Raw genomic sequence first — 57,671 nt, forward strand, 5'->3', positions numbered from 1 at the left:
TCCGCGGCCGTCCGCCGTGCCGTGCCGTCGCCGGCTGGCTGTACGAGCTCAGGAGGCAGGCGGGGCCGGCGGCGGGGGCGGCGTACCGCCCTCATCCTTCTGGGCGATCCTGCCCACGGCGTTCTTGGCCTTGCCGGTACTCGATTGGATCTTGTCGCTGTACTTGCCCTTGGTCTTCCGGTCGACCATGCCGGCGGCCTTGTCCAGCCCCTGGTCGATCTTGCTCTCGTGCTGCTGCGCGAGGCCGGAAACCTTCTCCTTGGCAGGACCGAGCTTGGCCTTCAGTGAATCCAGGAAGCCCATGGGGCACCTTCCCTCGGAGTAACCGTCCTGAGGATCCTACTTGCGGGCGCTCTCCCCGGCCTCGTTGTCCGCCGCCTCCTCGGCCGACTGCTGCTTGGGGATCTCCACCCCGCCGTCGGCGGACGCGGCCTCCGGTCCCGTCTCCGCAGTCTCCGCCGAGTCCACCGAGGCCGCCGCGTCCGACGCCTCGGCGGGCTTCTCCGCGCCCTCCGCCGACTCGTCGGCCGACGTCACGACCGCCTCCTCCTGGGGCGAGGCCTCGGCGGTCTCCTTGCGTCGGCGAAACCGTGCAAAAACGCCCATATCTACTCCATAGCGTACTCGTGTGGGCGAAATTCCGCGCCGTCCGGAGCGTCCCATTGCGTCGCCCGGTGGAGCCGGTCCGTAAACCGGCGGTCGGAACCTCGCAACAGGCAACGACGCCGATGTCGTGCCGTCACGTAACTCGTTCGGGGACCGGCCGCGACGTTTGCGAGACTGGGACGGTGAGAAGTGCAGCTCCCGCCCCGCGGGTCATCGCCGTCGTCGGCCCCACGGCGGCCGGAAAGTCCGATCTGGGCGTCCACCTCGCCCAGCAGCTGGGCGGTGAAGTCGTCAACGCCGACTCCATGCAGCTCTACCGGGGGATGGACATCGGCACCGCCAAGCTGACGCCCCAGGAGCGCGGCGGCGTCCCCCACCACCTCCTCGACATCTGGGACGTCACCGAGGCCGCAAGCGTCGCCGAGTACCAGAGACTGGCCCGCGCGGAGATCGACCGGCTGCTCGCCGCCGGCCGCACCCCCGTCCTCGTCGGCGGCTCCGGCCTGTACGTACGCGGCGCCATCGACGCCCTGGAGTTCCCCGGCACCGACCCCGCCGTCCGCGCCCGCCTGGAGGCCGAGCTGGCGGAGCACGGCTCCGGCGTCCTGCACGCCCGCCTCGCCGTGGCCGACCCGGAGGCCGCGCGCGCCATCCTGCCCGGCAACGGGCGCCGGATCGTGCGCGCCCTGGAGGTCATCGAGATCACCGGCAGGCCCTTCACCGCGAACCTCCCCGGTCACGACTCGGTGTACGACACCGTCCAGATCGGCGTCGACGTCGCACGCCCCGAACTCGACGACCGGATCACCACGCGCGTGGACCGGATGTGGGAGGCGGGTCTCGTCGACGAGGTCCGCGACCTGGAGGCACGGGGCCTGCGCGAGGGCCGCACCGCCGCCAGGGCGCTCGGCTACCAGCAGGTGCTCTCCGCGCTCGCCGGCGAGTGCACCGAGGAGGAGGCCCGCGCCGAGACCGTGCGGTCGACCAAGCGCTTCGCGCGCCGCCAGGACTCCTGGTTCCGGCGCGACCCGCGCGTCCACTGGCTGAGCGGCGCCGCCGCCGACCGCGCGGAACTTCCGCGTCAGGCGCTGGCGTTGGTCGAACGAGCGGTTACAGCCTGATCACGTGATGGCATCGGGACGCTCCGCAGGTCATCCCGGCGGCCGGGGGCGTGCCATCATCGAGCATCGATCGACCAGTGGAATCCGAGTGGGGAGGGCGCGTGGCGATGGAGGCCGGCCCTCGCGACAGAGAACACCAGGAAGCACCGGACGAGCCACAGGTGGCCAGTGACGCACCGGGCCTGAGCCCGGACGGTCCCGACCTCAACGAGGACGGGACCCCCGAGATCGCACCCGACGAGGTCGAGGTCGAACTGCGCCCGCAGCGCAAGCTGCGCATCTGGCAGCTCGCCCCCATCGTCGGGCTCGCCGTGATCGGCTCACTGATGTTCGGCTTCCCCCTCGCCTTCGGCTCCGGCGACGGCGGCGCGGTCCTCGCCATGCTCGGCCTGCTGCTGTGCGGCTGCGCCGCCGGGTGGGGCATGATGGCCGCCCGCCGCGTCGGCTACACCTGGCCCGGCCTGCCCGCCCGAGGCTCCGGCGAACGCCCCGACTGGCGCGTGATCGCCCTGTACGTCGTCGGCGTCGCCGTCCCGGTGGTCCTGGCGGTCTGGCGCGTCGCCCGCCTCCGCTGACGGCACGGCGGCCGACGGACCGACGGGGCGGGGTGCCGGACCCCACCCGTACGATTGAACCCGTGAGCACCGAACCCGTGACCAGCGCGCCCGTCGCCTTCCTCAAGGGCCACGGCACCGAGAACGACTTCGTGATCGTGCCCGACCCGGACAACGCACTCGACCTGCCCGCCGACGTCGTGGCCCGCCTCTGCGACCGCCGGGCCGGCATCGGCGGCGACGGGCTGCTCCACGTCGTCCGGTCCGCCGCCCACCCCGAGGCGCGGGACATGGCCGGCGAGGCCGACTGGTTCATGGACTACCGCAACGCCGACGGCTCGGTCGCCGAGATGTGCGGCAACGGCGTCCGGGTCTTCGCCCGCTACCTCCAGCACGCCGGGCACCTCACCGCCGGCGACGTCGCGGTCGCCACCCGCGGCGGCGTCAAGCGCGTCCACCTCGCCAAGAACGGCGACGTCACCGTCTCCATGGGCCGCGCCCGGCTCCCCGAGGACGGCGTCACCGTCACCGTCGGCGGCCGCAGCTGGCCCGCGCGCAACGTGAACATGGGCAACCCGCACGCGGTGGCCTTCGTCGAGGACCTCGACCACGCCGGTGACCTGTCCACCGAGCCGCCCTACTCGCCCGCCGCGGTCTATCCCGACGGGGTCAACATCGAGTTCGTCGCCGACCGGGGCCCCCGTCACGTGGCCATGCGCGTCCACGAGCGCGGCGCCGCCGAGACCCGCTCGTGCGGCACGGGCGCCTGCGCCGTGGCCGTCGCCGCCGCCCGCCGCGACGGCGCCGACCCGGCCGGGACGGGGACCCCGGTCACGTACACCGTGGACGTCCTCGGCGGGACCCTCGTGATCACCGAGCACCCCGACGGCGAGATCGAGATGACCGGTCCCGCCGTCATCGTCGCCGAAGGCCGCGTCGACCCCGCCTGGTTCGCCTCCGCGCCCGTCCGGACCCCCTGCTGAACCTTCGCGCAACCTTCGCTCGAATGGGTGATCCGGTTCACGCTGGGCGAGAGCGGGTCAGCACGACGTGGTGGGCTCGGTAGCATCAAGCACCGGCCCGGCGGGCACGCCTGCCCGCCCCACCGCCGGTCGACGCCGTCGGAGGTGCCCATGAGCGCAGAGGCCACCAACCTGAGTGCAGAGGCCACGAACCCCGCGCCCAGCCGTCGGCGCGGCCGCCCGAGGATCGACCTCCGGAGGCTCGGCCGCGCCGCACTGCTCGGTCCCGGCGCCCGGGACCGGCTGCCCGACGCCATCAGTCACGTCGCCGAGGCCCACCGCGCGCACCACCCGGACGCCGACCTGGCCGTGCTGCACCGGGCGTACGTGCTCGCCGAGTCCTCCCACCGGGGCCAGTTCCGCAAGAGCGGGGAGCCCTACATCACCCACCCCCTCGCCGTCACCCTGATCCTCGCCGAACTGGGCGCCGAGACCACCACCTTGACCGCCTCCCTCCTCCACGACACCGTCGAGGACACGGACGTGACCCTCGATCAGGTGCGGGAGGAGTTCGGCGAGGAGGTCTGCTACCTCGTCGACGGCGTCACCAAACTGGAGAAGGTCGACTACGGGGCCGCCGCCGAGCCGGAGACCTTCCGCAAGATGCTCGTCGCCACCGGCAACGACGTACGCGTCATGTCCATCAAGCTCGCCGACCGGCTGCACAACATGCGCACGCTCGGGGTGATGCGCCCCGAGAAACAGGCCCGTATCGCCAAGGTGACCCGCGACGTCCTCATCCCCCTCGCCGAACGGCTCGGCGTCCAGGCCCTCAAGACCGAACTGGAGGACCTGGTCTTCGCCATCCTCCACCCCGCCGAGTACGAGAAGACCCGCGCCCTCATCGCCGAGAACGCCACCGCCGGGGACGCGCTCGCCGCCATCGCCGACGACGTCAGAACGGTGCTCAGGGAAGCCCGGATCCCGGCCGAAGTGCTGGTGCGGCCACGCCACTTCGTCTCGGTGCACCGCGTGCGGCTCAAGCGCGGCGAACTGCGCGGCACCGACTTCGGACGCCTCCTCGTCCTCGTCGGCGACGACGCCGACTGCTACGGGGTGCTGGGCGAGCTGCACACCTGCTTCACCCCGGTGATCTCCGAGTTCAAGGACTTCATCGCGGCACCCAAGTTCAACCTCTACCAGTCGCTCCACACCGCCGTCGCCGCGCCCGACGGAGCCGTCGCCGAGGTCCTCATCCGTACGCACCAGATGCACAAGGTCGCCGAAGCGGGTGTCGTTGCCCTCGGCAATCCCTACGCCGCGCCCGCCGAGGGCCCCGATCCCGTGGGCGAGGACGGTGAGCACACCGACCCCACCCGGCCCGGCTGGCTCTCCCGGCTGCTCGCCTGGCAGCGGTCCACCCCCGACCCCGACACCTTCTGGACCTCGCTCCGCGCCGACCTGGCCCAGGACGGCGAGATCACCGTCTTCCGCCCGGACGGCGGCACCCTCGCGCTGCCGGCCGGCGCGACCTGCGTGGACGCCGCGTACGCCCAGTACGGCGAGGCGGCCCACACCTGCGTCGGCGCCCGCGTCAACGGCCGCCTCGCGGCGCTGGGCACGGTCCTGAGCGACGGCGACACGGTGCAGCCGCTGCTCGCTCGGGGGGACACGCCGGGGGCGGCCGACCTCGCGCGTCACGCCCCCGCCGCCGGCCGGCCCGGTCCCGCTCACGCCGGTCCGGCTCTGCACGTACCGGCTGCCGACCCCGCCTCCGGCCCCTCGCCCGACTGGCTCAAGTACGCCCGCACCCCGGCCGCCCGCATCGCCATCACCGGCTGGCTCGCCGCGCACCCGGAGGACGTGAAGGTCCCGGCGGCCGCTCCCCGCCCGCCGTCCGCCGCCCCCAGCGCCGACGCCCCCGCCCCCCGGGACGCCGCCGCGAACGCGGTCGTGGCCGACCTGCCGGGCGCCCAGGTGCGGCTGGCCCGCTGCTGCACGCCCGTGCCGCCCGACGCGGTCACCGGTTTCCCGGTACGCGGCGGGAACGTGACCGTCCACCGCGTCGGGTGCCCCGCCGTGCGGCGCATGGAGGCGGCCGGGCGCGTGCCGGTCGGCGTGCGGTGGGGGGAGGCGGCCGAGTGCCGGGTCACCCTGGTCGCCGAATCGTTCGGCCGGCCGCGGCTGCTCGCCGACCTCACGGAGGCCATCGCCACGGCGGGCGCGGCGATCGTCTCGGCCACCGTGGAACCGCCCAGCGAGCAGCGCGTCCGGCACACGTACACCCTCCAGCTCGCCGACGCCGCCGAGCTGCCGGCCCTGATGCGCGCCATGCGCGAGGTGCCCGGTGTGTACGACGTGAGCCGCGCCCAGCACCCGGCGGCCGCCCCCGGCTGACCGCCGCGGGCAGCCTCCGGCTGACCGGCCGGGCATCCGTGGCGCACCCGCCCAGGCGACCCCACGGCCCCCGCCCCGGCCCCCTGCCCGGCTCCCGCCCTGCCCGCGGCCCCTGTTCGGCCCCGCCCCGTCCTGCCCGGCCCCCTCTCGGCCCCGCCGAGCCCCGGCCCCCTGCCCGGCTCCTGCTGAGCCCCCGCCCTACACCGGCCTCCGCCTCCGCCCCCGCCCGGCTCCCGCGCCGAGTCCGTTCGGGTGCGCGGGGCGCGCGCCGTCGCGGTCCGGGCCCGGCGCGCTGGTAGCGGTTGCTCCATGTCCCTCACATCGCGTGCACCTCGCACGGCTCGCACCTCATGGCGCCTCCGGGCGGCCCTGGTGGCGGCCGCGTCGGCCGGCCTGCTCGGCGCGGCGCTGCCCTCGCCGCAGCCCCTGGGCATCGGCGACCCGCTCTTCCCCCAGCTCGGCAACCCGGGGTACGACGTCCTCGCGTACGACATCGCCTTCACCTACCCGGGCGACAACAGCAAGCCGCTCGACGCCCTCACCAAGATCGACGCTCGGGCGACCGACCGGCTGGACCGCCTCAATCTGGACTTCACCCACGGCACGGTCCGGGCGGTCGAGGTCGACGGTCGGCCCGCCGAGTTCGCGGTCAGCGGCGAGGACCTGGTCATCGAACCGTCACGGGCGGTCGCGCCCGGCGAGCGGTTCCGCGTCGCCGTCACGCACACCAGCGACCCGGCCGGTCCGAAGAACACCGGCGGCTGGGTCCGCACCGGCGACGGCCTGGCGATGGCCAACCAGGCCGACGCCGCCCACCGCGTCTTCCCCGGCAACGACCACCCCGCCGACAAGGCGTACTTCACCTTCCGGGTCACCGCGCCCAAGGACCTCACAGTGGTCGCCAACGGAGAGCTCGTGGCCCGCGCGCTCAGCGGCGACACCCGCACCTGGACCTACCGCGGCGCCCGCCCCATGGCCACCGAGCTGGCCCAGGTGTCGATCGGCCGCTCCACCGTCGTCCGCCGTACGGGCCCGCACGGCCTGCCCGTACGCGACGTCGTGCCGTCCGCCGACGCCGACCGGCTGGAACCCTGGCTGAAGAGGACGCCGGACCACCTGGAGTGGATGGAGCGCAAGGTCGGGCGCTATCCCTTCGAGACGTACGGGCTGCTCGTCGCCGACGCCGACACCGGGTTCGAGCTGGAGACGCAGACGCTCTCCCTCTTCGAACGCTCGCTGTTCACCAGGGGCACCCTCCCCGAGTGGTACGTGGAATCGATCATGGTGCACGAGCTGGCCCACCACTGGTTCGGCAACAGCGTCTCGCCGCACCGGTGGTCCGACCTGTGGCTCAACGAAGGACACGCCACCTGGTACGAGGCGCTGTACGCGGAGGAGACGGCGAAGCAGCCGCTGGAGCGGCGCATGCACCAGGCGTACCTCGACTCCGACCGCTGGCGCGCGGCGGGCGGGCCGCCCGCCGCGCCCCGGCCGCCCGCGGCGGGTCAGAAGATCAGCCTGTTCCGCCCGGTCGTCTACGACGGCAGCGCCCTGGTCCTCTACGCGCTGCGCCAGGAGATCGGGAAGGCCGCCTTCGAGCGGCTGGAGCGGCGCTGGGTGGACCAGTACGCGCACGGGACGGCGAGCACCGACGACTTCGTACGGCTCGCCTCCGAGGAGGCGGGGCGGGACCTCACCGCGTTCATGAAGGGGTGGCTGTACGGCGAGCACACGCCGAAGATGCCGGGCCACCCCGACTGGCGCAGCAAGGCGCCCGCCAAGGGGTCCACGAAGGCGCCGGCGCCCTCCGCCAAGCGCTGACAGCCTGGTGGAAACCCGGGTGACGGGCCCGGCCGCACCGTGCGACCATCAGGGGGTCGGCGGCGCGGCCGGGCCCCCGGAATGCCCGGGGCCCGCCCCGGGAATGATCCGGGGGAGTCACGCGTTGTGACTGACAGGCCGCTCGGGCCGGCGTGAGCCGGCCGAGTCATCCCACGACGTAAGGATCCAATGACCTCCTCTTCATCTTCTTCCCAGGACGCGCAGAGCTTCGCGGACACCCACCGCACCGAGAGCCTTCGGGCCGATGCCCTGATGGAAGAGGACGTCGCCTGGAGCCACGAGATCGACGGAGACCGGGACGGCGACCAGCTCGACCGCTCCGAGCGCGCGGCTCTGCGGCGTGTGGCGGGTCTCTCCACCGAGCTCGAGGACGTCACCGAGGTCGAGTACCGGCAGCTGCGCCTGGAGCGTGTGGTGCTGGTGGGCGTATGGACCTCGGGGACCGTGCAGGACGCCGAGAACTCCCTCGCGGAGCTGGCGGCGCTCGCCGAGACGGCGGGCGCGCTGGTGCTCGACGGAGTGATCCAGCGTCGCGACAAGCCCGACCCGGCCACGTACATCGGCTCGGGCAAGGCGGACGAGCTGCGTGACATCGTGCTGGAGACCGGGGCCGACACCGTCGTCTGCGACGGTGAGCTCAGCCCCGGCCAGCTGATCCACCTCGAGGACGTCGTCAAGGTCAAGGTGGTCGACCGGACCGCCCTGATCCTCGACATCTTCGCCCAGCACGCCAAGTCTCGTGAGGGCAAGGCGCAGGTCGCGCTCGCGCAGATGCAGTACATGCTGCCGCGGCTGCGGGGCTGGGGTCAGTCGCTGTCCCGGCAGATGGGCGGCGGCGGCGGTGGCGGCATGGCCACCCGTGGTCCCGGTGAGACCAAGATCGAGACGGACCGGCGACGGATCCGCGAGAAGATGGCGAAGATGCGCCGTGAGATCGCGGAGATGAAGACGGGCCGTGACATCAAGCGGCAGGAGCGCCGGCGCAACAAGGTGCCGTCGGTGGCGATCGCCGGGTACACCAACGCCGGCAAGTCGTCCCTGCTGAACCGGCTGACGGGCGCGGGCGTGCTGGTGGAGAACGCGCTGTTCGCCACCCTCGACCCGACCGTGCGCCGGGCCGAGACGCCCAGCGGCCGCCTCTACACCCTGGCGGACACCGTCGGGTTCGTACGGCACCTGCCCCACCACCTCGTCGAGGCTTTCCGCTCCACCATGGAGGAGGTCGGTGACTCCGACCTGATCCTGCACGTGGTGGATGGTTCGCACCCGGCGCCGGAGGAGCAGCTTGCCGCCGTGCGGGAGGTGATCCGCGAGGTGGGCGCGGTGGACGTGCCCGAGATCGTGGTGATCAACAAGGCGGACGCCGCCGACCCGCTCGTCCTGCAGCGGCTGCTCCGTATCGAGCGGCACTCGATCGCGGTGTCGGCGCGGACCGGCGAGGGCATGCGCGAGCTGCTCGCGCTGATCGACGCCGAGCTGCCGCGGCCGCGGATCGAGATCGAGGCGCTCCTGCCGTACACGCAGGGCGCGCTGGTCTCGCGTGCGCACGCCGAGGGCGAGGTGCTCTCCGAGGAGCACACGCCGGAGGGCACGCTGCTCAAGGCGCGCGTCCACGAGGAGCTGGCCGCGTTCCTGGCTCCGTACGTCCCCGCGGCGCACTGACGGCCGGATGGACGACCGAAGGCCCGCCCCTCCTGGGGCGGGCCTTCGCGTTCTCCCGCGGGTGGTCTTACGGGACCGCCCGCGGGAGAACGCGCCCCTACTCCACGCCGGGTGGGCCGGTGCGGGTCACCACCCGTGAGGACGTGCACGGACTCTCCACCGGGTGGGGCGCCGGTGGCCGTCCGGCCGCGTGGCGCCCCACCGACTGCGGGCGTCCGGCAGGCCCCGGCCCCGTCGGCGCGCGGCCGGGCGCCGGGCGCGGCACCGGACCGCCCGGCCACGTGCCGGCCCGTGGACTAGCGGCCCGCGAACTTCTTGCTGACCTCTTCGTACACGCCCTTCGCCTCGTCACCCAGCCGCGGACCGGCCAGCCAACCCGCCGTCACCGGGCCGATGGAGGTGTTGGACACCAGCGCGGGCCTGCCGTCCCTGCCCCGTGCGACCCAGCCGCCGCCGGAGGAGCCACCCGTCATCGTGCAGCCGATGCGGTACATCGTGGGCTGCTTGGCGTCGAGGGACAGGCGGCCCGGCTTGTCTCCGCACCGGTACATCTGCTGGCCGTCGAACGGCTGCGCCGCCGGGTAGCCGGTCGCCTCCATCTCGGCGATCTCCGGCGTGGCCGGCGCGGCGAACTCCACCGGAAGCGCCGAACCGACCGTCTCCTCCAGCGACTTGCCGTTGCCGCCCTTCTCCGGGGTCACGTGGATGACCGCGTAGTCGTACGGGGCGCCCTGACCGCCGGTCGCGGCCCCCTGGGAGATCCACTGCTCGGAGGTCTGCGCCCAGTCGGCCCACCACACGCCGTAGGGCGCGATCTCCTCGCGGGTCGCGGTCTCCAGATCGGCCCCGGTCCTGCCGCCGTCGTTGTACGAGGGGACGAAGGCGATGTTGCGGTACCAGCCGCCGTCCTTGCCGGCGTGCACGCAGTGGCCCGCGGTCCAGACGAGGTTGGACTTGCCCGGATTCGCGGGATCCTCCACCACGGTCGCGGAGCAGACCATGGAGCCCTGGGGCCCGTCGAAGAGGACCTTGCCCGCCTCGGGTGCGTCTGCGTGGTACGGCGCCTTCACGGGCTGGGCCTCGACCGGCTCGGGCGTCGGGTCCGTGACGCCCTCGTCACCTGAGATGTCCCCCTCCTCGACCGGCCTTTCCGGCTGTTCCGCGTCCCGCATGCGGTCCGGGTCCCACAGGTCCTCGATGATCGGGTTGACGTAGTCCTTGGCCTCGCGCAGCCAGGTGTCCCTGTCCCAGTTCCTCCACTCGCCGTCGCGCCACTTGTCCAAGTCGATCCCGTGCTCCTTGAGCCGGTCCTTCAGGTCGTCCGGGATCGTGATCCTGCCGTCGGACGTCTGCCCGGCGGAGGCGGTCGGCTCACCGCCCGCGTTGTCCTCGCTCGGGCCACACGCGGTGGCCGTCAGCGCCAGCGCCGCGGCGACGGAGGCTGCGGCGAGCAGCGGACGAATGGGTCGCATGTCGTGATCCCCCTGGGACTTCGTGACAGAGCACTTCTGGGCACTTCTGAATATTTCTGAACGTGACTGGACTCCGGCACCGGAGTGCGGCCCCCACTATGCCGGTGCCGTTGGGGACGGTGTACGGCAGGGCCACGGTTCCCCGGCCGTAAGGATCTTGGCGACGACCGTGATCGGGAACACATGTCGTCGTTGGTACGTACGGGGGACACAAAGTCGGCGCCCATCGCCGTCTCGTGCGGACGAGCCGGACACCGATGAGCAACGCAACCGTTACCGGGAGGATCCGAAGCCGTGGCCGTGACCGAATCAGCCCCGGTGGCACCGACGTCCGCGCAGGAGGGCATCCTGCGGCGCCAGTCGCTTCGCGAATCGGCCGCCCGCACCTATGCGCGCGCCCTGCCCATCGTCCCGGTGCGGGCACGCGGCCTGACCATCGAGGGAGCCGACGGGCGACGCTATCTGGACTGCCTCTCCGGAGCGGGGACGCTGGCCCTCGGGCACAACCACCCCGTGATCCTGGAGGCCATCAAGAAGGTCATCGACTCCGGTGCCCCGCTGCACGTCCTGGATCTGGCCACACCGGTCAAGGACGCCTTCACCACCGAGCTCTTCGCCACGCTCCCGCGCCGCCTCGCCGACGACGCACGGATCCAGTTCTGCGGGCCGGCGGGCACGGACGCGGTCGAGGCCGCGTTCAAGCTGGTGCGCAACGCGACCGGCCGCGAGGGCCTGCTCGCCTTCACGGGCGCCTACCACGGCATGACGGCCGGTGCCCTGGCCGCCTCCGGCGGCGCCACCGACGTACGGGTCACCCGCCTGCCCTATCCGCACGACTACCGCTGCCCCTTGGGGGTCGGGGGCGAACGCGGCGCCGAGATCGCCGCCCGCTGGACCGAGACTCTCCTCGACGACCCCAAGTCCGGTGTCCCCGCCCCGGCCGGGATGATCCTCGAACCCGTCCAGGGCGAGGGCGGAGTGATCCCCGCCCCCGACGGCTGGCTGCGCCGGATGCGCCGGATCACCGCCGACCGCTCCATCCCCCTCATCGCCGACGAGGTGCAGACCGGCGTCGGCCGCACCGGCGCGTTCTGGGCGGTCGACCACAGCGGAGTCGTCCCCGACGTGATGGTCATGTCCAAAGCCATCGGCGGGTCCCTCCCGCTGGCCGTCATCGTCTACCGGTCCGGCCTGGACGTCTGGCAACCCGGCGCCCACGCGGGCACGTTCCGCGGCAACCAGCTGGCCATGGCGGCCGGCGCGGCCACCCTCGCGTTCGTACGCGAGAACCGCCTCGCCGAGCGCGCGGCGGCCCTCGGCGCACGCATGCTGGGGCAGCTCCAGGGCCTGGCGACCGCCCACCCGTGCATCGGGGACGTGCGGGGCCGCGGCCTCATGATCGGGATCGAACTCGTCGCCCCCGACACCACCGCCGACGTCCCGCCCCCGGCCCCCGCCCTCGCCGCGGCCGTCCAGCGGGAGTGCCTCCGGCGCGGCCTCATCGTCGAACTCGGCGGCCGCCACAACGCCGTCGTACGCCTCCTCCCCCCACTGACGCTCACCGACGAACAGGCGGTGGCCGTCCTCGACCGCTTCGCCGACGCCCTGGCCGCCGCCGAGCGCACCCCGCCCCAGCCGAGCGACCCGGGGCCGTCCCGCTGAACCCGAACCCCCCTCACCAGAAAGTCCCCGCCGTGAACCCCACCCCCGTCCCCGCAGCGCCCGGTGCCGACGGCCCTCCCACCGCCCCCGGCAGCCCCCGCCCGGGCGAGTCGACGACAGTGCCGCGCCAGCACGCGGGAGGGTACGAAGACCTGCCGGGCACCGCCCCGGCGGCGAAGGGCACACCGGCCGGAAGCGGCGCGCACGCCGACCAGCCGGACCACCTCGACCACCCGGACGCGCACCACGCGGCGGACGCGGCGACCGTCGAGAACCTCCTGCGCTGCTGGGTGCGTGAGAACGGCCTCGCCCAGCCGGCGGGAAGGACCCTGCGCGTCCCCCTCGGCGCCAGCGGCACCGCCCTCCTCGTCCCCGTCCACTACTGGTCGCCCACCGGCTGGCACCGCTTCGGCCGGCCCACCCTCGAAGGCGCCCCGCCGGCCGCCCCGCCCGTGGACGCCGTGACCGTCGCCGCCCTCATCGGCCGCGAGTCGGGCCCTGCCGGTGACCGCCGGGAGGGCGCCGACCTGGTGGGCAGGGTCGCCGACTCCACCCGCCGCACCGCCGACTTCATCGCCCACCGGCGGCGTCACCCCGGCCCCTCCCCGGACGCCGACCTCTTCCTCACCGCCGAGCAGTCCCTGCTGCTCGGCCACCCCCTCCACCCCACGCCCAAGAGCCGCGAAGGTCTCACCGACTCCGAGGCCAGGCTCTACTCGCCCGAGGTGAACGGCTCCTTCCCGCTGCACTGGATGGCCGTCGACCGGTCGGTACTCGCCACGGACTCCGCCTGGACCGAACAGGGACGCCCCCGGAGCGCCGGCCACCTCACCGCCCGCCTCGCCGGGGACCTCCCCCTCCCCGGCGACACCGCGGCGCTGCCTCTGCACCCCTGGCAGGCCCGCGAACTGCTTCGCCGGCCCGCCGTCGCCGAACTGCTGTCCGCCGGCCTCCTCCACGACCTCGGCCCCCACGGCGCCCCGTGGCACCCCACCTCCTCCGTGCGGACCGTCCACCGCCCCGGCGCCCCGGCCATGCTCAAGCTGTCCCTCGGTGTACGCATCACCAACTCCCGCCGGGAGAACCTCCGCAAGGAACTCCACCGCGGAGTCGAGGTGCACCGGCTGCTGCGCACCGGACTCGCCGAGCACTGGCATGCCGCCCACCCGGGCTTCGACATCGTGCGCGACCCGGCGTGGCTGGCCGTCGACACCCCGTCCGGTGAGCCCGTCCCCGGACTCGACGTCGTGCTCCGCCACAACCCCTTCGGCCCCGGCGACGACGCCGTCTGCGTCGCCGGCCTCACCGCCCCGCGCCCATGGCCCGGCGGCACCCGGATGCGGTCGCGCCTGGCCGTCACCGTGTCCCGGCTCGCCGCCCGCACCGGCCGCCCCACCGGAGCCGTCGCCGCCGAGTGGTTCCTGCGCTACCTCGACCAGGTGGTCCGCCCCGTCCTGTGGCTCGACGGCACGGCCGGCGTCGCCCTGGAGGCACACCAGCAGAACACCCTGGTGATCCTCGACCCCGACGGCTGGCCCAGGGGCGGCCGGTACCGCGACAACCAGGGCTACTACTTCCGTGAATCGCACCGCGCCGCCCTGGAGAGCCGGCTCCCCGGCATCGGCACCCGCAGCGACACCTTCGTCCCCGACGACGTCACGGACGAACGGTTCGCCTACTACCTCGGCATCAACAACGTCCTCGGCCTGATCGGGGCCTTCGGCGCGCAACGACTGGCCGACGAACAACTCCTCCTCGCCGCCTTCCGGCAGTTCCTCACCACCAGCACCGGTCTGGGCTCGCCACTGCCGACCCGCCTCCTGGAGAGCCCGACCCTGCGCTGCAAGGCCAACCTGCTGACCCGGCTGCACGGACTCGACGAACTCGTCGGCCCCGTCGACACCCAGTCCGTGTACGTCACCATCGCCAACCCCCTCCGCCGCTGACGCGACCCCCTCCACCCCGACCGCCGAGAGGACAGGGCCCCGTGCCTCCCACCGACGCGAGTGCCGACACCGGTCCCAGTCCCTCCGTGCCGGCCGGTGCCGGCACGGAGGACACGCTGGAACTCCGGCTGCCCGAAGAGCTGTTCACGCCGCTCCGCCCGGACGAACCGGTCACCGGAGGGCGACGGCGGGACGGCGGTGCCGACGACGACCTCCTCGACACCGTCGCCGGCTGGTGCCCCGCCACCACGCCCCTCGGGTCCTTCCGGCTCGTCCCCGTACAGGTCGAACGGGACCGGGAACTCATCAGCCGGTGGATGAACGACCCGGCGGTCGCCGCCTTCTGGGAACTGGCCGGTCCGGCGTCGGTCACCGACGCCCACCTGCGAGCCCAACTCGACGCCGACGGACGCAGCGTGCCCTGCCTGGGCGTACTGGGCACCACCCCGGTGAGCTACTTCGAGATCTACCGCGCCGACCTCGACCCCCTGGCCCGCCACTATCCGGCCCGTCCTCACGACACCGGTGTCCACCTGCTCATCGGGGGCGTCGCCGACCGCGGCCGGGGCGTCGGCACCGCCCTGCTCCGCGCGGTCTCGGACCTCGTGCTCGACAACCGCCCGCGCTGCGGACGCGTCATCGCCGAACCCGACCTCCGTAACACCCCCTCCGTCTCCGCCTTCTTGAGTGCCGGCTTCCGTTTCTCCGCCGAACTCGACCTCCCCGACAAGCGAGCCGCCCTGATGATCCGTGACCGCACCCTGCGACACCTGCTGTGAACTCCATGCCGTTCCTCATACACCGCTCGACCCGCATCGGTTCCACCCGGAGGAGTCCCCGTGCCGAAAGCCCCTGCCACCTTCGACTCCGCGGAGCCGCCCGCCCCGCCGACCGCCTCCAGCCCGCCCGAACTGAACCCGCGGGCCTGGCGGCGGGCCTCGCGCCACCTGCTGGCGAAGATGCTCGGCGAGTTCGCCTACGAAGAGATCATCGAACCCACCCGCCCGCTGCCCACCGCGCCGGACGACCGGACCGCGCGGGAAGCCGGCCCGGTGGCCTCCCGGTCAGGCCCCCCGCACGACCGGACCGCTGCGGACGACGACCGGACCACGGGGGAAGGCAGGGCCGCGCGGGAGGGCGTGACCGCGCCGGCCGGCCGGGTGCCGACGGACCCGTACGCACTGCGGCTCGACGACGGGTCCGTGCTCACCTTCACCGCGCGCCGGACCGCCTACGGCAGCTGGCGGGTCGATCCCGACTCGATCAGCCGTGACGGACACCCCTTCACCGACCCGCTGGACTTCCTCGTACGCGCCCGTCACCTCCTCCGCCTGGACGGGGCCACCCTCGGGCACCTCCTCCGCGAGCTGACCATCACGCTCGCCGCCGACGCCCGGCTGCACCACACGGCGCTCACAGCCGCCCGCCTCGCCGACCTCGGCTACGCGGAACTGGAGGGGCACCAGACGGGCCATCCGTGGATCGTGTTCAACAAGGGCCGCATCGGATTCTCCGCGGCCGACGCGGCCCGCTGGGCGCCCGAGGCCCGCCGAGCGGCCCCGCTGCCCTGGATCGCGGTCAGCACGCGGCTCGCCGCCTACCGCGGCGTCCCCGCGCTCGACACCCCCGCGCGGCTCTACGACCGTGAGCTCGGCCCCGCCGTGCGCGACGCGTTCGCCGCCGAACTCCGCGCCCGCGGCCTCGACCCCTCGGCGTACCTCTACCTCCCCGTGCACCCCTGGCAGTGGGACGAGGTACTGCTGCCGCTGTACGCGCCAGCCATCGCCGAGGGCGCGATCGTGCCGCTCGCCGCCGACGGCGACCTCCGGCTGCCGCAGCAGTCCATCCGTACGTTCCTCAACGTCAGCCGGCCCGACCGGCTCAGTGTCAAGCTGCCGCTGTCCGTGCTCAACACCCTCGTCTGGCGGGGCCTGCCCACCGAGCGCACCCTCGCCGCCCCCGCCGTCACGTCGTGGGTCCACGCGCTGCGCGACACCGACCCCTTCCTGCGCGACGAGTGCGGCGTGATCCTCCTCGGGGAGGTCGCCTCGGTCACCGTCGAGCACCCCCTGTACGACCGCCTCCCCGAAGCGCCGTACCAGTACAAGGAGCTGCTCGGCGCGATCTGGCGCGAACCGCTGAGCCTGCCGCCCGGCGAGCGCGCCCGCACTCTCGCGTCCCTGCTGCACACCGACGCCGAAGGCCGCTCCTTCACCGCGGAGCTGGTGGCCCGGTCGGGGCTCGCCCCCACCGTGTGGCTGCGGCACCTGTTCGCCGCCCTGCTGCCCGCCCTGCTGCACTTCCTCTACCGCTACGGCACGGTCTTCTCCCCGCACGGCGAGAACACCATCGTCGTCTTCAACGGCCAGGACGTTCCCGTGCGCCTGGCGATCAAGGACTTCGTCGACGACATCAACGTCAGCGCCCGTCCGGTGCCCGAGCACGACACGATGCCGGACGACGTGCGCGCGGTGCTGCTCACCGAGGAGCCCGGCTTCCTCACCCAGTTCATCCACTCCGGGCTCTTCGTCGGCGTCTTCCGCTACCTGGCGCCCCTGTGCGAGGAGCAACTGGGCGTACCGGAGGAGGACTTCTGGTCACTCGTACGGGCTGAAATCCTCCGCCACCAGGCCCGCTTCCCGGACCTCAAGGACCGGTACGAGCTCTTCGACCTGCTCACACCGCGTATCGAGCGGCTCTGTCTGAACCGCAACCGCCTGCACCTGGACGGTTACCGCGACCGGGCGCAGCGGCCGCACGCCGCCGTTCACGGAACCGTCCCCAACCCACTCGCGTGACGCGGTTGTCAGTGCCGCGCCGTAGGGTGGACGGGCTATGACGAAGCCATCCCTCCCCGATCTCCTCCACGCCGCCGTCACCGCCGTCGGCGGCGTGGAACGGCCAGGCCAGGTCACCATGGCCGAGGCCGTCGCGCAGGCCATCGACGACGGCTCCCATCTCCTGGTCCAGGCCGGCACCGGCACCGGAAAGTCGCTGGGCTACCTGGTGCCCGCGCTGGCGCACGGGGACCGGGTCGTGGTCGCCACGGCGACGCTGGCCCTCCAGCGGCAGCTGGTCGAGCGCGACCTGCCGCGCACGGTGGACGCGCTCCATCCGCAGCTGCGGCGGCGCCCGGAGTTCGCCATGCTCAAGGGCCGCTCGAACTACCTGTGCCTGCACCGCCTCCACGAGGGCGTCCCGCAGGACGAGGAGGAGGGCCTCTTCGACCCGTTCGAGGCCGCCGCGCCGACCAGCAAGCTCGGCCAGGACCTGCTGCGCCTGCGCGACTGGTCCGACGACACGGAGACCGGGGACCGGGACGACCTGACCCCCGGCGTGTCGGACCGCGCCTGGGGCCAGGTCTCCGTCTCGTCCCGCGAGTGCCTGGGCGCGTCGAAGTGCGCGTACGGCGCGGAGTGCTTCGCCGAGGCGGCGCGGGAGCGCGCCAAGCTCGCCGACGTGGTCGTCACCAACCACGCGCTCCTCGCCATCGACGCCATCGAGGGTGCCCCGGTGCTCCCGCAGCACGAGGTCCTGATCGTCGACGAGGCGCACGAGCTGGTGTCCCGGGTCACCGGAGTCGCCACCGGCGAGCTCACGCCCGGCCAGGTCAACCGTGCCGTTCGCCGTGCGGCCAAGCTGGTCGACGAGAAGGTCGCCGACCAGCTCCAGACCGCCGCCGAGGGGTTCGAGCGGCTGATGGAGCTCGCCCTGCCCGGCCGGCTGGAGGAGATCCCGGAAGACCTGGGTTACGCGCTGATGGCGCTGCGCGACGCGGCGCGTGCGGTCGTCTCGTCCCTCGGCTCGACGCGCGACAAGTCGGTCCAGGACGAGGACGCGGTCCGCAAGCAGGCCAGGGCCTCGGTGGAGAACGTCCACGACGTCGCCGAGCGCATCACGCAGGGCTCCGAGTACGACGTCGTCTGGTACGAGCGGCACGACCGGTTCGGCGCGTCCCTGCGGGTGGCTCCGCTGTCCGTCTCCGGCCTGCTGCGCGAGAAGCTCTTCGCGGAGCGGTCGGTCGTCCTGACCTCCGCCACGCTCAAGCTGGGCGGCGACTTCAACGGTGTCGGGGCTTCGCTTGGTCTGCCTCCGGAGGGCACCGCCGGTACGGAGGACGAGGACGTGCCGGTGTGGAAGGGGCTCGACGTCGGCTCGCCCTTCGACTATCCCAAGCAGGGGATCCTCTACGTCGCCAGGCACCTGGCCACCCCGGGCAGGGAGGGCAGCCGCAGCGACATGATGGCCGAGCTGGCCGAGCTGGTCGAAGCGGCCGGCGGACGGACGCTCGGCCTCTTCTCGTCGATGCGGGCGGCCCAGGCCGCCGCCGAGGAGCTGCGGGGCAGGCTCGACAAGCCGATCCTGCTCCAGGGCGAGGACACCCTGGGCGAACTGATCAAGAACTTCGCGAACGACGCGGAGACCTGCCTCTTCGGCACGCTCTCGCTGTGGCAGGGCGTGGACGTTCCCGGGCCGAACTGCCAGCTCGTGGTGATGGACCGCATTCCGTTCCCCCGCCCCGACGATCCGCTGATGAGCGCCCGCCAGAAGGCCGTGGAGGAGGCGGGCGGGAACGGGTTCATGGCCGTCGCCGCGACGCACGCGGCGCTGCTGATGGCGCAGGGGGCGGGCCGGCTGGTGCGCGCCACGGGCGACCGTGGGGTGGTGGCCGTCCTGGATCCGCGTCTGGCCACCGCCCGGTACGGCAGCTACCTGCGCGCCTCGCTGCCCGACTTCTGGTACACCACGGACCGCAACCAGGTGCGCCGCTCCCTGGCCGCGATCGACGCCGCCGCCAAGGCCGCCGACGCCTAGGACGTCATCGAAACACGGGCCTTACTAGCCGCGCTCGGGCCAGATGAGGCCCTGGTCGGTCCAGATGACACCCTTGTTGCGACAGAGGCAGAAGGGGTGACCGATGGGGTCGGCGTAGACGCGGAAGCCGTAGCCGTCGGGGCCGACGCAGTCCCGCTGCAGGGTGGCGCCGAGGGCCAGGACGCGGCGCTGTTCGGCCTCGATGTCGTCGACTTCGAAGTCGAGGTGGAACTGCTTGGGGTGCTCGCTGTCGGGCCATTGCGGGGCGCGGTAGTCCTCCACTTGGGTGAAGGCCAGTTCGATCTCGCCGAACTGGATACCGGCCCAGTTCTCGTTACTGCCTTCCTTGACCGGGAGCCCCGTCACCTCTGAGTAGAAAGCTGCCAGCTTCATCGTGTCCGGGCAGTCGATGATGAAGTCGGTGAGTCGTAGCATCCCGCGATCTTGCCACAAGACCAAAGAGCCGGACTTTGAGACAGCCCTGGCGGCGACGCCCACAGGCCGGCCCGCCGGTCTGGCGTCGGGCCGGCCGGTGATGGACCGGTACGGCCTCGGGGCCGAGGGGGCTCATGGTCGGCGGCATGATCCGAGGGCTCTCAGGTCGGCGTCGGCGGCATGGGTAGGGCCCCGGGACCGGCGCAGTGGGTCCCGGGACCCGGTCGAAGCCGGCGCGCGGTGTCACACGCGCCGCAGTACCGCCACCACCTTGCCGAGGATCGTCGCCTCGTCACCGGGGATCGGCTGGTAGGCCGCGTTGTGCGGGAGCAGCCAGACGTGGCCGTCCTCGCGCTTGAAGCGCTTGACCGTCGCCTCGCCGTCCAGCATCGCGGCCACGATGTCGCCGTTCTCCGCGACCGGCTGGCGACGCACGGTCACCCAGTCGCCGTCACAGATGGCGGCCTCGATCATCGAGTCGCCGACGACCTTCAGCACGAACAGCTCGCCGTCACCGACGAGCTGGCGGGGGAGGGGGAACACGTCCTCCACCGACTCCTCGGCGAGGATGGGGCCACCGGCGGCGATACGGCCGACGAGCGGGACGTACGACGCGGCGGGCTTGCCCGTGGTGTCGGTCGGCTGGGTGCTCGGCTGGTCCGAGCCGCGGACCTCGTAGGCCCTGGGCCGGTGCGGGTCCCTGCGCAGGAAGCCCTTCCGCTCCAGCGCCATCAGCTGGTGGGCGACCGACGAGGTGCTGGACAGTCCCACCGCCTGGCCGATCTCCCGCATCGACGGCGGGTAACCGCGCCGCTGCACCGAGTCCCGGATGACCTCGATGACCCGCCGCTGCCGGTCCGTGAGCCCGGAGCTGTCGGCACGGATGCCTGGAGGTCGCCCGGGCAGCGATCGCGTGGGCTTGGGCCCCTCCGCGTTCGTGGTCACTTCGTTCATGGCATGCACCGGCTCGAGTCGGCTCTGGGAGCGGTCCTGGGCAGTGATGGTGGCACTGTCTGCGGTGGTGGTCACGTCGGCCCCTCTCGAATGGTCTCTCCCTAGCTGGACAACGGTAGTTGCTTTCGAAAGGTTGCGCCAAACACACGTTCGAGTGAAAAATCATGGATTGGCTTACATGTGCGTGTGCCGAGGTGTATGTGCGATCACCCGCCGATTCTTTCCGGCCGCGGGGCCGCGCCTACCACGGTAACCGCACCGCAGGGCGTGTCCACCGGCGGCCCCGCACGACCCGCATGGCGCGTTCCTGTGTCCCCGCGCGGTCCGGTCGGCGTTCCTCGTGGTCCTTCCCCGGTGCCCGGGCGGCTGCGGGCCCCGCGAAGGTGAAGCCGGGTGAAGGCCGTGGGCAACCCGTGCGCGCGGCCCCGGCCGCCCAGGCCGCCCCGGGCGGTATGCCGAGAGTCGCCGGTGACCCTCGCCGCCGCGCCCCCGCCCGGGCGTCCCGGCCGCTTGCCGGCGTCCCGGCCCGGCGTCCCGGCTGCTTACCGGTGTCCCCGCCCGGCACCCCGGCCGCTTACCGGTGTGTCCCTGGCCGGTGTTCCGGCCGCTGGCCGGCGTCCTTGCCCGGCGTCCTTGCCCGGCGTCTTCTTCCGGGTGGTTCCCTGTGACCGGCCCCCGAGCCCCACCGCATTTCCGGAAGGTGCCTCCTGGTGGGCCCCTTGGGTGCGTCAAGGCCCCGCGGGGCATCCCGGCTCGCGGATCCGTGGCCGTCTCCATGAGTCGCCGTCGGTGCTCCGCCTGTCACGCCCCCAGGTGACCTCCATGGGCTCCGCGCGGCCCCTCGAGGGCCGGTCGCCGACGGCCTCCAGGGGCCCGCACGGCCCTGCCGGGGCGACTCCGGGGCGGCCTCCCGACCGCCTCCGGCCGGGTCGCCGCGGACCCCCCGGAATCCGTGGCGCCGCGCCCCTCCCGTAGGCTCTGGAGCGATCCCCGATGCCGCGACGCGCGACACGCGCTGTGTGTCGAAAAGGCGGCTCGACCCCAGATCTAGTGGTTGGATTGGCTCGGCCGCCCACAAGTTGTGGTCCCCGGGTCCGTCGGGGGTGTGGCCATCGCCTATGCTTGTGGCTGCTTCGAGGGGCCCTCACCGGCCCCGACGAGGCTATTCAGTCGTGCTGTGAAGGAGGGTTGGACGATGCATTGCCCCTTCTGCAGGCACCCCGACAGTCGTGTCGTCGACAGTCGCACCACCGACGACGGGACGGCCATCCGCCGCCGCCGCCAGTGCCCCGACTGCTCGCGCCGTTTCACCACGGTGGAGACCGCGTCGCTCATGGTGATCAAGCGCAGCGGGGTCACCGAGCCCTTCAGTCGCACCAAGGTCATCTCCGGAGTGCGCAAGGCGTGCCAGGGGCGGCCGGTCACCGAGGACGCCCTCGCCCAGCTCGGCCAGCGGGTCGAGGAGGCGGTGCGCGCCACCGGCAGCGCGGAGCTGACCACACACGACGTCGGACTCGCCATACTCGGTCCGCTGCGGGAGCTCGACCTCGTCGCGTACCTGCGCTTCGCGTCCGTGTACCGGGCGTTCGACTCACTCGAAGACTTCGAGGCCGCCATCGCGGAGCTCCGCGAGCGGCGGCCCCCCGTGGAGGACGGCGGGACCGGCGCGACCCGCGAGGTCCCGGTCCCCGCGGCTGCCGCCGACTGATCGTCCGGTCCGGCGTGGGGCCGGCGATCAGCCGCTGAGCGGCACATTGACGTGTCAGGGGTGCTGTGCGTGGTGCCCGTGACAACAGACAGAAACCGTGCCTTGGGAAGATCTGGGCACTTCAGGGTGTTTTTGCCCGTATATGGGAGGCGGCATGACAGAGACGGCGAGCGGCCCGGCGCGTGGGTCCCGTACCAAGGGGACCAAGGTGAACAAGGGTCTGCGTATCGAGCGCATCCACACCACCCCCGGCGTGCATCCGTACGACGAGGTCGTGTGGGAGCGTCGTGACGTCGTCATGACCAACTGGCGCGACGGCTCGGTCAATTTCGAGCAGCGTGGCGTCGAGTTCCCCGACTTCTGGTCGGTGAACGCGGTCAACATCGTCACCAGCAAGTACTTCCGCGGGGCCGTCGGCACCCCGCAGCGCGAGACCGGTCTGAAGCAGCTGATCGACCGGATCGTGAAGACGTACCGCAAGGCCGGTGAGGACTACAACTACTTCGCCTCGCCCGCCGACGCCGAGATCTTCGAGCACGAACTGGCCTACGCCCTCCTGCACCAGATCTTCAGCTTCAACTCCCCGGTGTGGTTCAACGTCGGCACGCCGCAGCCCCAGCAGGTCTCCGCCTGCTTCATCCTGTCCGTCGACGACTCCATGGAGTCGATCCTCGACTGGTACAAGGAAGAGGGCATGATCTTCAAGGGTGGCTCCGGTGCCGGCCTGAACCTCTCCCGTATCCGCTCCTCCAAGGAGCTGCTCTCCTCCGGCGGCAACGCCTCCGGTCCGGTCTCCTTCATGCGCGGTGCCGACGCCTCCGCCGGAACGATCAAGTCCGGTGGCGCCACCCGCCGCGCCGCCAAGATGGTCATCCTCGACGTCGACCACCCCGACATCGAGGACTTCATCGAGACCAAGGTCAAGGAGGAGGAGAAGATCCGCGCCCTGCGCGACGCGGGCTTCGACATGGACCTGGGCGGCGACGACATCACGTCCGTCCAGTACCAGAACGCCAACAACTCGGTCCGCGTGAACGACGCGTTCATGCGGGCGGTGGAGTCCGGCAGCAAGTTCGGCCTGCGCGCCCGTATGACCGGTGAGGTCATCGAGGAGGTCGACGCCAAGGGGCTCTTCCGCAAGATGGCCGAGGCCGCCTGGGCCTGCGCCGACCCGGGCATCCAGTACGACGACACCATCAACCACTGGCACACGTGCCCGGAGTCCGGCCGGATCAACGGCTCGAACCCGTGCAGCGAGTACATGCACCTGGACAACACCTCGTGCAACCTGGCCTCGCTGAACCTGATGAAGTTCCTCAAGGACGACGGCAAGGGCAACCAGTCGTTCGACTCGGTGCGCTTCGCCAAGGTCGTCGAGCTGGTCATCACCGCGATGGACATCTCGATCTGCTTCGCGGACTTCCCGACCCAGAAGATCGGTGAGAACACCCGCGCCTTCCGCCAGCTGGGCATCGGGTACGCCAACCTCGGCGCCCTCCTGATGGCCACGGGCCACGCCTATGACTCCGACGGCGGCCGTGCGCTCGCCGGCGCCATCACGTCGCTGATGACGGGCACCTCCTACCGGCGCTCCGCCGAGCTGGCCGCGGTCGTCGGCCCGTACGACGGCTACGCCCGCAACGCCGAGCCGCACAAGCGCGTCATGAAGCAGCACTCCGACGCCAACGCGAAGGCCGTCCGCATGGACGACCTGGACACGCCGATCTGGGCCGCCGCCACGGAGGCCTGGCAGGACGTGATCCGCCTCGGCGAGAAGAACGGCTTCCGCAACGCCCAGGCCTCGGTCATCGCCCCGACCGGCACCATCGGCCTGGCGATGTCCTGCGACACCACCGGCCTGGAGCCGGATCTCGCGCTGGTCAAGTTCAAGAAGCTCGTCGGCGGCGGCTCGATGCAGATCGTCAACGGCACCGTGCCGCAGGCGCTGCGTCGCCTCGGCTACCAGGAGGAGCAGATCGAGGCGATCGTCGCCCACATCGCCGACCACGGCAATGTGATCGACGCGCCCAGCCTCAAGCAGGAGCACTACGAGGTCTTCGACTGCGCCATGGGCGAGCGGTCCATCTCCGCGATGGGTCACGTCCGCATGATGGCCGCCATCCAGCCCTGGATCTCCGGCGCGCTCTCCAAGACGGTCAACCTCCCCGAGACGGCCACCGTGGAGGACGTCGAGGAGGTGTACTTCGAGGCCTGGAAGATGGGCGTCAAGGCGCTCGCCATCTACCGCGACAACTGCAAGGTCGGCCAGCCCCTCTCCGCCAAGAAGAAGGAGCAGGAGAAGGCCGAGGTCACGGAGAAGGCCGAGGAGACCATCCGCGCGGCGGTCGAGAAGGTCGTCGAGTACCGGCCCGTGCGCAAGCGCCTCCCCAAGGGCCGTCCCGGCATCACCACCTCCTTCACGGTGGGCGGCGCCGAGGGCTACATGACCGCCAACTCCTACCCGGACGACGGTCTCGGCGAGGTCTTCCTGAAGATGTCGAAGCAGGGCTCGACGCTCGCGGGCATGATGGACGCGTTCTCGATCGCCGTCTCGGTCGGCCTCCAGTACGGCGTGCCGCTGGAGACGTACGTCTCCAAGTTCACCAACATGCGCTTCGAGCCGGCCGGTATGACGGACGACCCGGACGTGCGGATGGCGCAGTCGATCGTCGACTACATCTTCCGCCGCCTGGCGCTGGACTTCCTGCCCTTCGAGACGCGCTCGGCGCTCGGCATCCACTCGGCCGAGGAGCGCCAGCGCCACCTGGAGACCGGCTCGTACGAGCAGTCCGTCGACGATGTCGAGGTGGACGTCGAGGGCCTGGCCCAGTCCGCCCCGCGTCAGCAGGAGGCCCCGAAGGCGGTCGCGGCCGCCGCGACGGCGGAGGCCCCCGCCCCGAAGCCGCACACCTCGGCGGAGCTCGTCGAGATGCAGCTGGGCATCAGCGCGGACGCGCCGCTGTGCTTCTCGTGCGGTACGAAGATGCAGCGGGCCGGATCGTGCTACATCTGCGAGGGCTGCGGCTCGACCAGCGGATGCAGCTGACGGCCGACGTGCTGACGGTGGGCCCGCTGTCGGCCGACGACTGACGAAACGCGCGGAACGGGAGAGCCGGAAGATCCGGTTCTCCCGTTCCGTGTGTCCGGGCCGGGTCAGGCGGGCTCGGCGCCCATCAGCTCGGTGAAGGCCTGCGGGTCGGCGTCGAAGCCCCGGACGGCGCGGCGCCAGCCCCATCCCCCCGTGTCGTCGCGGCGGAACTCGACGACGGTCACGGCGGTGGCGTCGCCGAGGTCGGAGAAGTCGTAGCGGTCCAGCTCCTGGTAGCCCTCCTTCACGAGGACCAGGGCGTTGGCGATGTCGCCGAACGTCGTGCGGCCGCCGCCCTGCTGTATGGCCACGCCCACCATCACGCGCGCGTAGGCCGGCGACAAGCGGTTCAGCTCCAGCGTCATGGCCTCGTCGAAACCGAAGCCCTGGCCGGTGCTGCTCTCCCTCTGGAGGGTGATGGTCCCGTCCGGGGAACGGCTGCCGAAGTGCACCAGGTAGGCGGGCGCGCCATGGGGCTCCTCGACCCGGTAGACGGCGGCGATGATGTCGAGATCACGGTCGGGGGCCCCGGCGGCGCTCGGATCCCACTTGAGTGTCACCTCGACCTTGCCGACCCCCTTGTTGGCACTGCTCACGGGATTCCCCTCTCTCGTACGGGCTGGGCCAACTGCCCGTGGCACACGACTGCTTGCCCATGGTGTCACGCGCGGTCAGTGCGGGATCCGGCGTGAGGGGCGCTGCCGGGGGAGCTCGTCCCGGAAGGCCGCTATGGAACCGTTGACGATGCTCGAGAAGTCCGGCGTGTGACGCTGGGCGTGGGCGACCGCGTCCACGAAAAGAGCACCCTCACGTGTCGCGCGCGACACGGAGAAGGCACCCAGATAGGCGCCCCCCTCTCCAGGGCGGTGATGTTCTCCAGGACCAGGCCGTGGCTGACCCCGTGGTACGCGTCGACCCCGAAGCCGATCGAGGCGATGAGACGCTCCGGCACCTCCAGGCCGGCGAGCGCGGCGACGCTGGTCAGGTCCTCCTCCGGGGTGCCGAGCCCTGCTTCGTCGCCCCGCATGAGGATGTCGGTCCCGCCGTCCACGAGCACGACCGCGTCGATGGCGTAGTGCTCGATCAGCGCCCGGTACGCCGCACGCAGCGGCTGCACCCCGACGCGGGCGAAGGCGTGGACGGTGCTGGGGAGCCCGTGCAGCGCGAGCCATCGTGCGAGGGTGCGCTCGGGGAAGTAGGTCTGGTGCGGCGCCGAGTCGGGGGTGACGACGGAGACGTCGGGCGCCGGCCAGGAATCCAGGGGAAGTCCCTCGACCGCGCTGAAGGCCAGGTTCGCGAGGTGGACCTCCTTGCCCTGGTGGCGCAGCGAAAGGGCCAGCGGGAGCCCCGCGTAGATGTCGAAGCCGCCCCCGGCGCCCGCGACGAGGACGCGTTCCCCGGATTCGAGGAGTCGGGTGTCTGTACCGCCGCCGACAGCCCATTCGGGTGCGGGTGCGGGTGCGGGTGCGGGTGCGGGTGAGGGGCGGACGCGGCCGCTGGGACGCGGGCGCGGCGGCGGTGGGGTGCGGTGCGGTGCGGTGCGCGAGACCGGGACCGGGGCGTCGCCCGGCCCCGTACGATGGCGCGGTGCTGGTCAAGTGGATTCGCTGCACCGTGGTGGACCGTCGTGGGTTCGAGCGGGGGCAGCGGAAGTGGGCGGGGCTGCCGGGTGAGCCGGGTTTCCGTGGGCAGGGGGGCGGCTGGAGCCGGAGCCGGCCCGGTGTCGCGCATGTTTTCTCCTTCTGGGAGAGCCGGCCCTTCTACGACTCGTTCATGGCGCGCTCGCACGACCGGCTGGCGGCCGCGCAGTCGGGCACGTACAAGGACATGCAGGTCAAGCTGTTCGAGCACCGGTTCGACGTGAAGACGGGGTTCGAGCCCCGCTTCACGGACGCCGATGTCGTCCGGGTCGCGCACAGCAGGATCCGCGAGGAGCGGGTCGAGCACTACGCGCTGATGCAGGAGAAGGTGTGGAACCCGGCGATGGCCGGTTCGCCGGGGATGCTGCGCGGACTGTTCGGAGAGGCGCCGGGCCACGAGTTCCTCGTCCTGTCGATGTGGCGGTCGGCGGCCGAGCACGGCAAGTACCGCGCGGAGCGGGTGGAGCGGCTGGCGCTGCGCGCGCAGATCGAGGCGGACGTGGCGGCGCTGACGGGGGACGTGGTCGACCTCGAAGCGGCGTGGACGGTGTGACGGCCCGGGGCCGGGTCGGGGACACGGGCCGGCGGGTACGCCGGATGGAGCCCGGGCACCGGGCCGGCTGGGCCTCACCGGAACGGGCGATCTAGGGTCGGGGCATGGCACGACCGCGGCGCATCGTTCTCGTACGGCACGGCGAATCGGAGGGCAATGCCGACGACACCGTGTACGAACGCGAGCCCGACCACGCGCTGGGCCTCACCGACCGGGGGCGACGCCAGGCCGAGGAGGCGGGCGAGCGGCTCCGGGCCCTGTTCGGAGACGAACGGGTGAGCGTCTACATCTCGCCGTACCGTCGCACCCACGAGACCTACCGGCTGTTCCGGCTGGACCCGGCGCTGGTACGGGTCAGGGAGGAGCCGCGGCTGCGCGAGCAGGACTGGGGAAACTGGCAGGACAGGGACGACGTCCGGCTCCAGAAGGCCTACCGGGACGCCTACGGGCACTTCTTCTACCGTTTCGCCCAGGGCGAGTCGGGCGCGGACGTGTACGACCGGGTCGGAGCGTTCCTGGAGAGCCTCCACCGCAGCTTCGAGGCGCCCGACCACCCGCCGAACGTCCTGCTGGTCACGCACGGCCTGACCATGCGGCTGTTCTGCATGCGCTGGTTCCACTGGACGGTCGCCGACTTCGAGTCGCTGGCCAATCCGCGCAACGGCGAGACCCGGATGCTCCTTCTCGGGGAGGACGGGCGGTACGCCCTGGACCGGCCGTTCGTGCGCTGGCGAGCCCCCGAGTCGTACGGCTCCACCGGATAGAGTGGCAGGGCGATGACCGCTGATTCCTCCTCCGAGCGGCGCTTCGAACGCGCCCTGGCCAGCCTGCGCGGGCTGGCCGTGGGAGACGCCCTCGGCTCCCAGTTCTTCGTTCCCGCCCACTATCCGTTGCTGAGGCGGCGCGAGCTGCCGCCCGAGCCCTGGCAGTGGACCGACGACACGGAGATGGCCTGCTCCGTGCTGGCCGTCCTCGCCGGGCACGGCCGCGTCGACCAGGACGCGCTCGCCCTGTCGTTCGCTCATCACCATGACTTCGACCGGGGTTACGGGCCTGCGGTCAACCGCATGCTCCGGCTGATCCGGGAGGGCGGCGACTGGCGCGAACTGGCCGCCGGCCTGTTCAAGGGACAGGGCTCCTGGGGCAACGGCGCCGCCATGCGCATCGCCCCCCTGGGCGCCTGGTACGCCGATGATCCGGAGCAGGCGACGCACCAGGCCGAGATCTCCTCGTACACCACCCACCAGCACCGGGAAGCCGTCGTGGGCTGCATGGCGGTCGCGGCCGCCGCCGCCCTCGCGGCCGATCCGGCGGGGCCGCCCAAACCCGAGGAACTGCTCGACGGCGTCATCGCGCTGGTTCCGCGCAGCGCGGTGGGCGCCGGGCTGCGCCGTGCCCGCGACATGCTCGACTACGGCGACGCGGGGACGGTGGCCGCGGTGCTCGGCAGTGGCCGGCGTACGAGTGCGCACGACACCGTGCCGTTCGCGCTCTGGTCCGCCGCCCGCGCCCTCGGCGACTTCGAGCGGGCGTTCTGGACCACCGCGCAGGTGGGCGGGGACGTCGACACGACGTGCGCCATCGTCGGGGGTGTGGTGGCCGTGACGGCGGCCGGGGCACCGCCCGCCGAGTGGCTGGACCGTACGGAGGCGCTGCCCGAGTGGCTGCCCGCCGGACCGGCCGCCCGCTGACGCCGGCGCCCCCGGCGTCGGCGCTCCGGCCGCCGGCGCCCTGGCGCCGGACGGAGGGGCCGGTCCACCGGCCGTCGCCAGTGTCACGGTCCTGCCACAGCTCGGAGGCAGCGCGGGACCAGAACCCTTTCCGGGCTACCCTTTCGGCCACACCGCCGCTTTGATCATGACAAGTGCGCGCTGACCAGACGCCGGGGCCGTACGGCACTGCCGCTTCGAGGCGTGCGGGCCCTCGGCCGGGAGGGGGTCCCGTGCCAGACACGCCGTCCGAAACGCCGTCGTCGCCGTCGCCGTCGCCATCACCGTCGTCGTCGCCCGAGTCGCAGACGTCGTCGTCGGCACCGCTGACGGCCGGGTCGGAGTCGTCGTCGACACCGTCCGGGCCGCAGCCGTCACTCCAGCCGTCACTCCAGCCGTCACTCCAGCCGTCCGCGGAACAGCCGCAGGAGCCGCAGCCGCAGCCGTCGCAGCAAACGCCGGCGCCGCAGCCGCCGCAGTCGTCGGAGCCACAACCGTTGCAGCCGCAGCCGCAGCCGCAGCCGCAGCCGCAGCCGTCCACCGGGCCATCGGAGGACTCGCGGCCCTCGGACGCTCCGCCGGCTTCGGCAGCCCCGGGTGCCTCACCGTCCCCGCCCACGCGGGCCGCTGCCCCCGGCGGCACCGGCGCCCGTGCGGGAAGCGCGCCCACCGGACGGCCGGCCGCCGCCTCGTCGGCGCACCGGCCCACCGCACCGCCGCCGCCCGGGACATGGCTGACGCGCATACGCCCCGGCCGACCCGGTCCGATACCGGTGGCCGTCCTCTGGTCGGCCCTGGCCACCGCGGTCCTCAGCGCGTTCCTGCTCGGCGACGGGCTCGGCGTGAACCTGCTGCTGGTCGCCGTACCGGCGAGCCTCGCGGCCTACTTCGCCGCCACGGCGGCCGGCCGCCGCATCCGGCCCTGGACCGCGGTCTGGGGGCTGGCCGGCCTCGCCCTGCTGGTGGTACCCGCCCTCCGCGACGCGGGCTGGCCCTCCTTCCTCGCCGTGGTCTCCGCTCTGGGCGTCGCGTCCCTCGCCCTGCACGGGAGCCGCAACTGGCGCGGCATCCTCTGCAGCCCCTTCGGCCTGTTCGACTCGATCGTTCCCGGCCTGATCTGGGCCGGGCGCGGAGTGCGTGAGCGGGCCGGCGGCGCCCAGGGCCGCGTGGGCCCCATGGTGCGGACGATTGGGGTCGCCCTGGGGCTGCTCGTGGTGTTCGGCGCGCTCTTCGCGGGCGCCGACGCCGCCTTCGCCGACCTGATCGGCTCCCTCGCGCCGGACGTGTCGGCGACCGAGGGGCCCTGGCGTTCCCTGCTGTTCGTCCTCGGGCTGCTGGGAGCGCTGGCCGCCGCCCGTACGGCCGCCGCCCCGTTGCGATGGGACCGTCTGACGGCCCGCCCGGGCCGCCCGAGGGCCCGCCTGGAGTGGGCACTGCCGCTCATCGTGCTCAACCTGCTTTTCGCGGTCTTCAACGCCGTCCAGCTCGCCGTGCTCTTCGGCGGGTACGAGAAGGTGCTGAGCAAGACCGGACTCACCTACGCCGAGTACGCGCGCCAGGGTTTCTGGCAGCTCCTCTGGGCCACTCTGCTCACGCTCGCCGTCATCGGCCTGGCCCTGCGCTGGGCACCCCGTGGCGGCGCCCGCGACCGCACGCTGGTCCGGGCCGTCCTGGGCACCCTCTGCCTGCTCACCCTGGTGGTGGTGGCATCCGCCCTGCGCCGGTTGGACCTGTACGTCGACGCGTACGGACTCACCCGCCTGCGGGTCTCGGTGGCCGCCATGGAACTGTGGCTCGGCCTCGTCCTCGTACTGATCATGGCGGCCGGTGTCGTGGGCGCGCGCCGGCTGCATCTGCCGCGCGCCATCGCGGTGAGCGCGGCGGTCGGTGTCCTCGCCTTCGGCCTGGCGTCGCCGGACGGGATCGTCGCCGAGCGGAACGTGCAGCGCTACGAGACCACCGGAAAGATCGACGTCGGCTATCTGGACGGCCTCTCGGCCGACGCCGTACCCGCCCTGGACCGGCTGCCCGAGCCTCTGCGGTCGTGCGCCCTCCGGAACATCGCGCGGGACCTGCCCGGGGACGGCACGCCCTGGTACGCGGTCAGCCTGGCCGAGACCCGTGCGCAGGAGATCCTCGACCGGCGCGCTCCGACCACCGCGGGCTACTCCTGCACACCACCGCGCGACGAGTACCGCGACGAGATCGACGAGATCGACGAGTTCGACCGCTACGACTACTAGCGGCCCACGGAACGCCCGCAGAGGTCCGTTCCCCGTCTCCCTCCGGCGCGGGGGACGGACCAGCGCTGGACCGACCGCAATGGCGCTCATGGCCGGGGAGCCGCACGCGCCTTACGTCGGGCGCGTCCCGCCGCTCCATGACGTCGGGCTCAGCGAGGGCCGTTCCGACCGTCGACGTCAAGCGCGTCAGCGGCCGGGAAACGGCCTGGGCCGGCGTTCCGGCGCGGCTGTTGCGAAGTGGCGTCAGCCGAGCCCTTCGGCGGGCCATCCACCGCTCCTGGGGAAACCGCCCAGCGGGGAGGCGCGGGTGGAGGAGCGGGGTGGCGGCCGGCCGCCACCCGGACCGACGAACCCGCCGTCTCGACGCCGTCAGCTCATCAAGGAGCGGCCGCCGATCGCGTCAGCGTCCGTGAGGGGTTCTACCGGTGGCCTCCAGATACGCGGAACCATCTACTCCAAGGCCGGTTCCGCACTCCGTTCGATGATTCGCAAACGCGATGTCGTGGTGGCTCGTCGGCCGGGTAGTGATCCTTGACGGGGGCATCGAGTCAAGTCCGCCGCTCGCCTCGTCACCGAGGGTGTGTGCCGTGCATTGAGCAGCAGGGGCGTCCGGTGCGGCGTGACCGGCGGCATGGCCGTCGGCGCCGTGCCGGTGGTGACGGCTACCGGTCCAAGGTGTGCGTCAGCGAACGGTGCGGTGTCGGCATGGCGGAGAAGGATGACCATGTGGTGATTCCGTTTACGCGGTCGGCGAGGCTACCCGCCGGGAGGACCGCAATCCGGGTATCGCGGGCGGGGCCGGGCGGCGTAACCTGTCTGGCGCCATGCCGTACGAACCACCCACCCACACCGTCGAGCGCTCGCTCAGAGCGACCACCGGCGCAAAGATCATCGCCGGAGTCGATGAGGTCGGACGCGGAGCGTGGGCCGGGCCCGTCACGGTCTGTGCCGCCGTTACCGGACTGCGCCGGCCACCCGACGGACTGACCGATTCCAAGCTCATCAGCCCCAAGCGCCGAGCCGGACTGGCCGAGGAGCTGGAGCGGTGGGTCACCTCGCACGCCCTCGGGCATGCCTCTCCGGAGGAGATCGACGAGCTCGGGATGACCGCCGCGCTGCGGTTGGCCGCCATCCGCGCTCTGGACGCCCTTCCCGTGCGCCCTGACGCGGTGATCCTGGACGGCAAGCACGACTACCTGGGACGTCCATGGCAGGTCCGTACCGTGATCAAGGGCGACCAGTCCTGTATCGCGGTCGCCGCCGCCTCGGTGATAGCCAAGGTGCGGCGGGACGCGATGATGGCCGAGCTGGAGGCGGAGTCCGCCCAGTGCGCCGTCTTCGGGTTCGGGGACAACGCCGGATACCCGTCGCCCGTGCACAAGGCGGCGCTCCGGGAGTGGGGCCCCACGCCGCACCACAGGCTGAGTTGGTCCTACCTCGACGCTCTGCCCCAGTGGCGGCACCTCAAGAAGGTCCGTGTCTCCGCGGAGGCGGCCGCGCTGGAAAGCGGGGGTCAACTCGGCTTCGATTTCTGAACAGCCGGTACCGCCCCGCCGTACAGCGGGCCACGAGCGAACGTCGCGTGCGTGCGTCTTCTGCACACATCGCATGTATGCGCCACCCGCCGGTGCCACTCGCACCGGCGTTTGATAGACATCCAGTTATGCCTCTCATCCCCGAGGAGCCTCAGATTCACGAGAGTGCCCAGGGTCCCCGCGCCACTCCGGCCGCCGGCCGCCCCGCGCCGACCCCCCGACCCGTACCCGGTCCGCGTTCCGCGACCTCGCCGCGTCCCGGCCGCCCGGGCCCCGGCCCGGCGCGGCCCACGCCTCCGGCGTCGCCGCGCCAGCACGCCGGTGCGGCGCAGCCCCCGACACCCCGGCCGGAGAAGCGTTCCGCGTCACGGGCCCCGTCGTCGGCCCAGCCGCAGATCCAGCTGGTCCCCGCTCCCGCGGACGGCGCGCTCGACGCCGCCGAAGAAGCGGTCGACCTGCTGCTCGAGACCGGCCGTGCGCCGGGCGACATCCTGGTCCTGACCACCGGTGACCAGCACCCGTGGGCCACCCACGAGCTGTCCTTCGGTGACGCGGCCTACTGGGCCCAGCACGACGCCCGCGACGACGTGTTCTTCGCGGACGCGGCCGCCGTGGACCGCGCGTCGACGCGGCCGGTGGTGGTCGTCGCGGTCAACGGCGGAGACGACGACGAGGCCGCCCGCGCCCTGCCGGCGGCCATGGCCCGGGCGAGCACCCTGCTGATCGTGTGCGGTGACCCGCAGCGGATCAACGCGGTGCTCGGCGCCGGAGTCTGAGCCGTACGCGCAGACGGTACACGCGGTGAGTGCGCCGTCGGACCCGTGCTCGTGGGCCCGTGCTGGTGGGCCCGTGCTCCCGGACCCGTGCTCGTGGGCCCGTGCTCGTGGGGCCCGCAGGCCCGCGGGCCGCTGACCGGCGAGCACGGCCGGCGGTGCGGCCCGTGCGTGCGGCCGCCCGTGCGTGCGGGTCCCGCATCCCTGCCGCCCGGCCCACCGGGCCGTACGCCCCCATGAGCCCGGGCGGCGTGGCCGGCCCACCGGGAGGCAGGGCACGCGGGGCGCGGTGACCGGCGGACGTGGCTGCTCACCGGATCGGCCGGCCATTCCCGGGCGTTGGTCCGGCGGTTGACGGACCGTCCGGCCGCCGGTCACCGCGCCCCGCCGCGGGCGGGGACCCGACGACCGGTCATCGCCCGGTCATCGCCCGGTCGTCGGGACGGGCGGCTCGCCGGGCGGTCGGCCCGGCGGGTCAGCGGGCCGCGGTGCGACGCAAAGGCTCCGCCGCGCCGCTCGCGGTGCGCGGAGCCGGGAGTACCTCGTCGGCCGAGGCGTCCGCCAGATCGCCCGGAGGCGATGCCGAGTGCGGGCGCCGGCCGCCGCGCCCCTCGCCCAGCACCTGCCAGCCGCCACGGGTCAGCGTGATGTACGCGCCGCAGCGCAGCCCGTGCAGGGTGCAGGCGTCCCGGAGCCCCCACATCCACGCGCCGTCCTCCTCCGTCCACCGCTCGTCCCCGTCACGGCAGTACAGCAGGACGGCGGTGCGCACCGGCGTGCGGCGCCGCAGGTCGTGCGGGACGACCCTGCGGAGGTGCGCCAGCAGGGCGTTGCGGAACTCCCAGCCGTCCGCGGGCACGGCACGGCGGGCGAAGGAAGCGCTGGCGGTGAGCCGTTCCTCGTGGTCGAGGACGGCGACGACAGCGGTGGCGGGCGTCGGGCGGTGGCGGGTGTGAAGCCCGCTGACGACCTCGCGCGGATTGCGCAGCAGCGGGATCCCGGCCGCTGCCCACTCGGCGGGCTCGAGTATTCGGGCGAGGCGGCTGGCGGAGTCGGCGGGCGTGCTGATCGAGGTGGCTGCGGACGGAGCGAATCCGAAGGTCACGGTCCTCCCTTCGCATACGCGCCCACAGAGCGGGCAGGGTCGAGTGAGGGACGCACCGGCACGGCCCTTCCGGACCGCGAACGTGCCGTGCGGGGAGCGGATTCCAATTCTTGCTGGCGGAACGGGCAAGCGGCAACGAGCAATTGACGCTGCCGCCTGGAATGGGCTGGTATGACACTCATATCCTTCCCAGTCGACCGAGGATGACGCGTCCCCTCACCCTTGAACGGCGAGGACCAGCGGAAACACCCCCTCCGCCCCAGCCCGCCGCAGCAGCCGCGCGGCGACCGCCAGCGTCCAGCCACTGTCCGACAGATCGTCCACCAGCAGCACGGGGCCACCGACCGAGGACAACTCCTGGGCCAGCGCGGGCGGAACGGTCAGTACCCGGTGCAGACCGAGTACCCGCTGCGCGCTGTTGGTCCGGGAGATCCGGGCGTCCACGGCCTCGGGCGCGTACTCGACGGAGCCGAGCAGCGGCATTCTGCCCACCTCCGCGATCCGGCGTCCCAGCGAGCCCACCAGTCGCGGCCTGCTGTGCGAGGCGACCGTGACGACCCCCACGGGCCGAGGCGGCGCGTCCGGAGCACCGGACGCCCAGCCACCGGGGCCCTTGGCCCAGTCGGCCAGGACCCGCACCACGGCCTCCGTCACGTCGTCCGGCACGGGGCCGTCGGCGGCACCCGGCGCCAGCATCGGCCGCAGCCGGTTGCCCCAGCCGATGTCCGAGAGCCGTCCGAGCGCCCGCCCCGGAAGGGACTGCTCACCGGCGGGGATACGGCCCTTGAGGTCGACCCCGGCCGCCGGCAGCCCGGTCGGCCACATCTTGCGCGGCTCCACCTCCACACCGGGCCGGCCCAGCTCACCGCGTGCGGCGTCCAGCGCGGCGGCCGACACCTTCGTGTCGAAGCGGGGTCCCGAACAGTTGTCGCAGCGCCCGCACGGCGCCGCCTCCTCGTCGTCCAGCTGCCGCCGCAGGAACTCCATACGGCACGTGGTCGCCGACGCGTAGTCACGCATCGCCTGCTGCTCCGCCTCCCGCTGACGCGCCACCCACGCGTACCGTTCGGAGTCGTACGACCAGGGCTGCCCCGTGCCGGTCCAGCCACCCTTCACCCGGCGCACCGCACCGTCGACGTCGAGGACCTTCAGCATCGTCTCCAGGCGGGTGCGGCGCAGCTCGACCAACGGTTCCAGGGCGGGCAGGGACAGCGGCCGGTCGGAGTGCGCCAGCACATCGAGGGTCCGGCGCACCTGCTCCTCCGGCGGGAAGGCCACCGAGGCGAAGTACTGCCAGATCGCCTCGTCCTCCTTGCCCGGCAGCAGCAGCACCTCCGCGTGCTCCACGCCACGTCCCGCGCGGCCCACCTGCTGGTAGTAGGCGATGGGGGAGGAGGGGGAACCCAGATGCACGACGAAGCCCAGGTCCGGCTTGTCGAAGCCCATGCCGAGCGCCGAGGTCGCCACCAGTGCCTTGACCCGGTTGGCCAGCAGATCCTCCTCGGCCTGCTGACGGTCCGCGTTCTCCGTGCGGCCGGTGTACGAGGCCACCGTGTGGCCGCACTGGCGCAGATGGGTGGTCACCTCCTCGGCGGCGGCGACCGTGAGCGTGTAGATGATCCCGGAGCCGGGAAGCTCGCCGATGTGGTCGGCCAGCCAGGCCAGGCGGTGCGCCGCGTCCGGCAGCCGCAGCACCCCCAGGCTGAGGCTCTCCCGGTCCAGCGGGCCGCGCAGCACCAGCGCGTCCGTACCGGCGCCGGTGCCGAGCTGCTCGGCGACGTCCGCCGTCACGCGCGCGTTGGCCGTGGCGGTGGTGGCCAGGACGGGGACTCCGGGCGGCAGCTCGGCGAGCATGGTGCGCAGCCGCCGGTAGTCGGGCCGGAAGTCGTGGCCCCAGTCGGAGATGCAGTGCGCCTCGTCGACCACCAGCAGGCCGGTGGCCGCGGCGAGCCGCGGCAGTACCTGATCGCGGAAGTCCGGGTTGTTGAGCCGTTCGGGACTGACGAGCAGCACGTCCACCGTGCCCTCGGTGACCTCCTGCTGGACGGTCTCCCACTCCTCGGTGTTCGAGGAATTGATCGTCCGCGCGCGGATACCGGCCCGCGCCGCCGCCTCCACCTGGTTGCGCATCAGCGCGAGCAGCGGCGAGACGATCACGGTCGGACCGCTGCCCCGCTCCCGCAGCAGCGAGGTCGCGACGAAGTACACGGCCGACTTGCCCCAGCCGGTGCGCTGCACGACCAGCGCTCGGCGCTTGTCGGCGACCAGCGCCTCGATCGCCCGCCACTGGTCCTCCCGCAGCCGGGCCGTGCCGCTGCCGTCCCCGACGAGACGGGCGAGCACGGCATCGGCGGCTGCGCGAAGAGTGCTGGATCCTGCGTTGCTCGTGTGCTCCATGCCTCCATGCAACAGCACGGGTCCGACAACCGGCGAACCAGCGGCCGAGCAGCGGTTCACCGGCGCCGCGCCGCGCGCGTATACCAGTCGGCGGCGCCGCCCGCGAGCGGGCCATCCGGCCTGTGGACAACACCGTTCGGCGCTGGTCGTGGGTTATCCACAGGGGTCGACGGCAGGCGGCGTTCGCGGGACCGTCGTGGCCATGAACAAGCACCACGACACCACCGGGCCCACCGACGACCAGCAGCAGATCACCCTGCGCGGCCCCGCCGAACTGGCGGACGCGCTGCCGTACATGATGGGTTATCACCCGACCGACTCGATCGTGATGGTCGCGCTCCACGGCGACCGGGGCCGCTTCGGCGGCCGGCTGAGGCTCGGCATCCCCCGCTCGCCACGGGAGTGGCCGCCCGTCGCCGAGCAGCTCGCCGAATGTCTCGTCGAGGGCTGCGAGCGGCGCGGCTCCCGGCCCGACGGCATCGTCGTCTTCCTGTGCCAGGACCCCGCCGAGGGCGAGACCGGCCGCCGGGTCATGGAGCGTCTGCGTCCGCTCGCCCAGCGGCTGCGCACGGCCTGCGGCACTCTCGACGTGCCGGTGTACGAGGCGCTCTGCATCTCCGACGGCCGTTTCTGGTCCTACTGCTGCCCCGACACCCGTTGCTGCCCGTCCGAGGGCAACCCCCTGGCCCTGCCCGGTACGTCGGTGATGGCGGCGGCAGCCGCGTACGCGGGCATTCAGGTGCGCGGATCCCTGCGCGAGATGGAGGAGCGCCTGCGGCCGTGGCCGTACGAGGCGGCCGGGGCGGCCGAGCAGCTGCACGCGCTCGACCGCACCGGCGCCGCCCTGGTGCCCAGGATCCTCGACGCCGAGGGGCGCGCGACGGTACGCACGGAGACTGTGCGGCTGGCGGAGCAGCTCGTGCGGCGCCTCGCGGACGGTCCGCGGATCATGGACACGGCGGCGGCCGACACTGAGGACGACGCACTGATCAGCCATGACGAGGCAGCCGCGGTCATCCTGGGACTACAGGACCGGGAGACCCGGGACCGGGCGGCGGAGTGGATGGAGGGGGCCGAGGCCGCACCCGCCCTGCGACTCTGGCGCGCACTGGCCCGCCGCTGCGTGGGGGCCTACGTCGAGCACTCCGCCGCACCGCTGACGCTCGCCGGCTGGGTCTCCTGGTCGACCGGTGACGAGCCCGGCGCCCGGGTGGCACTGGGACTCGCCCTGGAAGCCGACCCGGAGTACGTCTTCGCCAGGCTTCTGCACCAGGCGTGCAACGAGGGCCTCGACCCCGAGTCGCTCCGCCGGTGTCTCCGCGACGAACGCGACGCGCGGGCCGCCGCCGAGGCGCGGGCCGCCTCCGGCGCGCGGGCGCGGTTGCGGGGACGGAGTGTGTCCGGCGCGCGGCCGGGGTCCGGCGTGCGTCCGCCGGCCGCGCGGAGGAAGCGCCGGACGGCCCGGTCGGCAACCGGGGGAGCGGCGACCGCCCCGCGCGGCACCGTGGGGCCGGACGGAGCCGCGGCCCACGCCCGGACCCGCGCGGTCCGTCGCGGCGGAGGGCGTGGGAGCAGGAGCGGACGATGACGGCCGTGACCATGACGCCGGTGGCGCCGTTCCCTTCTGTGGCGGAGTCGCCCGACCCGTGCCGTCGTACCTCCAGCGGCTGTCCGGAGCGCACAGAAGGCTCAGCACACCACCCATGGACCTCACCGTCCCCTCCCGGCCCCCCGTCCCGCCCCTCCGGCAACCGTCGGCCGCCGGACCGGCATCTCCGGCCCCGGGGGGCCCGTGGGAACTGCCGTCCGTGCACGACACCCTCGTCTGCGTCGCCCTGCCCTCCTTCGCCGTCTCCGCTCGTCACGGCCAGCTCGGCGGCCAGGGACTCGAAGGCGTCTACCACTCGGGCCGCCGGGTCCTCTCACGCTGCCACCTGCGCGTGGCCGGGCGGGACCCGGTCACCGTGCAGGGCCGGCTCCTCTCCGCCGGTCGCGCCCGGTTCGTCGCGGTGGTGCGCACACCGGCCGATCCCGGCCCCGATCCGGGTGTCACCGTCGAACGGCTCCGGGACGCGGACGGGACGGAACGGATCACCTTCCGCAGCTCGCTGGGGCGCACCCTCCGGCTGCCCGTCGAGATCTCCCTGGGCAGCGACCTCGCGGACCTGGGCGCCGTCGCGTCCGGCAGGACCACCCCCGAGCTGCGTGCCACGGTCCACGACTCGGGCCTGCGCTGGTCGGCACCCGACGGTGGCCACGCGACCGTCACCGCCGACCCGACGCCCAAGGACACCCTGGCCTCGGCCGGGCTCCTGCGCTGGGAGCTGGAGCTACGCCCCGGCGCATCCCGCACCATCGCCATCGACGTACGGGTCCGCCCGCCCCGCCCGACACGACCCGTGGGCCGGACGCGCGGGCATACCCTCACCGAGGCCCGCGCCGAGGGTGACGATCCGCGGGTCGAGAAGCTCCTCCGGGCGGGCCTGGACGACTTGCGGGCCCTGCTGGTACGCGATCCGGCACACCCGGACGGCCTCCATCCGGCGGCGGGCGTGCCATGGCGCTGCGGCCCGGCCCCCGCGGAAGCGCTGTGGGCCGCCCGCATGGCCCTCCCGCTCGGCACCCGCCTCGCCGCGGGGACGCTGCGCACCCTCGCCCGCACCCAGCTCCCAGGACCCGGCCCGGGCGCCGGCCGCATCCCCGGCCCCCTGCGCGACACCGGCCCCCACATGCCGCCCAGCTGCACCGGTGCCGAGGCGACCCTCGCCTTCCCCGTCGTGCTGGCCGAGGCAAGGCGGTGGGGCCTGCCCGAGCAGGACCTCGCGGAGCTGCTCCCGGCCGCCGAGCGGTGCCTCCACTGGCTGCGCGCCACCGCGGGAGAGAACGGCCTGTTGCGTGAGCCCGGTCCCGCCGGACTCCAGCGCGCCGAGACCCAGGCCCACGCCCACCGGGCCGCCGTCCTCGGTGCCGACCTCCTGGAGGCGTGCGGGCGCCCCGGCGCGGACGACTGGCGCGACTGGGCGCGCGCCCTGCGCGAGGTCTTCCAGGACCAGTTCTGGCTCGACGACCATGCCGGAGGCCGTCCCGCCGCCGCTCGCACCCCCGCGGGCCGTCCACTGCCGTACCTGTGCGGTGGTGCGGCGCACCTTCTCGACACCGGGCTGCTCGGCGAAGGCCGGTTCGCCGACGGCCTGCTCGACAAGGTGCAGACCGAGCAGCTGGCCCGCCTGCTCGGAAGCCCCGCCATGGACACCGGCTGGGGTCTGCGCAGCCTTGGTGCCAAGGAACCGGCACACAACCCCTTCGGACACCGCTCCGGGGCCGTCAGGGTCCATGAGACGGCCGTCGCGGTCGCCGGCCTGGCCGCCGCGGGCTACGAGAAGGAGGCGACGTCCCTCTTACGCGGCCTGCTCGATGCCGCCGAGGCGTTCGCGTACCGGCTGCCCGAGATGTTCGCGGGCGACCAGCGGACGACCGACAGCGAGCCCGTACCGCACCCCGCCGCCTGCCGCCCCGCCGCCGTGGCCTCGGCCGCCGGCGTCCACCTGCTCACCACGGTGGCGGGCGTCCGCCCCGACGTACCGGCGCACACGGTGGCACTCCGCCCGATGCGCGGCGCACCGGTGGGAGCCATCCGCCTGGCCGGACTGTGCGTCGCGGGCGCCCCCTTCGCCGTACGGGTCAACAGGCTGGGTCTGACCATGGTCGAGGAGGCCGCCGCCGGCCTCCAGCTGGGGGTGTGACCCCGGTGCCCGCCCCGTCGAGGCAGCCGGCACCGGCCCTGCCGGCGCGGAGGAAGACGTGACCGCGGAGGGCTCCCGGGGAGCTGTTTATCGTCAGGAAGACGACTATGATCGTCGCATGTCGCCCTACGACCCCTCGGCCTATCCGCCTTTCGCCGTGACCGTCGACCTGGTGGTGCTCACGGTTCGCCGCCACGCGCTGTGCGCACTGGCCGTACGCCGTGGGGAGCCTCCCTTCCAGGGGCGCTGGGCACTGCCGGGCGGATTCGTGCGGCCCGACGAGGACCTGGGAGCGGCCGCGGCGCGTGAACTCGTCGAGGAGACGGGCCTGTGCGCCCATGACCCGGGCACGCCGCTCCCCGAAGCCGGCAACGGCGCCCATCTGGAACAGCTCGCCACCTACGGAGCGCCCGAGCGGGACCCCCGCATGAGGGTCGTCAGCGTCGCCCACCTCGTGCTCGCCCCCGACCTGCCCGCGCCCCGCGCGGGCGGCGACGCCAACAGTGCCCGCTGGGCACCGGTCGACGAGCTGCTCGACCAGGAGGGCGGGTTCGGCCGCGAGGAGGAGCAGCCCGTGCCGCTCGCCTTCGACCACGCGCGGATCCTGGCCGACGGGGTCGAACGCGCCCGCTCCAAGATCGAGTACTCGTCGCTGGCCACGGCCTTCTGCCCGCCCGAGTTCACGGTCGGCGAGCTGCGCCGGGTCTACGAGGCGGTGTGGGGCGTCGCCCTCGACCCGCGCAACTTCCACCGCAAAGTGACGGGCACGCCCGGCTTCCTGGTCCCCTCCGGCGGCACCACGACGCGTCAGGGAGGCAGGCCGGCCCAGCTCTTCCGCGCGGGAGGCGCGACCCTGCTCAACCCCCCGATGCTGCGCCCCGAGGTCTGACACCCGGCCGTCAACCCTCAACCCTGCGCCAAAAGTCCGAAATGTCGCGTTATCTTGCTGCGGTACCCGCCCTGCCGCCGAGCGGTTTCCTCTACCGCGGGAGAAGCGATGCTCCAGGCAATCGGACTGACCAGCACCCCCCGCCGAGACCGTCCGCCCGCCGTGGACGATCTGACCTTCGAGGCCCGGCCCGGCAGCGTCACCGCACTGCTCGGCGCCACCGGCTCGGGCAAGACCACCGCCCTGCGCATGATGCTCGAACTCGAACCCGGCCGCGGGGTCACCTACTTCCGCGGCCGCCCCCTCCACCGCATCGCCCATCCCGCCCGCGAGGTCGGCGTGCTCCTCGGCGACGTGCCCGGCCACCCCGGGCGGACCTGCCGCGGCCAGCTGCGCATGCTGTGCGCCGCCGCCGGTGTCCCCGCCTCCCGCGCCGACGCCATGCTCGACATCGTCGGCCTCGCCGGTCTGCGCGATCAGCGGCTCGGCACCCTCTCCCTCGGGATGGAGCGCCGACTCGGCCTCGCCGCCTCCCTGTTGGGCGACCCGCACACCCTGTTGCTCGACGCACCGGCCGCCGGCCTCTCGCCCCGCGAGAACAGCTGGCTGTTCAGCCTGCTGCGGGCCCACGCCGCCCACGGCGGGACCGTGCTCTACACCACCGACGACGCCAAGGAGGCCGCCCGCACGGCCGACCACGTCGTCACCATCAGCGGCGGAAGGTTGGTGGCCGACCAGGACGCGACGGCCTTCGCCCGTACCAGACTGCGGCCCCGCGTCGCCGTCCGTACACCCCACGCCGCCCGTCTCGCCGCCCTCGTCAGCCGGGAGGCGCGCGCCGCGCAGCGCTCAGTCGAAGTGGTCACGGAGGAGGGCAACCGGCTGTGCGTCTACGGCAGTGACTGTGCCGAGATCGGGGAGACCGCCTTCCGCCACGGCGTGCTCCTCCACCAACTCGCCGACGAGGTCGGCGACACGGCTCCGGAACCCGTGCACACCACCGCCCCGGCCCCCGGCCCCTCGGAGGCGTCCGCGCCGGCCCCCGTACCCCTGCCGGAGTCCAGTCCCCCGACCGAAGCCCCGCACCCACCGCCCCATCCGCGTCCGCATGCAGATCCGCATCCACATCCGCACGGGAGCCCACTCCCGCCGCCGCTCGTGGTGAGGCCGGTCCGCAGCCCCCTCCGCCCGCTCCGGTACGAGCTGTGCCGCCTGCTCGGTGTGCCCACCCCCCACGTGACCGCCGCCGCCGTCCTCGTCACGTCCGTCGTCCTCGCCGCGTTCCTCGCCCGCTCGAGCGGCACCCCCCTGCCCGCCGTACTGGCCGCCTGGCCCGGCCTCCTTCCGCTGCCGCCCGCCGCCCTGGGGGCCGGTCTGCTGGGCGCGCTGTCCTTCGGCGACGAGTACCGCCACCCGGTTCTCTCCTCCGGCGCGGGCACCGTCCCGCGTCGCCTGGGCCTGCTCCTCGCCAAGCTCGCCGTCACCGCCGTCACCGCCCTGCTGCTCGCCCTCCTCGTCGCGGTCGTCGACCTGGCGGCACTCCGCCTCATCTACGGCGGCGACGCGATCCCCGTACCCGGGAACTGGCCGGCGCTCTGCGCCGGTTGGGCCGCCCTGTCGGTGGGGTGCGCCTGGGCCGGACTCCTTGCGGCCGGGGTCTTCCGGGCGACCATGGCGGGAGTCGCCGCCGTGCTCGCCGTGCCGGTCGTGATCGCGCCTCTGGCGCAGAAGGTGCTGGTGGGGCCCTCCGTTCGTTCGATCGCCGGACTCCCCGCCCGGCTGCGCGAACTGTCCTGGGCCCAGTGGCCCTACGAGGCGGACCGCTGGCTCCTGGCGGCGGCGCGCGTGGTCGCTCAACCGGTGGGGACCGCGCTGGTGTTGGCCGTGACAGCGCTTACGTGCGCTTATCTGTTCACCGGACTGCGCCGTCGGGCGCGCTGGTAGCCCGTTGTGCGCCCGATGGTGACCGAGCGGTGACCACAGCGCTTCAAACGGTCACAACTCACTTGGAAATTGCCCGGTTCCTTCCGATAAGGCGTCAATTGGAGAGCAGGCGCCGATCACCCTTTCGTGTGCTTTTCACCAAAGACCTCAAGGGTCGTGGAAGCGACGCCGACAAAGGATGCGTGAGTACCCTTGCGCACACCATGATGACCGCCGCCCGCCCCGTGGAGACCGGCCTCACGGCCCCGGGCGGACTGGACCGCTACGCCTACCCGGAGGCTCCCGTCGCCGACCGCGTCGGGCTTCCCTCCTGGGACGGCGCCGAGACGGAGCTGGGCCGGGTGGGCCGGCGGGCGGGCGGCAGTCGCGGCCGCGGACTGCACGGCCAACTCGTCCAGCAGCTCGGCCAGATGATCGTCTCCGGCGACCTCGGCGCCGACCGGCCGCTCGTACCCGAGGAGATCGGTCAGCGGTTCGAGGTCTCCCGTACCGTGGTGCGCGAATCGCTCCGCGTCCTCGAGGCCAAGGGCCTGGTCAGCGCCCGCCCGAACGTCGGCACCCGGGTCCGCCCGGTCAGCGACTGGAATCTGCTCGACCCCGACATCATCGAATGGCGGGCGTTCGGCCCCCAGCGTGAGGACCAGCGCCGGGAGCTCGGCGAGCTGCGCTGGACGATCGAGCCGCTGGCGGCGCGTCTCGCGGCCGGGCACGGCCGCGAGGACGTCCAGCAGCGCCTGGGCGACATGGTCGAGATCATGGGCCACGCCTTTGCACAGGGTGACGCGATCACCTTCTCCCGCGCCGACGCGGAATTCCACAACCTGTTGATCCAGCTCGCGAACAACCGGATGCTCGAGCATCTCTCCGGCATCGTCTCGGCGGCCCTCCAGGTGTCCGGCTCTCCGACGATCAGCTGCGACCGCCCCAGCGAGGCCTGCCTCGCCCACCACGCGCGCATCGTCGACGCCCTGGCCGCCGGCGACGGACCGGCCGCCGAGGCCGCCATGCGCCAACTGCTGACGGTCCACCCTGAGGTGGAGCGGGTCGTTCCCGCCCCGCGCGAGCACTGAGCCGCCCCACGGCCCCAGGGCGTTCACCCTCGCGCACGCGGCGTATGACGCCGGGCCCCGGGCACCCTTCCCAGGGGCCCGGCGCGCCCGGAGGCCCCCGGCGGCAGTCGGCGCCGGGCTCGGAAGGCGGGATTCGGTGGCGCGATAGGGGGTGACCTCCCGGTCTGGGGGTATTTGGACGCATACGGGGTGTGACTCGGGCCACGCGAATTGGGCGTAACGCTCCTCGAAGCCCTGCGATGACCTAAGAGGTGACAGCCGAGGAGGGAATACAGCCGCCGTTCACGGCGCTGTGCACCTCCGAGGTTCAGCCCGCGTCGTCGGCACATCCCCAGCCGACGGTCGTCGGCTCCGGCCCGATCATGGGCGGGGCCGGAAGCCGTTTCCATCGTTCCGAGAGGTTGTTCGTGTCGGCCAGCACATCCCGTACGCTCCCGCCGGAGATCGCCGAGTCCGAGTCTGTGATGGCGCTCATCGAGCGGGGAAAGGCTGATGGGCAGATCGCCGGCGACGACGTGCGTCGGGCCTTCGAAGCTGACCAGATTCCGCCAACCCAGTGGAAGAATGTTCTGCGCAGCCTCAATCAGATCCTCGAGGAAGAGGGTGTGACGCTGATGGTCAGTGCAGCGGAGTCGCCGAAGCGCACCCGCAAGAGCGTCGCAGCGAAGAGCCCGGCAAAGCGCACCGCCACCAAGGCCGTCACCGCCAAGACGACCGTGACGAAGTCCGTCGCGGCCGCCGCGGCCCCGGCGGCCGAGAGCGCGGACGCGCCGGCCGACGAGGCGGGTACCCCTGCCAAGAAGGCGGCGGCCAAGAAGACCGCCGCCAAGAAGACGGCGGTGAAGAAGACCGCCGCCAAGAAGACCGCCGCCAAGAAGACCACGGCCAAGAAGGACGCCGACGAGGTCGTCGAGGGCGAGGAGCTGCTCGAGGACGTCGCGCCCGGCAAGGGCGAGGAAGAGGAGGCCGAGGGCGAGAACAAGGGCTTCGTGCTCTCGGACGAGGACGAGGACGACGCGCCCGCGCAGCAGGTCGCCGTCGCCGGTGCCACCGCCGACCCGGTCAAGGACTACCTGAAGCAGATCGGCAAGGTCCCGCTCCTCAACGCCGAGCAGGAGGTCGAGCTCGCCAAGCGCATCGAGGCCGGACTCTTCGCCGAGGACAAGCTGGCGAACTCCGACAAGCTGGCGCCGAAGCTCAAGCGCGAGCTGGAGATCATCGCCGAGGACGGCCGCCGCGCCAAGAACCACCTGCTGGAGGCCAACCTCCGTCTCGTGGTCTCCCTGGCCAAGCGCTACACCGGTCGCGGCATGCTCTTCCTGGACCTGATCCAGGAGGGCAACCTGGGTCTGATCCGCGCGGTCGAGAAGTTCGACTACACCAAGGGCTACAAGTTCTCCACGTACGCCACCTGGTGGATCCGTCAGGCGATCACTCGCGCCATGGCCGACCAGGCCCGCACCATCCGTATCCCGGTGCACATGGTCGAGGTCATCAACAAGCTCGCGCGCGTCCAGCGTCAGATGCTCCAGGACCTGGGCCGCGAGCCCACCCCGGAGGAGCTGGCCAAGGAGCTCGACATGACCCCTGAGAAGGTCATCGAGGTCCAGAAGTACGGCCGTGAGCCCATCTCGCTGCACACCCCGCTGGGCGAGGACGGCGACAGCGAGTTCGGTGACCTGATCGAGGACTCCGAGGCGGTCGTGCCGGCCGACGCGGTCAGCTTCACGCTGCTGCAGGAGCAGCTCCACTCGGTGCTCGACACGCTGTCCGAGCGTGAGGCCGGCGTCGTGTCCATGCGCTTCGGCCTGACCGACGGCCAGCCGAAGACGCTGGACGAGATCGGCAAGGTCTATGGCGTGACCCGTGAGCGGATCCGCCAGATCGAGTCCAAGACCATGTCCAAGCTGCGTCACCCGTCCCGCTCGCAGGTGCTGCGCGACTACCTCGACTGAGGTCGCACGGTCGTACGGTCGTACAAGGCGGAGGGCCCGGATCCCGCAAGGGAGCCGGGCCCTCCGGCATGGGCGGCGTGGACACGCCGTTGGGGTGCGGGCCGCGGCGCACTGGTCGACTCTGGGTGAAGCTGGTTCACCGGAGAGTCAGGAGACCGCATGCGTCGTCCCATCAGCCGGAAGCGGACCGCGGCCGTGGCCGCCCTCGTGGCCACGGCCGTCCTGCCGCTCAGTACGCCCGCGCCCGCTGCCGCCGACAGCGTCGTCGTCGGAGGAGAACCGGTGCGCGCCTCCGACAGTCCCTGGGCCGTGGCCCTCTCCAGCCGTGACCGGTTCGGGGGTACGCGGGCGGGGCAGTTCTGCGGCGGTGTGGTCGTCGCGCCCACGAAAGTGGTGACCGCCGCGCACTGTCTGGGGCCGACGGTGCTCGGTACGGACGCCAGGGAGCTGAGCGACCTCAAAGTCATCGCGGGCCGCACGGAGCTGCGGGACGCGGGCGGGCGGGAGATTCCGGTGACCGGCGCGTGGATCAGTCCCCAGTACGACGCGGACACCCAGTCCGGCGACCTGGCCGTGCTCACGCTGGCGAGCGCGCTGCCCCGCTCGTACGTCATCCAGCCGGCCCGCCGGGGCGACCCGGCCTATCGGCCCGGGACGAGCGCCGCGGTGTACGGCTGGGGCGACACGACGGGCGGCGGCTCGTACGCGTACACGCTGCGCGCGGCGAGCGTGAGTGTGCTGCCCGACGAGGTCTGCGCACGCGCGTATCCGGCGGAGGCGGGCGGCGGTGGGTACCTGCCGGCCACCATGCTCTGCGCGGGGGATCCCGAGGGCGGCCGGGACGCCTGTCAGGGGGACAGTGGCGGGCCGCTGGTCGCGCGTGGGCGGCTCATCGGACTGGTGTCCTGGGGGAGTGGCTGCGGGGAGCCGGGCAGCCCGGGGGTCTACACGAGGATCTCAGCCGTCCTGCCGCCCCTCTGAGAGCGGAACACCGGGCGTGGGCGGACCCGTCCGGCCGGCCGGCCGCAGGCCGGGCGAGGGGGCAAGCAGTATCCCGGCCGCCCCCCGGCGGGCGACGGTCCGGTGACTGCCCCGGGCCTCGCATGAGGAAGCGGGCGGCCGTGACAGAGTGCGCGCGGCCGTGACAGCGCGAGGGCACCCGGCAACGGTATGAGAACGGGCGACCATCCCCTGGTGGGGATGGTCGCCCGTCGGCCGGTCGGGACCGGCCCCTGGCTCGTCGTGGATGCGAGTGTCAGCGATCCTCATCGACCGCGGTCGGCACGGTGGTGAGCCGGTCCGTCTCATCCTGTATCTCAGCGGCGATCTTCTTGAGTTCCGGCTCGAACTTGCGCCCGTGGTGGGCGCAGAAGAGCAGTTCGCCACCGCTGGTCAGCACGACGCGCAGATATGCCTGGGCGCCGCAGCGGTCGCAGCGGTCGGCGGCCGTCAGCGGGCTCGCGGGGGTCAGAACAGTAGTCACGTCGCCTCTTCTCTAGCTCGACGAGCTGTCGTACCAGGGTCAACATCCAACCAGGCCGAAAACGTTCCCGCTCGTGGCTTTTCCTTGAAAGTTTCTCCAAGGAGGCTGTCTGCTACCGGTTGGCGGCGAATGAGCCGTATTGCTGTGCTCTACGGGTTTCGCGTTGCTTGTCTCGTTCAGTCTCGTTCAGCCCTCCCGGCGGATGCCGGTTGTTCATGAGGACGTGCCCGGAGCCTAAATGGTTCATGCCTGGAAGGGAACGTGATGTCCACGTCACTCCATCGAGGGATCGAACATCCTTGCGACTCTGGACTAGCATGAGTTTTCACGTGGGTGGCGTTACAACGGCTCTACCAGGCCTCTGTACCCTCTGACCGGTGACAGACGCCGGGCCTTTACCCCCACAGGCCACCATCCAAATTCAGCGAGGAGCGAACCGCGTGACCGCCGATACGTCCGTGCCGTCCAGTGCGCTGCTGACCGCAGACCGTGACGGTTCCAACTACACCGCGCGGCACCTGCTCGTCCTTGAAGGGCTCGAGGCGGTTCGCAAGCGGCCTGGTATGTACATCGGGTCCACCGACAGCCGTGGCCTGATGCACTGCCTCTGGGAGATCATCGACAACTCCGTCGACGAGGCTCTCGGCGGCTACTGCGACCACATCGAGGTGATCCTCCACGCCGACAGCTCCGTGGAGGTCCGGGACAACGGCCGTGGCATCCCCGTCGACGTCGAGCCCAAGACCGGCCTCTCGGGCGTCGAGGTCGTCATGACCAAGCTGCACGCCGGCGGCAAGTTCGGCGGCGGTTCGTACGCCGCGTCCGGCGGTCTGCACGGCGTGGGCGCCTCCGTGGTGAACGCGCTGTCGTCCCGGCTCGACGTCGAGGTCGACCGCAGCAGCTCCACGCACGCCATCAGCTTCCGCCGCGGCGTGCCGGGGATCTTCACCGAGTCCGGCCCGGACGCCCCGTTCGACCCCGGCAACGGGCTGCGCAAGACCAAGCGTGTCCCCAAGGCCCGCACCGGCACCCGTGTCCGGTACTGGGCGGACCGCCAGATCTTCCTCAAGGACGCCAAGCTCTCCCTGGAGCACCTCCATCAGCGCGCCCGCCAGACCGCCTTCCTGGTCCCCGGGCTCACCATCGTCGTACGGGACGAGCGCGACCTCGAGGGCGAGGGCAAGAGCGAGGAGACGTTCCGCTTCGACGGCGGCATCAGCGAGTTCTGCGAGTACCTGGCGCAGGACAAGGCCGTGTGCGACGTGCTGCGGCTGACCGGCCAGGGCACCTTCAAGGAGACCGTGCCCGTCCTCGACGAGCGCGGGCACATGACCCCCACCGAGGTCACCCGCGAGCTCGGCGTCGACGTCGCGCTGCGCTGGGGGACGGGGTACGACTCGACGATCAAGTCGTTCGTGAACATCATCGCCACCCCCAAGGGCGGCACCCATGTCAGCGGCTTCGAGCGAGCGATCACCAAGACGGTGAACGAGGTGCTGCGCTCCGCGAAGCTGCTGCGCGTCGCCGAGGACGACATCGTCAAGGACGACGCCCTGGAGGGCCTCACCGCCGTGGTGACGGTGCGGCTCGCCGAGCCGCAGTTCGAGGGCCAGACCAAGGAGGTCCTCGGTACGTCGGCGGCGAACCGGATCGTCGCCAACGTGGTCGCCAAGGAGCTGAAGGCCTTCCTGACCTCCACCAAGCGCGACGCCAAGGCCCAGGCCCGCGCGGTGCTGGAGAAGGCCGTCGCCGCCGCTCGTACGCGGATCGCGGCCCGTCAGCACAAGGAGGCGCAGCGTCGCAAGACGGCCCTGGAGTCCTCCTCGCTGCCCGCCAAGCTGGCCGACTGCCGCAGCGACGACGTGGAGCGCAGCGAGCTCTTCATCGTCGAGGGCGACTCCGCCCTCGGCACGGCCAAGCTCGCCCGGAACAGCGAGTTCCAGGCCCTGCTGCCGATCCGCGGCAAGATCCTCAACGTCCAGAAGTCGTCCGTGTCGGACATGCTGAAGAACGCCGAGTGCGGCGCGATCATCCAGGTCATAGGAGCCGGTTCCGGCCGGACCTTCGACATCGACGCCGCCCGGTACGGCAAGATCGTCCTGCTTGTGGACGCCGACGTCGACGGCGCGCACATCCGCTGCCTGCTGCTGACGCTCTTCCAGCGCTATATGAGGCCGATGGTGGAGGCGGGCCGGGTTTTCGCCGCCGTACCGCCCCTGCACCGCATCGAGCTCATCCAGCCCAAGAAGGGCCAGGACAAGTACGTGTACACGTACTCGGACAACGAGCTGCGGCAGACGCTGCTGGAGTTCCAGCGCAAGGGTGTCCGGTACAAGGACTCCATCCAGCGCTACAAGGGCCTGGGCGAGATGGACGCCGACCAGCTCGCGGAGACCACGATGGACCCCAGGCACCGGACCCTGCGCCGGATCAACATCGGTGACCTGGAAGGCGCGGAGCAGGTCTTCGACCTGCTGATGGGCAACGACGTGGCACCGCGCAAGGAGTTCATCACCAGCTCCGCCGCGACTCTGGACCGCTCCCGCATCGACGCCTGATCCGCCTCCCCGATGCCCCGGCTCCCCATAGCGGACGGAGTCGGGGCATCGGGCGTCCACGTCACCTGATGGAGTGAAGTGGGTGGAGAGAAGAGTCCGGGATCCACCCGGTCTGCCCATCCTTGTGCACGCGGCCGAAACGGTTCGCCGACAAGGAGAGTTGACCGGTGGAGAACAGGGAAGGACTCGATGCCGCGACCGTGCGGATCGATGACCCGTGGTACGACGCACTGGCCTCCGGCTGGGGCGAGGGCGGCGGCGAAGGGGCGCCGGCGGCGACCGGCCCCGCCCGGCCACCGCGGGAGCAGCGCGCCGCGGCCGACATCTACCTGGAGGTGCAGCGCAGCGCCGCCTTCCAGGAGGTTCGCGCCCGCTACCGGGGCTTCGTCGTGCCGGCCGCCCTGGCCTTTCTCGCCTGGTACCTGGCCTATGTGGTGGCGGCGACCACGGCTCCGCAGCTGATGTCCCGTCCCGTGGCCGGGGCGGTGAACGTGGCGATGGTCGCGGGGCTCGGCCAGTTCCTCACCACCTTCGGCCTGACCTGGGCGTACGCACGCCATGCCCGGTTGCACCGCGACCGCGCCGCGCTCGATCTGCGCTGGGACACCCAGGAGCTGACGCGAGGGGCGGCCGAGCGTTGACCGGAGACCACCAGGCCCTCGCGCTCCTGCTGTTCAGCGCGTTCATCGCGGGCACCCTGGCGATCACCACCTGGGTGAGCCGCCACCGGCGCGGATCGACGGAGGAGTTCTACACCGGAGGGCGGTTGTTCTCGCCTATGGAGAACGGCTTCGCGATCGCCGGCGACTACATGTCCGCCGCGTCCTTCCTCGGCATCTCCGGCCTGATCGCGCTTTTCGGCTACGACGGGATGCTCTACTCGGTCGGCTTCCTGGTGGCCTGGCTGGTCGTGCTGTTCCTGGTCGCCGAACTCGTCCGCAACTGCGGGCGCTTCACCCTCGCCGACGTGGTCGCGGCACGGATGCGCGAGCGGCCGGTGCGGATCGCGGCGGGAACGTCCTCGGTGACGGTGTCCGTTCTCTACCTGGTGGCGCAGATGGTGGGGGCCGGCAGCCTGGTCGCGCTGCTCCTGGGCGGTACGAGCGCGGCCGCGCGCTCCTGGACCGTGATCGGCGTGGGCGCACTGATGGTGATCTACGTGTCGTTGGGAGGGATGCGAGCCACCACCTGGATCCAGATCGTCAAGGCCGTACTGCTGATGGCGGGTGCCGTCGTGCTCACCGTGCTCGTCCTGCTGCGCTTCCACGGGGACGCGAACCAGTTGCTCACCGCCGCGGCGGAACGCAGCGGCCACGGCAAGGACTTCCTCTCACCCGGGCTCAAGTACGGCGGGGACTGGATCGCGCGGCTGGACTTCATCAGCCTCGGCCTGGGGCTGGTCCTCGGCACCGCCGGGCTGCCGCACATCCTGTCCCGCTTCTACACCGTGCCCACCGCGCGGGCCGCCCGCCGCTCGGTCGTCTGGGCCATCGGCCTCATCGGCAGCTTCTACCTGATGACCATCGTGCTGGGCTTCGGTGCCGCCGCGATCGTCGGTACCGAGGAGGTCCGGGCGTCGAACGCCGCGGGCAACACGGCCGTGCCGCTGCTCGCCCTCGACCTCGGCGGGGGCGCCGGCACGACCGGGGGAGCGGTGCTGTTCGCTGTGGTCGCGGCGGTGGCCTTCGCGACCATCCTGGCCGTCGTCGCGGGCATCACCCTGGCCTCGTCGGTGTCGGTCGCCCACGACCTCTACGCCTCGCTGAAGCGGCCGCACGGGAAACGGCGGTTCGGAGAGGTGGCCGTGGCGCGGGTGGCGGCCGTCGGCGTCGGCGCGGTCGCGATCGCTCTCGGGCTGCTGGCCCGGGACCTGAACGTGGCCTTCCTGGTCGGGCTCGCCTTCGCGGTCGCCGCCTCCGCGAACCTGCCGGTGCTGCTCTACTCCCTGTTCTGGCGGAACTTCACCACGCGCGGGGCGGTCTGGTCGGTGTACGGGGGACTCGTCCCGGCGGTGCTGCTGGTGCTGTTCTCGCCGGTCGTGTCGGGCAGCCCCGAGGCGCTGTTCCCCGGTGTGGACTTCCACCTGTTCCCGCTGCAGAACCCCGGCGTGGTCTCCATCCCGCTGGGCTTCCTCGCCGGCTGGCTCGGCACGGTCACCTCACCGGAGCCTCCGGACGAGGCGAGGCACGCCGAGACGGAGGTACGGGCGCTGACGGGCGCGGGCGCGGCGTAGAGGGCGGTCCGGGGCGGCCACCTCAGGACGAGGCCGCCCAGGCGTAGCGGTGTTCCGGCCGGCCGGTCTCGCCGTACCTCAGCGACAGACGCACCCGGCCGCCCCGTTCCAGCAGCTTCAGGTACCGCTGCGCCGTCTGCCGGCTCACTCCCGCCCGTTCCGCGATCTCCTGTGCGGACAGCGGGCCGTCGGCGGCGAGCAGTACCTGGCGCACCAGCTCGGCCGTGGTGGGGGAGTGGCCCTTGGGCAGGTCCGGCGCTCCGGAGGCCACCGACAGGGCGCCGAAGATCCGGTCCACCTCCGCCTGCTCGGCCTCGCCCCCGCCGTCGAGTGTCCGGCGCAGCGCCGCGTACGCCTCCAGCTTGGGGCGCAGGCCGGCGAAGTTGAACGGCTTCACCAGGTACTGGAGCGCGCCGTGGCGCTGAGCCGCCTGGACGGTGGCCACGTCCCGGGCCGCCGTCACCATGATCACGTCCGTCTGGTGTCCGCGCCTACGCAGTTCGCGTACGACCGCCAGGCCGTTCCCGTCCGGGAGGTAGTGGTCGAGCAGGATCAGGTCGACCGGCGTCTCCTCGACCCGGGCGAGCGCCTCCGCCACGGTGTGGGCCAGCGCGACGACCTCGAAGCCCGGCACCTTGGCCACGTACGCGGCGTTGATCCGCGCGACCCGTACGTCGTCGTCCACGACCAGCACGCCGATCACCGCGCACCCTCCCGACCGGTCCGCCTGCCCTCAGCGTCGGTCTTCTCGACGCCCGGCGCCCCTTCCTGACGCCCGGTCCGGGACGCCGCGGCCCGCCCGGGAACGTTCGCTGCGGCGGCCGGCCGGGTTCCGTCGGTCGCCACGGGGCCTCCGGGGCATCCGGGCCCGGCGGCCGCTGCCCGCGGTGTCGGCTCCGGTACGCCCCGGAGGCGGCCGGTCACAGTTCCCGTGAGGCGGTCGGCCGCGTCGACCGGCAGGGGGCGCGCGTCGCCGGGGAGAGGGCGCGCGGCGTTCGGGAGCGAGCGGTCCGGGGCTCCCGCGCCCCGTGAAGGCCCCTGCACGCCCGCGTGCCGGCCCGGCGGAGCCCCGGTGAGCCCCCTCGGCCTCCGCGCGTCCGAGCGCCCTGTCGTCGCCGCAGGCGGTACGGCATCGGTCGCCCCCTCACCGCGCCCCCGTTGCCCCGGAGCGGCCCCGACGCGCCTCGGCTCCGCCGCGTCCTCGGCAGCCGCCGCGCGGTCCGTCAGGGCCTCCGGGAGGACGACGGTGAACGCGGCACCGCCGCCGGGGGCCTCGGCGACCCGGGCGCTTCCGCCCTGGCGCTCCGCCAGGCGGCGCACCATGGCCAGGCCCAGCCCCCGGCGTCCCCCGTGAGCGGGGAGTTCCTTGGTGGACCAGCCCTCGGTGAACACCAGCTCCCGCCGCTCGGGCGGAACGCCGGGCCCGCCGTCGGTGACCCGCAGCACGGCCGTACGTCCCTCGGCGCGCAGCTCGACCTCCACCAGCGGCTCCGCCGACCCGGCCGCCGCGTCGACCGCGTTGTCGACGAGGTTGCCCACGACCGTCACCAGCTCACGAGGGTCGACCAGCCGGTCGGGCAGCGACGTGCCCGGGGCCAGGCGCAGCGAGACGCCACGCTCCGCCGCCACGGTGGCCTTGCCCACGAGGAGCGCCGCCAGCAGCGGGTCGTGGACCTTCTCGGTGACCTGCTCGGCCGTCGCCCGGTGCACGCCCACCACTTCGGTGACGAACTCCACCGCCTTTTCGTGCATCTCCAGTTCCAGCAGGCCCAGCAGCGTGTGCATCCGGTTGGCGTGCTCGTGGTCCTGCGCCCGCAGCGCGTCGATCAGCCCGCGTGTGGAGTCCAGCTCGCGCCCGAGCCGCTCCAGCTCGGTCCGGTCGCGCAGCGTCGCCACGGCACCCCCGTCGTCCGTCGGCATCCGGTTGGCGATCAGCACCCGGTGCCCGCGTACGGTCACCAGGTCCTCGCCCGTCACCCGGCCGGTCAGCACGTCCGTCGTGCGGCCCCGGCCGAGAACGTCCTCCAGGGGCCGGCCCGTCACCTCCGGGCCCACGCCCAGCAGCCGCTGTGCCTCGTCGTTCAACAACCGGATCCGCCCGAACCGGTCGAGCGCCACCACACCCTCGCGGATGCCGTGCAGCATCGCCTCGCGCTCGGCGAGCAGCGCCGAGATGTCCGAGAAGGCCAGGTCATGGGTTCGGCGCTGGAGCCGCCGGGAGATCAGGTACGCGGCCAGGGCACCCACGGCGAGGGCCCCGCCCGCGTACGCCAGCAGACCCGGGATCGCGGCCAGCAGCCGCGCGCGGACGCTGTCGTACGCGATGCCGACGGAGACCGCGCCGACGATCTCGCCCGACGCGTCCCGCAGCGCCACCTTTCCGCGGGCCGAGCGGCCGAGCGTACCGTTGTCGATCTCCATCACGTCCCTGCCCGCGAGGGCCTCGCTCGGGTCGGTGGAGACGACCTCGCCGATCTGCGCGGGGTCGGTGTGCGACCACCGCACACCACGCCGGTTCATGATCACCACATACTCGGCGCCGGTGGCCTGCCGGATCCGCTCGGCCTCCGCCTGTACCGGCCCGGTGGCGCTCGGGGCCGTACGCGTCAGCTCCTCGGCGACCTCGCTCGACGCGGTCGTCCCGGCGATCGCCAGGGCGCGCCGCATCGCCTGGTCGTCGAGCTGGGCGCTGAGCGGGGCCAGGAACAGGCCGGTGGCCAGCGCCGTCACACCCACGACGATGGTCAGCTGCATCAGCAGGACCTGCGAGAACACCCGCCGCGGCCAGCCGAACCGCCGGCGGCGCCCCGCCGGGCCGCGCGGCGGCGGCACGGTGGCGGGGGAGGGCGGCGAGGTCGGCGCGGGGCTCATGCAGGAACGGTAAGCGAGGCCCGTCGTAGAGCAAATGCCCGGCGTCACGTGCGAAATGTCCGATACGGCGCCCGCCTTCGGGCGTCACCGACCCCGTCCGGTCCGCCTATCCTGGTGGCCGCCAAGCCGCCGTGCGCGGAGCCGACCGAGAAGGGTGACCCTTGAGCAGCAGCAGCATGCAGCAGATCCCCGTCGTCGTCCTCGCGGGCTTCCTGGGGTCGGGGAAGACGACCCTGCTCAACCATCTGCTGCGCAGTGCCAGAGGGACCCGCGTCGGCGTCATGGTCAACGACTTCGGCTCGATCGAGATCGACGCCATGACCGTCGCCGGACAGGTCGGCTCGACCGTGTCCCTGGGTAACGGCTGCCTGTGCTGTGCCGTCGACGCGAGCGAGCTCGACACCTACCTGGAGGTCCTCACCCGGCCCTCCTCCCGCCTGGACGTCATCGTCATCGAGGCGAGCGGGCTGGCCGAGCCGCAGGAACTCGTGCGGATGATCCTCGCCAGCGACAACGAGCGCGTCGTGTACGGCGGGCTCGTCGAGGTCGTCGACGCCGCCGAATTCGACGCCACCCGCGAACGGCACCCCGAGACCGACCGGCACCTGGCCATCGCCGACCTCGTCGTCGTCAACAAGGCCGACCGCGTCGGCCCGGACGAGCTGCGGCGCGTCCACACGGCGGTCGCGGACCTCGCCGGCCGGGCGGCGGTGATCGACGCCGCGTACGGCAGGGTCGATCCCGAGTTCCTCTTCGACCGCGCCGCGCGGACCGACGGCGGCGGGCCACGCCAGCTGACCTTCGAGGACCTGGACGAGCTCCATGTCGTGGAGGACGCGCACCCGCACGCGGCGTACGACACCGTCTCCTTCACCGCCGACGAGCCGATGCACCCCCGCAGGCTGCTGGACCTCCTCGACTCCCGCCCCGAGGGTCTCTACCGGATCAAGGGATTCGTCGATTTCGGTGCCGCCGATCCCGCCAACCGCTACACCCTGCACGCGGTCGGCCGGTTCCTCCGCTTCTACCCGGAGCCCTGGCAGCGCGGCGAACAGCGCCTGACCCAGCTCGTCCTCATCGGCGCGGGGACCAACGGTGAAGCCCTCCGCGAGGCCCTGCACGGCTGCCGTGTCACCGGCCCGCAGGATGTCCCGGAGGAGCACAGCATGTGGGGCGTCCTGCGCTACGTGCCCGAGCCCGTGCCTGATCCCGAGCCCGTGCCTGATTCCGAGCTCTTGCCCGATTCCGGGCCCGTGCTCGATTCCGGGCCCGCCGGCGCTCCCGCCGAAGCGGTTCCGTAGTCCCGGCGCGGGGCGTCATGCCGGGCAAAGCCGACGGTACGTCGAACGCTCGCCGTACCGTCCGTCCTCCGCACCGGGCCCCTTCCGAGAAGCGTACGGCGGAGCAGCACCCGGGCGCGCCGTGGCCGTGCGCGGGACGCCGCCCACCCACGCCGAACGGCTGCCGCGTGAGGCGGGAAACGCCCTCGTGGAGTGCCCGCGCCCGACGCGAGGCGACGCCGACGCCCGATCGCGGGCGCCGGGCGCGGCCGAGCCGTTCTCCCCGTCGCCGCCGACCGCCGGAAGCGCCCGCCGGAAGCGCCCGGCCCTCGACGGGCGCCCCCGAGCGGACCTGTTACGACGCCGGCCCCGCCAGCACCTCCACCTGCTTCACGAGCGGTGTGCCCGAACCGTCCCGGCGCGGATCCATCTCCGGGAGCTCCACCGGGGAGCCGTTCTTCTGCGC

Annotated in this window: 42 protein-coding genes and 2 pseudogenes (1 of these 44 only partly in view); 30 read left to right on the forward strand and 14 right to left on the reverse strand. The window is 72.7% G+C overall.

Annotated features, from left to right (window positions below; translation table 11 throughout):
• Positions 1 to 48 precede the first annotated feature (48 nt).
• Positions 49 to 303: an antitoxin gene (locus ABD347_RS09245; protein WP_344358829.1), complete on the reverse strand. Its 255-nt coding sequence runs from the start codon at positions 301 to 303 to the stop codon at positions 49 to 51.
• Between the two features lie 36 nt (positions 304 to 339).
• Positions 340 to 606: a hypothetical protein gene (locus ABD347_RS09250; RefSeq protein ID WP_344358832.1), complete on the reverse strand. Its 267-nt coding sequence runs from the start codon at positions 604 to 606 to the stop codon at positions 340 to 342.
• Between the two features lie 182 nt (positions 607 to 788).
• Here ABD347_RS09250 and miaA point away from each other — a divergent pair, with 182 nt between their 5' ends.
• The 6 genes from miaA to hflX all read left to right on the forward strand — a co-directional run bounded on the left by miaA (position 789) and on the right by hflX (position 9,144).
• Entirely contained in the window at positions 789 to 1,727 is a 939-nt protein-coding gene (miaA, locus tag ABD347_RS09255) for a tRNA (adenosine(37)-N6)-dimethylallyltransferase MiaA (protein WP_344358835.1), read from the forward strand.
• 107 nt (positions 1,728 to 1,834) lie between these two features.
• On the forward strand, positions 1,835 to 2,302 hold the full coding sequence (locus ABD347_RS09260) for a hypothetical protein (RefSeq protein WP_344358942.1): 468 nt from the start codon (positions 1,835 to 1,837) through the stop codon (positions 2,300 to 2,302).
• 53 nt (positions 2,303 to 2,355) lie between these two features.
• On the forward strand, positions 2,356 to 3,264 hold the full coding sequence (gene dapF, locus ABD347_RS09265; protein ID WP_425575611.1) for a diaminopimelate epimerase: 909 nt from the start codon (positions 2,356 to 2,358) through the stop codon (positions 3,262 to 3,264).
• A gap of 171 nt (positions 3,265 to 3,435) precedes the next feature.
• A complete protein-coding gene (locus ABD347_RS09270) occupies positions 3,436 to 5,640 on the forward strand; it encodes a RelA/SpoT family protein (RefSeq protein WP_344358948.1) in 2,205 nt (734 codons plus the stop codon).
• Positions 5,641 to 5,949: 309 nt separating this feature from the next.
• Positions 5,950 to 7,461, forward strand: coding sequence for a M1 family metallopeptidase (locus ABD347_RS09275; RefSeq protein ID WP_344358838.1), 1,512 nt, complete (start codon positions 5,950 to 5,952; stop codon positions 7,459 to 7,461).
• A 189-nt stretch (positions 7,462 to 7,650) separates the two neighbouring features.
• Positions 7,651 to 9,144: a GTPase HflX gene (gene hflX / locus ABD347_RS09280; RefSeq protein ID WP_344358841.1), complete on the forward strand. Its 1,494-nt coding sequence runs from the start codon at positions 7,651 to 7,653 to the stop codon at positions 9,142 to 9,144.
• A gap of 296 nt (positions 9,145 to 9,440) precedes the next feature.
• Here hflX and ABD347_RS09285 read toward each other — a convergent pair whose 3' ends face one another.
• Positions 9,441 to 10,616, reverse strand: coding sequence for a trypsin-like serine peptidase (locus tag ABD347_RS09285; RefSeq protein WP_344358844.1), 1,176 nt, complete (start codon positions 10,614 to 10,616; stop codon positions 9,441 to 9,443).
• A gap of 294 nt (positions 10,617 to 10,910) precedes the next feature.
• Here ABD347_RS09285 and ABD347_RS09290 point away from each other — a divergent pair, with 294 nt between their 5' ends.
• The 5 genes from ABD347_RS09290 to ABD347_RS09310 are packed head-to-tail and all read left to right on the forward strand — an operon-like array spanning position 10,911 to position 19,039.
• Complete coding sequence (locus ABD347_RS09290; RefSeq protein ID WP_344358847.1) at positions 10,911 to 12,278, forward strand: diaminobutyrate--2-oxoglutarate transaminase family protein; 1,368 nt, start codon at positions 10,911 to 10,913, stop codon at positions 12,276 to 12,278.
• Positions 12,279 to 12,310: 32 nt separating this feature from the next.
• The gene (locus ABD347_RS09295) at positions 12,311 to 14,224 is read left to right on the forward strand and encodes an IucA/IucC family protein (RefSeq protein WP_344358850.1); all 1,914 of its coding nucleotides are present in this window, start codon (positions 12,311 to 12,313) and stop codon (positions 14,222 to 14,224) included.
• 41 nt (positions 14,225 to 14,265) lie between these two features.
• On the forward strand, positions 14,266 to 15,003 hold the full coding sequence (locus tag ABD347_RS09300; RefSeq protein WP_344358853.1) for a GNAT family N-acetyltransferase: 738 nt from the start codon (positions 14,266 to 14,268) through the stop codon (positions 15,001 to 15,003).
• Between the two features lie 60 nt (positions 15,004 to 15,063).
• On the forward strand, positions 15,064 to 17,022 hold the full coding sequence (locus ABD347_RS09305) for an IucA/IucC family protein (protein ID WP_344358856.1): 1,959 nt from the start codon (positions 15,064 to 15,066) through the stop codon (positions 17,020 to 17,022).
• Positions 17,023 to 17,059: 37 nt separating this feature from the next.
• Positions 17,060 to 19,039, forward strand: coding sequence for an ATP-dependent DNA helicase (locus tag ABD347_RS09310; RefSeq protein ID WP_344358859.1), 1,980 nt, complete (start codon positions 17,060 to 17,062; stop codon positions 19,037 to 19,039).
• Positions 19,040 to 19,063: 24 nt separating this feature from the next.
• Here the strand turns inward: ABD347_RS09310 and ABD347_RS09315 are convergent, their stop codons facing one another.
• Together ABD347_RS09315 and lexA are read right to left on the reverse strand one after the other, a co-directional pair.
• The gene (locus ABD347_RS09315) at positions 19,064 to 19,474 is read right to left on the reverse strand and encodes a VOC family protein (RefSeq protein WP_344358862.1); all 411 of its coding nucleotides are present in this window, start codon (positions 19,472 to 19,474) and stop codon (positions 19,064 to 19,066) included.
• A 243-nt stretch (positions 19,475 to 19,717) separates the two neighbouring features.
• Positions 19,718 to 20,503: a transcriptional repressor LexA gene (gene lexA, locus ABD347_RS09320; RefSeq protein WP_344358864.1), complete on the reverse strand. Its 786-nt coding sequence runs from the start codon at positions 20,501 to 20,503 to the stop codon at positions 19,718 to 19,720.
• Positions 20,504 to 21,623: 1,120 nt separating this feature from the next.
• Here lexA and nrdR point away from each other — a divergent pair.
• Both nrdR and ABD347_RS09330 read left to right on the forward strand, forming a co-directional pair.
• A complete protein-coding gene (nrdR, locus tag ABD347_RS09325; RefSeq protein ID WP_344358866.1) occupies positions 21,624 to 22,136 on the forward strand; it encodes a transcriptional regulator NrdR in 513 nt (170 codons plus the stop codon).
• 154 nt (positions 22,137 to 22,290) lie between these two features.
• Positions 22,291 to 25,182, forward strand: a complete 2,892-nt coding sequence (locus tag ABD347_RS09330; RefSeq protein ID WP_344358869.1) for a vitamin B12-dependent ribonucleotide reductase — start codon at positions 22,291 to 22,293, stop codon at positions 25,180 to 25,182.
• A gap of 107 nt (positions 25,183 to 25,289) precedes the next feature.
• Here ABD347_RS09330 and ABD347_RS09335 read toward each other — a convergent pair whose 3' ends face one another.
• Together ABD347_RS09335 and ABD347_RS09340 are read right to left on the reverse strand one after the other, a co-directional pair.
• Positions 25,290 to 25,820, reverse strand: a complete 531-nt coding sequence (locus ABD347_RS09335; protein WP_344358872.1) for a TerD family protein — start codon at positions 25,818 to 25,820, stop codon at positions 25,290 to 25,292.
• A gap of 126 nt (positions 25,821 to 25,946) precedes the next feature.
• Positions 25,947 to 26,581: pseudogene (locus ABD347_RS09340) on the reverse strand (DUF1152 domain-containing protein); the annotation flags it as partial.
• A gap of 230 nt (positions 26,582 to 26,811) precedes the next feature.
• Between ABD347_RS09340 and ABD347_RS09345 the strand changes: the two are divergent.
• The 6 genes from ABD347_RS09345 to ABD347_RS09370 all read left to right on the forward strand — a co-directional run bounded on the left by ABD347_RS09345 (position 26,812) and on the right by ABD347_RS09370 (position 33,680).
• Positions 26,812 to 27,417 carry a YdbC family protein gene (locus ABD347_RS09345; protein WP_344358874.1) on the forward strand — a complete coding sequence of 202 codons (606 nt, stop codon included), beginning with the start codon at positions 26,812 to 26,814 and terminating at the stop codon, positions 27,415 to 27,417.
• 104 nt (positions 27,418 to 27,521) lie between these two features.
• Positions 27,522 to 28,181: a histidine phosphatase family protein gene (locus ABD347_RS09350; protein ID WP_344358877.1), complete on the forward strand. Its 660-nt coding sequence runs from the start codon at positions 27,522 to 27,524 to the stop codon at positions 28,179 to 28,181.
• 12 nt (positions 28,182 to 28,193) lie between these two features.
• On the forward strand, positions 28,194 to 29,108 hold the full coding sequence (locus ABD347_RS09355) for an ADP-ribosylglycohydrolase family protein (protein ID WP_344358879.1): 915 nt from the start codon (positions 28,194 to 28,196) through the stop codon (positions 29,106 to 29,108).
• Positions 29,109 to 29,623: 515 nt separating this feature from the next.
• Positions 29,624 to 31,369: a DUF4153 domain-containing protein gene (locus tag ABD347_RS09360; RefSeq protein WP_425575609.1), complete on the forward strand. Its 1,746-nt coding sequence runs from the start codon at positions 29,624 to 29,626 to the stop codon at positions 31,367 to 31,369.
• Positions 31,370 to 32,193: 824 nt separating this feature from the next.
• Complete coding sequence (locus tag ABD347_RS09365; RefSeq protein ID WP_344358881.1) at positions 32,194 to 32,904, forward strand: ribonuclease HII; 711 nt, start codon at positions 32,194 to 32,196, stop codon at positions 32,902 to 32,904.
• 128 nt (positions 32,905 to 33,032) lie between these two features.
• Positions 33,033 to 33,680, forward strand: coding sequence for a hypothetical protein (locus ABD347_RS09370; RefSeq protein ID WP_344358883.1), 648 nt, complete (start codon positions 33,033 to 33,035; stop codon positions 33,678 to 33,680).
• A 472-nt stretch (positions 33,681 to 34,152) separates the two neighbouring features.
• Here ABD347_RS09370 and ABD347_RS09375 read toward each other — a convergent pair whose 3' ends face one another.
• On the reverse strand, positions 34,153 to 34,782 hold the full coding sequence (locus tag ABD347_RS09375; protein ID WP_344358885.1) for a hypothetical protein: 630 nt from the start codon (positions 34,780 to 34,782) through the stop codon (positions 34,153 to 34,155).
• 216 nt (positions 34,783 to 34,998) lie between these two features.
• A complete protein-coding gene (locus tag ABD347_RS09380) occupies positions 34,999 to 37,179 on the reverse strand; it encodes a RecQ family ATP-dependent DNA helicase (protein ID WP_344358887.1) in 2,181 nt (726 codons plus the stop codon).
• Positions 37,180 to 37,381: 202 nt separating this feature from the next.
• Between ABD347_RS09380 and ABD347_RS09385 the strand changes: the two genes are divergently transcribed.
• The 5 genes from ABD347_RS09385 to ABD347_RS09405 all read left to right on the forward strand — a co-directional run bounded on the left by ABD347_RS09385 (position 37,382) and on the right by ABD347_RS09405 (position 44,825).
• Positions 37,382 to 38,767, forward strand: coding sequence for a DUF4192 domain-containing protein (locus ABD347_RS09385; protein WP_344358889.1), 1,386 nt, complete (start codon positions 37,382 to 37,384; stop codon positions 38,765 to 38,767).
• Between the two features lie 115 nt (positions 38,768 to 38,882).
• Positions 38,883 to 40,922: a glycogen debranching N-terminal domain-containing protein gene (locus ABD347_RS09390; RefSeq protein WP_344358892.1), complete on the forward strand. Its 2,040-nt coding sequence runs from the start codon at positions 38,883 to 38,885 to the stop codon at positions 40,920 to 40,922.
• A gap of 118 nt (positions 40,923 to 41,040) precedes the next feature.
• On the forward strand, positions 41,041 to 41,811 hold the full coding sequence (locus tag ABD347_RS09395) for an NUDIX hydrolase (RefSeq protein ID WP_344358894.1): 771 nt from the start codon (positions 41,041 to 41,043) through the stop codon (positions 41,809 to 41,811).
• Positions 41,812 to 41,919: 108 nt separating this feature from the next.
• Complete coding sequence (locus ABD347_RS09400; protein WP_344358896.1) at positions 41,920 to 43,755, forward strand: ATP-binding cassette domain-containing protein; 1,836 nt, start codon at positions 41,920 to 41,922, stop codon at positions 43,753 to 43,755.
• A 128-nt stretch (positions 43,756 to 43,883) separates the two neighbouring features.
• The gene (locus ABD347_RS09405) at positions 43,884 to 44,825 is read left to right on the forward strand and encodes a FadR/GntR family transcriptional regulator (protein WP_344358898.1); all 942 of its coding nucleotides are present in this window, start codon (positions 43,884 to 43,886) and stop codon (positions 44,823 to 44,825) included.
• Positions 44,826 to 45,132: 307 nt separating this feature from the next.
• On the opposite strand, the gene ABD347_RS09410 is transcribed toward ABD347_RS09405, so the two are convergent.
• Entirely contained in the window at positions 45,133 to 45,300 is a 168-nt protein-coding gene (locus tag ABD347_RS09410; RefSeq protein WP_179166852.1) for a hypothetical protein, read from the reverse strand.
• Between ABD347_RS09410 and ABD347_RS09415 the strand changes: the two genes are divergently transcribed.
• Positions 45,233 to 46,780 carry an RNA polymerase sigma factor gene (locus ABD347_RS09415; RefSeq protein WP_344358901.1) on the forward strand — a complete coding sequence of 516 codons (1,548 nt, stop codon included), beginning with the start codon at positions 45,233 to 45,235 and terminating at the stop codon, positions 46,778 to 46,780. The genes ABD347_RS09410 and ABD347_RS09415 overlap by 68 nt on opposite strands.
• Before the next feature lie 159 nt (positions 46,781 to 46,939).
• Positions 46,940 to 47,761 carry a serine protease gene (locus tag ABD347_RS09420; protein WP_344358903.1) on the forward strand — a complete coding sequence of 274 codons (822 nt, stop codon included), beginning with the start codon at positions 46,940 to 46,942 and terminating at the stop codon, positions 47,759 to 47,761.
• Between the two features lie 274 nt (positions 47,762 to 48,035).
• On the opposite strand, the gene ABD347_RS09425 is transcribed toward ABD347_RS09420, so the two are convergent.
• Positions 48,036 to 48,263: a DUF7455 domain-containing protein gene (locus ABD347_RS09425; RefSeq protein WP_064071505.1), complete on the reverse strand. Its 228-nt coding sequence runs from the start codon at positions 48,261 to 48,263 to the stop codon at positions 48,036 to 48,038.
• Between the two features lie 440 nt (positions 48,264 to 48,703).
• Here ABD347_RS09425 and ABD347_RS09430 point away from each other — a divergent pair, with 440 nt between their 5' ends.
• The 3 genes from ABD347_RS09430 to ABD347_RS09440 all read left to right on the forward strand — a co-directional run bounded on the left by ABD347_RS09430 (position 48,704) and on the right by ABD347_RS09440 (position 53,054).
• A complete protein-coding gene (locus ABD347_RS09430; protein WP_344358908.1) occupies positions 48,704 to 50,821 on the forward strand; it encodes a DNA gyrase/topoisomerase IV subunit B in 2,118 nt (705 codons plus the stop codon).
• Between the two features lie 167 nt (positions 50,822 to 50,988).
• On the forward strand, positions 50,989 to 51,462 hold the full coding sequence (locus ABD347_RS09435) for a DUF485 domain-containing protein (RefSeq protein ID WP_344358911.1): 474 nt from the start codon (positions 50,989 to 50,991) through the stop codon (positions 51,460 to 51,462).
• Positions 51,459 to 53,054: a solute symporter family protein gene (locus ABD347_RS09440; RefSeq protein WP_344358914.1), complete on the forward strand. Its 1,596-nt coding sequence runs from the start codon at positions 51,459 to 51,461 to the stop codon at positions 53,052 to 53,054. The genes ABD347_RS09435 and ABD347_RS09440 overlap by 4 nt, the downstream gene beginning before the upstream one ends.
• Before the next feature lie 22 nt (positions 53,055 to 53,076).
• Here ABD347_RS09440 and ABD347_RS09445 read toward each other — a convergent pair whose 3' ends face one another.
• Complete coding sequence (locus ABD347_RS09445; RefSeq protein WP_344358917.1) at positions 53,077 to 53,757, reverse strand: DUF7342 family protein; 681 nt, start codon at positions 53,755 to 53,757, stop codon at positions 53,077 to 53,079.
• Positions 53,758 to 54,251: 494 nt separating this feature from the next.
• Positions 54,252 to 55,925 (reverse strand): annotated as a pseudogene (locus ABD347_RS09450) (sensor histidine kinase); the annotation flags it as partial.
• 176 nt (positions 55,926 to 56,101) lie between these two features.
• On the opposite strand from ABD347_RS09450, the gene ABD347_RS09455 reads away from it, so the two are divergent.
• The gene (locus ABD347_RS09455) at positions 56,102 to 57,226 is read left to right on the forward strand and encodes a CobW family GTP-binding protein (RefSeq protein WP_344358959.1); all 1,125 of its coding nucleotides are present in this window, start codon (positions 56,102 to 56,104) and stop codon (positions 57,224 to 57,226) included.
• 334 nt (positions 57,227 to 57,560) lie between these two features.
• On the opposite strand, the gene ABD347_RS09460 is transcribed toward ABD347_RS09455, so the two are convergent.
• Positions 57,561 to 57,671, reverse strand: partial view of a DNA gyrase/topoisomerase IV subunit A gene (locus ABD347_RS09460; RefSeq protein ID WP_344358919.1) — the 3' portion only. Its footprint extends 2,343 nt past the window's final position; the window shows 111 of its 2,454 coding nt (coding positions 2,344-2,454); the start codon falls outside the window, past its right edge — the gene reads right to left on this strand; it ends in the stop codon at positions 57,561 to 57,563.

This window comes from Streptomyces gobitricini (assembly GCF_039532985.1).
In the GTDB taxonomy this organism is placed as follows: Bacteria; Actinomycetota; Actinomycetes; order Streptomycetales; family Streptomycetaceae; genus Streptomyces; species Streptomyces gobitricini.

Bases quoted from the DNA above. Each gene is read 5' to 3' on its own strand.
- ABD347_RS09245 (WP_344358829.1), bottom strand. From the start codon at position 303: ATGGGCTTCCTGGATTCACTGAAGGCCAAGCTCGGTCCTGCCAAGGAG.
- ABD347_RS09250 (WP_344358832.1), bottom strand. From the start codon at position 606: ATGGGCGTTTTTGCACGGTTTCGCCGACGCAAGGAGACCGCCGAGGCC.
- ABD347_RS09260 (WP_344358942.1), top strand. From the start codon at position 1,835: ATGGAGGCCGGCCCTCGCGACAGAGAACACCAGGAAGCACCGGACGAG.
- ABD347_RS09275 (WP_344358838.1), top strand. From the start codon at position 5,950: ATGTCCCTCACATCGCGTGCACCTCGCACGGCTCGCACCTCATGGCGC.
- hflX (WP_344358841.1), top strand. From the start codon at position 7,651: ATGACCTCCTCTTCATCTTCTTCCCAGGACGCGCAGAGCTTCGCGGAC.
- ABD347_RS09285 (WP_344358844.1), bottom strand. From the start codon at position 10,616: ATGCGACCCATTCGTCCGCTGCTCGCCGCAGCCTCCGTCGCCGCGGCG.
- ABD347_RS09310 (WP_344358859.1), top strand. From the start codon at position 17,060: ATGACGAAGCCATCCCTCCCCGATCTCCTCCACGCCGCCGTCACCGCC.
- ABD347_RS09315 (WP_344358862.1), bottom strand. From the start codon at position 19,474: ATGCTACGACTCACCGACTTCATCATCGACTGCCCGGACACGATGAAG.
- nrdR (WP_344358866.1), top strand. From the start codon at position 21,624: ATGCATTGCCCCTTCTGCAGGCACCCCGACAGTCGTGTCGTCGACAGT.
- ABD347_RS09330 (WP_344358869.1), top strand. From the start codon at position 22,291: ATGACAGAGACGGCGAGCGGCCCGGCGCGTGGGTCCCGTACCAAGGGG.
- ABD347_RS09350 (WP_344358877.1), top strand. From the start codon at position 27,522: ATGGCACGACCGCGGCGCATCGTTCTCGTACGGCACGGCGAATCGGAG.
- ABD347_RS09355 (WP_344358879.1), top strand. From the start codon at position 28,194: ATGACCGCTGATTCCTCCTCCGAGCGGCGCTTCGAACGCGCCCTGGCC.
- ABD347_RS09365 (WP_344358881.1), top strand. From the start codon at position 32,194: ATGCCGTACGAACCACCCACCCACACCGTCGAGCGCTCGCTCAGAGCG.
- ABD347_RS09370 (WP_344358883.1), top strand. From the start codon at position 33,033: ATGCCTCTCATCCCCGAGGAGCCTCAGATTCACGAGAGTGCCCAGGGT.
- ABD347_RS09380 (WP_344358887.1), bottom strand. From the start codon at position 37,179: ATGGAGCACACGAGCAACGCAGGATCCAGCACTCTTCGCGCAGCCGCC.
- ABD347_RS09385 (WP_344358889.1), top strand. From the start codon at position 37,382: ATGAACAAGCACCACGACACCACCGGGCCCACCGACGACCAGCAGCAG.
- ABD347_RS09390 (WP_344358892.1), top strand. From the start codon at position 38,883: ATGGACCTCACCGTCCCCTCCCGGCCCCCCGTCCCGCCCCTCCGGCAA.
- ABD347_RS09395 (WP_344358894.1), top strand. From the start codon at position 41,041: ATGTCGCCCTACGACCCCTCGGCCTATCCGCCTTTCGCCGTGACCGTC.
- ABD347_RS09400 (WP_344358896.1), top strand. From the start codon at position 41,920: ATGCTCCAGGCAATCGGACTGACCAGCACCCCCCGCCGAGACCGTCCG.
- ABD347_RS09410 (WP_179166852.1), bottom strand. From the start codon at position 45,300: ATGAGCGCCATCACAGACTCGGACTCGGCGATCTCCGGCGGGAGCGTA.
- ABD347_RS09420 (WP_344358903.1), top strand. From the start codon at position 46,940: ATGCGTCGTCCCATCAGCCGGAAGCGGACCGCGGCCGTGGCCGCCCTC.
- ABD347_RS09455 (WP_344358959.1), top strand. From the start codon at position 56,102: ATGCAGCAGATCCCCGTCGTCGTCCTCGCGGGCTTCCTGGGGTCGGGG.